Source organism: uncultured Aliivibrio sp., from assembly GCF_946479765.1.
Classification (GTDB): Bacteria; Pseudomonadota; Gammaproteobacteria; order Enterobacterales; family Vibrionaceae; genus Aliivibrio.
Window position 1 is genome coordinate 1 of record NZ_CAMLHO010000033.1, and the last position, 43,335, is coordinate 43,335.

Below are 43,335 nucleotides of genomic sequence, written 5' to 3' on the forward strand. Positions count from 1 at the left end.
CCCTCGGCGTTCGCGCTGTGCCGGTTCAAGTCCGGCCCGGGGCACCATCTATTAAGAAGGCTCATCATTTTGTGATGGGCCTTTTTTCTTTGTCTAAAAAACATTTAGACGTCTAGATGTAAATATTTCCAAACCGCTCAAGTTACTGTATAATACGCGCCTTTCTTCCTGTTAATTTCAATTTTGCTTCAAGGCTAACATTATGAACCTTTCTGCTAAAACTGTTGTTGTTATTGCTATCGGTGCTGCTTTATACGGTATCGGTGGTTTGCCAATGTTTGGTATTCCTGTATTTGCGAATACTACTCTAAAACCTGCTATGGCTGTCTTGGCTTTATTTTCTGTGCTTTATGGACCAATTGTAGGCTTCTTAGTTGGTTTTATTGGACATTGGGTGACTGATTTATTTGCAGGTTGGGGTGTTTGGCTTACATGGGTTTTAGGCTCTGGAATTGTAGGTATGGTTATTGGCCTATTCCCTATTATTACTAAAAATCGTATTGAATCAGGGCTTTTTGATAAGAAAGATTTCCTTATATTTGTCGTATTAGCGTTTGCTGGTAATGTTATTGGTTATGGTACTTCCGCTTTTTTAGATACCATCTTATACGCAGAACCTTTTAGTAAAGTATTCATGCAACTTTGTATTATTGCTGCTGGTAACACAGTTTTAATTGCTATTGTGGGCTACTTAATTCTGACCAATTTAGCAAAGCGTAAGAAACAAAGTACAAACTTAACAGAGGCGCTATAATTAATGAGCGTAACCTTTTCAAACTTCTCTTTTCGATATGCGTCACAGGACAAGCCGACGCTTAAAAATATCAATCTAAGGATAGAGCAAGGAGAAAAGATCTTAATCGTTGGCCCTAGTGGTAGTGGTAAGTCGACATTAGGCCAGTGTTTAAATGGCCTTATTCCCCACACAGTAAAAGGTGAAATAGAAGGTCAACTTTGCATTAATGGCAAAGAGATTTCAGACTGGAAAATTGAACAATACACCGAAAATGTAGGAACTGTTTTACAAGACACAGACAGCCAGTTTGTGGGATTAACTGTGGGTGAAGATATTGCTTTTGCACTTGAAAACCAAATGGTATCAAAAGCAAAAATGTATCCTATTGTTCGTGATACTGCAAAATTAGTCGACTTAGAAAACTTATTAAATAAATCACCTTATGATCTTAGTGGCGGTCAAAAACAGCGAGTTTCGTTAGGTGGTATTTTAGTTGATGATGTTGATTTACTTCTTTTTGATGAACCCTTAGCAAGTTTAGATCCAAAAACAGGTAAAGCAACGATCGATATCATTGATGATCTGCATAAAAGCAGAGGCAAAACTATAGTGATCATTGAGCATCGACTAGAAGATGTTCTTTATCGCTCTGTTGACCGTATTATTTTAATGGATAATGGCGAAATCATTGCAGACATGACTCCTGATGAGTTAATTCAATCCTCACTGCTTACAAAGCATGGGATCCGCGAGCCTTTATACGTCTCTTTATTAAAAAAATGTCAATTAGACCTCGCTTTGATCCCTAACATTAGTCATCTAGCATCGATCCCTGTTGAGTCACTAAAACAAGCAGTATGTACTTGGTTTCGTGATATGAAAGAGATCTCTTCCCTTACTGAGAATAATGATGTTCTGCTAAGTGTTGATAAACTTACTTACTCTTATGATGGTGAAGTTAATGCATTAGACGATATTTCGTTTAATGTGAAGAAAGGTGAATTTGTTTCTATTCTTGGTAAGAATGGCTCTGGTAAATCGACGATTACCAAATTGGTTATGGGCGTATTACAACCAGACCAAGGGTCACTCTTCTTAAATGGTCAAGATTTAACGGAACTTTCTATTTACGAGCGTTCACAGAAAGTCGGAGTGGTTCTACAAAACCCAAACCATATGATTTCGCATCACATGATTTATGATGAAGTTGCATTTGGTTTAGTTAATAGTGGATTGTCTGATAGTGACATCGAGAAGAGAGTACTTAATGCTCTCGAATTATGTGGCTTAAGCCGTTTTCGCCATTGGCCAATTGATGCATTAAGTTACGGGCAGAAAAAACGAGTAACTATCGCTTCTATTCTTGTTCTTGAGCCTGAGTTATTAATTCTTGATGAACCAACGGCAGGGCAAGATTATAAAAACTACACTTCAATGCTTGGGTTTATTAATCAATTAAATAAGAAGCTTGGGTTGACAGTAATTATTATTTCTCATGATATGCATTTGGTTCTAGAGCATACCAGTCGCGCCATTGTTATTGCCGACAGTAAGTGCATTGCAGATCAAAAAGTCACGCAAGTTTTTAGCCAGCCAGAACTATTAAATAAAGCGAATTTAACAGTGACTAGTTTATATGAGTTAGCTGAAAAGCTAGAGATCACAAATATCACAGGGTTTATGCAGCAATTCATTACCGAAGAACATGAGAGTAAGAAAAATGTCCACTGATAAACAAAGTTTCGGTATTAACTATGTGGATTTGGATACTTGGCTTCATCGTTTAAATGGTGTGACTAAGTTTCTATTGTTTATTACATGGATAACGGTTGTTCTAACAACCTTTGATTTACGTATTATTATTCCATTAATAGTGATTGGTTTGTATTTGTTGAAAGCAACAAAAGTGCCTTTTTCAGCGTATAAACCGTTATTGATAGGGACGGCTACGGTATTGAGTATGAATGCCGTATTCATGTTCTTACTTGCTCCTGAGCAGGGAAATGAATTACTTGGCTCGACCACCGTATTAATGCCAATTTTTGGTAGTTATGCAATTACACAAGAAACCTTATTTTACTTGATTACGGTAACACTTAAGTATTTTAGTATGTTTCCCATAGCTCTGGTATTTGTATTTACGACACATCCAGCTGAATTTGCGGCGAGTTTAAATCGACTTGGTTTGCCTTATAAAATCGCTTATGCAGTCAGTTTAACGTTAAGATATTTACCTGAAGTGAAAAGTGATTTTATTAATATTATGCATGCGCAACAGGCTCGTGGTGTTGATTTGTCAAAGAATGTACCTGTATTTACTCGTATAAGTAATATAGCTAAAATATTAGGACCGTTGATTTTTTCAAGCTTAGACCGGGCTGATGAAATTTCTAATGCGATGGTATTGCGAGGTTTTGGCCGAGCAAAAAGCAGAACTTGGTTTAGCGATAAAGCGATTACTAAAACAGATAAATTGGTAATGGTAGGCTTATTGGTCATTGCCGTATTAGCCATTAGCAAACGAGTAATGGAAACGTCTCTTTTTTGGTATCCTTTTCATTAATGCCCGTTATTAAATACAAATAGGAAATGAGCTATCCACTTACTTCCTATTTGTTAGTTTGATTGAAGTGTTCAATAACATCTGAACTGATGTTTTCATGACTAAATACCAGCATAGATGTGATTTTGTCAACCATTGCTTCTGGCTCTAATTCACTAAAAATAACGTTAGTAATGAGGGTTTTTATTAACAGTTCTTCATGCTCAAGAAAGCCACGAGCATCGATTTCAGCTGGAATATCACTTGGCATACGGTCAAATTGTAAAAACGCCATATTATGATTAACGTGAGAGCTTAATAGCTGTTCAGGAAACCATTCCTCACCAGTAACCACTTCTAAGTCATCATTGTGGGCTGCTTGAATATCTTGCAAATTTTTAATCAGTTCTGAAATGTTCACACTTTTTTCTCAAGAGATAAATTATTATTTATTGGTATCAACACTATACTTAAATTCTAAAGTTGATTGAAATTATATTTACTTCAATTGCTTAATTCGTTTATCTTTTAATCAATTATTCTCTTTAACTTAACTCTGGGTAGTTTCTTTTGTATAAATACGTATTTAATTTAAAACCTCTATTTTTTCTAGTCGTTCAACTATTGTTTATACATACCGTTTATGCAGGTGAAATAGATAAAGAAGAAGATATATCGCTTAAAGCCTCTATTGAAAAAGAGAAAGAGTGGGGGATTGCCGCTGTGATAAGAACGGCGAGCATACCTTATGTCACTGATACTGAAACCGTATCCACCTTTATACCTATGATGTTTTTTGAGAATGAATACGTATTTATTGATGGTATGGAAGGTGGGTTGTATCTGTATCAGGAGAGTGATTGGCAACTAAGTGCTCTGATGCGCCTACGCTATTTTGACTTACCAAAAGAAGATCAGAATAAAGCGGGCGGTGATGTTGTCGATACGGGTTTCCGAGCTCGATATAATTTTGATAGAGAATGGTTTATTGATTCAGAGTTAATGGTTGATCCTGACTTCCGTGCCTACATGAACGTCAAGCTTGGCGCTGAGATTGAATCAGGTGATTGGTGGTTTAATCCAAGTATAGAAAGTCGTTGGAAAGGATCTGAATTTAATAGCTACTACTATAGCCGTAATCTAGACAGTGGTGAGGAGCTAGGTGCTGGTGTTGATGTTAAAGCTGGTATCATGTCGCGTTACCATGTTACTTCAAACTTGTATTTATTAGGCGGTAGTTATTTATCTCGTTTAGATGATAATGCTTATAGTAGCCAATATATAGACAGTCGTTGGCAATTTGAGTACTTTTTAGGCGTCGGATTCTTTACTGACAGTAGTACTTCTACTCGAAAAGACATTAGTAATAAGCCATATTTACGTATTGCTCATGGTTGGGCGACGCCTTCAAATATTGGAGATATTATTAATTTAGATTCTGAAAAAGATCCTTATAATAACCAAATGACCTCGGTATTTTATGGCTTACCGCTTACTAATGAATTGTTTTCTTTACCTGTTGATCTTTATTTAACGCCAGGTTATGTCCAACATTGGAAATCGGATGTACAAAATCTAAGTTCAGAGTTTGTAGTAGCGATAAAAGCCTATGTAACCATCCCATGGCCAACAAAGTGGCGATTTGGTGTTGCTGAAGGTTTATCGTATATTAATAATGTAGCATACATTGAACAAAGTGAAATGGATAGAAAAGGGTACAGAGAAAGTAAGTTATTAAATTATTTAGATTTTTCATTTGATGTGAATTTGGGTGACTTATTTAATCATCGAGAATTAGATGGTGTTTGGCTTGGTTACAGTATTCATCACCGTTCGGCTATTTTTGAAAATTCATCTCAATATGGAAGAATTAAGGGTGGAAGTAATTACAATAGTATCTATGTTCAGTTTGATATTTAAGTTGTCCTACTGAATAAAAGAGGTGTTGTGTTTTCTAATGCAGTGCCTTTTTTGTATCTATAAATAATTATTGTCAATAATATGACAGCTGTCATTTTTTTGTAAATAAAATCAATGAGTTAAAATTCATTCGACATATTACTACATTATGTAATATAGGATCTTATTTTCTTGAAGTTCGTCATAAAACAGATTTAAAATTCATAATTTTGATTTTACATTCACGATATTACTTTGTAATGAAAATTAAGTGCGTTATTATTTTTTTGGAATGAAGATCAATAAATTTAACACTTGTGCAAAGGACTGCTATGCGAGTTTTTCAAAAAATAACGATAATCATGCTAATACTTTCTATTGGTACGCTTACTTGGTATTACTTTTGTGGAGATACTAAAACCATCACGATTAATCCAGCTATGTATCAATACAAAGCAACGGATGATAAAAAAGTCGGCGGGATAAGTGAAGCCATTTTAGTTGAAAAAAACGGTAAACCCTTGATGCAGTGCTCGATGAAAAAGGGAGATTATGCTTGGCCATATTGTGAAGTAGCTATTCATTTTTCTGACAGTATTTTTGAAGGGATTGATCTTTCCTCTTACTCTAAACTCATCTTAGATATTGATTATAAAAGTGCCGATCCTAATGGTCGATTACGAGTTTATTTGCGCAATAGTAATCCAATTTATACGAAACGGAACGATGCTGCCTCTTTAAAATTTAATGGTGTTGAATATGAGCCAGGTTACAATGCGGGTCCAAAAACACTTCAATTAAGTGACTTTCAAGTGCTTACTTGGTGGATCGCTGATTATAAAGTCGCTGTTGAGCATGCCGCTCCAGAGTTTTCTAATATATCTATTATTGAAATTGCGACGCCATCAAGTGTAAGTAGTGGTGAGTTTGAAATGACAATTAATAGCATTGAATTACGTGGTGTTTGGATTAAAGAAGCGACCTTGCTGAAGATTATTTTGTATGCTTGGTTAATTATGGTTATCGGTTATGTCTTGTATGAACAAAAAAGACTTAATAAAAAACTTAAGGTCATTAGCTATCGTGAAGAACGATTACGAAAACTGAATGATGATTTGAAAGAGAAAAATGTAGAGTTTGCAGAGCTTGCACATCGTGATTCATTAACGGGAGCAAGAAACCGAAATGCAGTGAGAGATTGGCTCGATAGAATGTCGCAACAAGTACGTTGGGGTAAGCAAACTTTTTCTGTTATCTATATTGATATTGACTACTTCAAAAAGGTTAACGATGAATTAGGCCATCAAACCGGCGATGATATCTTAAGAGAGTTTGTATTGGTCATTACGGGAGCGATCAAAAGTACAGACTTTTTAGTCCGCTGGGGAGGGGAGGAGTTTATTGTTTTCAGCCAAAACTGTAATTTAGAGCAAGCCGCAAAAAAAGCAGAGCATATTCGTCATGCAATTGAACATCATTTATGGTGTCATAATGAACCCTTAACCAGTAGTTTTGGGGTGGCTGAAATGAAAAACGAACGAATTACAGAAGTCATTGCACGAGCGGATGATGCTCTATATAAAGCAAAAAATACTGGTCGTAATAGAGTTGTGATAAGTCAGAATGTCGTAGTAGCAGACTCTAGCGTTCATTATATAAACTAACAATTGTCAAAGAAGCCTTATTGTTTGACGCAGTAAGGCTTTTTTGGCGATTATTCAACAGGAGGAGAGCTATGTTTAATCGGTTCTTTAGGGCCTAGAAACTTTGGTTGAACATGAAAGACATATAAATCAAGCATCGCTTTCGTCCTCGCAAGTACTTCTCTAATTCTAATTTTTGTATTCGCCCATCCACTTGGTGAAGGGACAACCAAACATACAGTATCCATGTCGAAATTATTAGCAATAAATACTGCTCGCTGACAATGAAATTGTTGCGTTACAATCGTCAGGCTATTTGCATCAAAAATTTCTTTGGCTCGTTGCACCGAATCTAAAGTACGAAATCCCGCGTAATCTAGCGTAATGATTTTTTCTGGTATTCCTGCTTTTAGTAAGTCTCTTTTCATTGTCCAAGGTTCATTATAAGAACGGTGGGCGTTATCTCCGCTTAATAAAAAATGAGAAACTTTGTTTTGTTTATATAGCTCGATGGCAGCATCAATACGATACTGGTAATAAGGGTTTAACGTGCGGCGAATATACTTACTGGTTCCTAGAACCAATGCAGTTTCTTGTGCAGGAAGTACTTCAATGTCTTGATACAATTGTGCCCGTGTTGAAAAAGACATATAAAAATCGGCAGCTAAAACAGAAGCGATAAGAGTAACACTTACGATCACCGCAATTTTTAACCACTTTTTAATTATGTCAAACATTGAGATTGTCATTATGCCTTAACCTAAATTAGCCGTACTTACACTTGTCGGTTTTTCTGTGCCCATGCACCAATTATAATAAAGGTCGAAAATACAATAGCAAGCATAAAAGCGGGTTGAATGGATCGCAAAGCAGAACTGAGAATGGGTGAAGCCTTTACAATTAGCAGACCATAGCCAAAGGCATTAATACCAATAAACGCACCAGTACGAATTAAAAAATGCTTGCCAGATAAAAAGGCTCTAACCGCACGATTAATATCTCCCCCTAGCATAACAAGTGCACAAGCAATCATCGCAATTGAGATATCAGATAAATAAGGAGTTAAGTAGCTCCCCATAGAATTAAAAAAATAAACAATGTGATTCATGTAAAAAGTATTCTATAAAATAATTATTGCTGACTATTCTATCTCTTATAGAACAGATAGTTAAAAAAAAACCAGAGAAAATTTCTCTGGTTTTGATTTTGGTGGAAATTTTTAATTAAAAAGCAGTACGTTTGTAGCGACGGTACACTGGTTTCCAGAAATATTGTTCAATTTTTTGTTGTAATGCTTCATCGGTGATCTCTAATGCATAGCCTTGTTCAATGGCTTTTTTAGCAACCGCGAAAGCGATTTTTTTAGATACCGTATGAATTTCTTCTAATGGTGGAAGTAAAGCACCAGAGCCGTTAATCGCCAGTGGGGAACACTCAGATAATGCACGGCTTGATTCTTGTAGCATTTCATCAGAAACACGTGTTGCTTTAATTGCCAATACACCTAAGCCAATACCAGGGAAGATAAAGCTGTTATTACATTGCGCAATTGGGTAAGTTTGACCGTTGTGTGTTACTGGATCAAATGGGCTACCTGTTGCAACTAGTGCTTGACCATCAGTCCAACGGATAATGTCGTTTGGTGTTGCTTCTACACGACTTGTTGGATTTGATAACGGGAATATAATTGGACGTTCACAATGTTTGTGCATCTCTTGGATTACTTCTTTACTAAATAAGCCCGGAGCACCAGAAACACCAATCAATACGGTTGGTTTTGCATTACGCATTACATCGACAAGAGAATAATCTGACTCTTCTGAAACCCAATCTTTAGTATTTTCAGTTTTTTGAACTAAACGCTGTTGGAAATCAAGTAGATTCGGCATGCCTTCTTGCAGTAAGCCCCAACGGTCAACCATGTATATTTGAGAGCGAGCTTGAGCATCTGAGATACCTTCCGATACCATTTGAGCAATGATTGCTTCTGCAATACCACAACCCGCAGAGCCTGCACCAAGGAAAGTAACGCGTTGTTGAGCTAATGAACTTCCTGCTGCTTTACATGCCGCAAGTAGAGAGCCCACAGTAACGGCAGCGGTACCTTGAATATCATCGTTAAAACAACAGATACGGTTTTTATAACGCTCAAGTAAAGGCATCGCATTTTTTTGTGCAAAATCTTCAAATTGAACTAAGGCTTGAGGCCAACGACGTTGAACTGCTTGAATGAACTCTTCAACGAAATCTTTATATTCGTCCCCAGTAACACGAGGGTGACGCCAGCCCATGTACATTGGATCGGCAAGACGTTGAGGGTTATTTGTACCAACATCAAGAACAATTGGCAAAGTATGAGCAGGACTAATACCACCACACGCTGTATAAAGTGCTAATTTACCAATTGGGATACCCATACCACCGATGCCCTGATCGCCCAGACCAAGAATACGTTCGCCATCGGTAACTACGATTACTTTAACGTTTTGGTTTGCTGCGTTATTTAACAGGTCATCAATACGGTTTTTATTTTCATATGAGATGAATAAACCACGGCCGCGACGGTAAATGTTTGAGAAGTTTTCACACGCTGCGCCAACGGTTGGTGTGTAAATAATAGGCATCATTTCGCTGATGTGATTTTGGACTAAGCGATAAAATAAGGTCTCATTCGTGTCTTGAATATTGCGAAGGTAGATATGCTTATCCATATCATTTTCAAAACTTTGATATTGCTTATAAGCACGACCAGTTTGTTCTTCAATACTTTCGATTGCTTCAGGAAGTAAGCCTTCTAAGTTAAAATATTTACGCTCAGTCGTGCTGAATGCGCTGCCTTTATTTAGCAGAGGAGTACTTAGAAGTGCTGGGCCAGCATAAGGGATATATAGGGGACGTTTGTTGTTATTCATTGTTATGCTTCTTCAAATCAAGAATGAACCACAGATCCTATGCCTACTTAACGTAAATATCAAAGCGTGAATGAAAATAAAATGCGAATGCAGTCATGTTTTTATCAATCAAATCCGTTAGAGTAGTGAAATATTCTATTATTTTTCGGTTTATATGTCTTTGTTACCTATTAATGCCATTCGTTCTGCGTTTTCTACTTCTATTTCACAAAAGAATTTAGTTATTCAATCTGAAACTGGATCTGGAAAATCAACACATTTACCATTATGGGCCGCAGAGAAAGGGCGAGTATTGGTGATTGAGCCAAGACGAATAGCCTGTACTGCTCTAGCTGAGTATCTTGCGCAGCAAAGTGGAACTGATTTAGGCACTGAAATTGGCTACGCAATCAAGTTAGATAGCCAATATACAGAAGACTGCAAAATAGTATTTGTCACTCCCGGCATTGCGTTAAAGTGGTTTATGGAAGATAAGCTAGCTACGTTTGAATTTGTGATGATTGATGAGTTTCATGAGCGTCGTTGGGATACTGATATCTTATTAGCGTTATTGAATACACATCAATCACATCGTTTGATTTTGACTTCTGCCACAATGGAGAGCGGGCCGTTGGCTAAATACGCTAATGCCGATGTGTTAGTTGCAGAAGGTCGTCAATTTAATGTAACAGTGTCGAATATGGCGGCTCATTCGCAGCAGATGCCATCTGATAAAGATCTTGAACAACGAATTATAGAAACGCTACAACAAGCGATTCAACAAGGTGAAGTTGGTGATATTTTAGTTTTTTTGCCAGGTAAAAAAGAAATTACCCAATGCGTTCAAGTTGCTGAGGCTAAGCTGTCTAATGTTAACGTTATTCCTCTCTTTGCTGGTGTTTCTGATATTTACCGTAATCAAGCATTGACTGCGTCTACTCAACAGCGCGTTATTTTTGCTACTAATGTGGCAGAAACGTCATTGACAATTCCTAATGTTACCTTAGTGATTGATTCAGGCTTAGAGCGAAGAACGCATCAAAGAAATGGTCGAACGACTCTTTTACTGCAAGCCATTTCAAAAGCAAGTAGAGATCAGCGTTCAGGAAGAGCTGGTCGAACTCAAGCGGGGCGAGTAATTCGATTGTTTGGTGAACATGCCCCATTAGAATCAATGACACCACCAGAATTACAAAGAGAAGAATTAGTCGAGGTAGTACTTTCCGCCGCAAGCTGTGATGCTAAATTACGTGACATGCCGCTTCTTGAACCGTTGCCGGAAAAATCGCTCTATTTAGCTGAAGATAAGTTAAAGCAGATGGGAGCGATTGATTCTGAGTTAGTGATTACTGATTATGGCTTACGTTTATGCCCATTACCTATTGATACTCTCTTCTCACATATGATTTCAGTGGTAGAAGGGAGGGCTGAAAAAGAAACGGTGGTCGATTTAGTCGCGGGATTATCGGTATCAAACAAGCTGTGTTCATTGTCTAATTCAGATATAGCGTTAGATGACTTTTTACGTTGGAACCCAAAGTCGTGTGATTTAGTGACATTAGTTTCCATCATTCGTGGCCATGAATGTCATGGATTAACGATAGATAATGAACTACGTAAAGAAGCTCGAGCATTAGCAAAACAAATTAGAACAGAATTATCACTGCCTGATTTAGAGGTCAGTAGTCGATTAAAAAGAGAGGAAGTGTTACTTCAATTGGTAAACAAATTACCTGAATTAGTCTTTGTTCGTAGAGAGAAGCGCAGAGAGGCTTTTGGTAATGGTTATCTGGAAGTGGTTCTTGGGCGAAATAATCATTTTTTACCTGCTTATGAAGCCGCCATCGTGTTCGATCAATTCTCTCTTCCTGGAAGAGGAAATAAGCGGATTCTCACAATAGGGACAGCGTTAGCACCTATAGAATTATCTTGGATTATTGATGCTGGATTAGCTGATTGTCGCATTGGTGAATGTGTAAATGACAATCAAGAGATTAAAATTGCCCATGAATATTATTACGCTAATCGACGATTAAAAACGGATTATGTTGAACCGACTGAAGACGATGCGATTCCTGCAATAGTATCTCAAGTTATTGAGGGGCATATGCTTCCGTTACTGAAAGATAAAAGAGTGACAGAAATTGCCGCTTGGCAGCTTTATTGTCAACTTAACGGTAATAAATCAGTACCTGTTGTGACATTTGAAGCTTGGTTTACTGAACAGTTGAATGAGCTAGGGGTCAGTTCTTTAGACGATATGACGTTGTTTGATGAAACCGATTTTATTTTTGAGGGGATCCCTGAGTGGGAGTTAGCTGATTTTCTAATAATGTACCCTCAAACCGTGATCTTGCCCGATATCACCTTATTCGTTGAATATTTACCACAAAGTAAGCGGATTTTATTGAACTATGTAAAAGGGCAGCGAAAAGGGGATGTTAAACGATGGGAGCTTCCAACGTGGTCAGGTTGGCGAATTCAATATAAAAAGGCCAGCCGTAAAATTGATGTTAAATAATTCAATAAGATAAATCGTAATATCGGTATGTATCTTGCTTGTTAATGAGAAAGGTAAGTTACTGACAAAAGGTCAATTATGAAAAAATGGATGCTATTGATTGCATTGGTTGTACCCTTCATGACATCAGCAAAAGAAGTGAATAGAATAAGTGGCTATGAAGACAGTTATTTTATTGGTTCTTATACTAATAATTTAAATAAACAAACTTACGTTGATGGTGGTTTTGAAGACGCTAATGGTTTGCAGGCCATGGAGATGAAATTTCAGTTTTCTCTTTCAGTGCCAATTATTCCAATTAGCCAAAGTAGCGCCGTAATGTTTGCTTATACTCAAAAATCGTTATGGCAGTTGGGTAATAACGATATTTCGTCACCATTTAGAGAAACTAATTATCAACCTCAGTTTTTTTTAATGCATCAATCAAATATGCTGCTTTTTAATAGTGCTGAAGCGGGTTATATGCATGAATCGAATGGACAAACGTCTAGCTTATCTCGTAGCTGGGATCGTATGTATGTCGCTTTAGAGCGTTTAGATGGCCCTGTCGAATACGGAATTAAAGGTTGGTATGTTATTAAAGATGAAGATAATAATGAAGACATTACCGACTATCTTGGCAATTATGATGCGTGGTTTAAGGTTGGTAATAAAATAGGTACATTTGACACCCGTTTTACTTACAATTTCGAGACAAACAAAGGTGGAGTTGAAGCTGGTTATACGTTAAATGTAAATAAATTTATTGGTATCTATGCTCAAGTGTGGACTGGGTATGGGGAAACGTTGGTTGATTATAATCATGATCAAACCCGAGTTGGTATTGGTATGAAGCTGTTACCACTACAATAAAAAATTAATCAGTGTTTTTAGAGGCCTCAGTTATCTGGGGCTTTTTTGATCTTATAAATCAATGAGTCTGGTCATTGCGAATTAACTTCATTTCCATTAGGATCCCTTTGGATTTCATAGGAGACATATAATGACAATAATGATGCTGGCAAGCTTTGCTCTGATTGGTTTGGTGTTGTGGTGGTTTTACAGTCGTAAAAATGCGACGTCTTTAAATCCGGCATGGATGATATTTGTGGTGGTTGTGTGCATGATAGTTGTTTTCTCATCAGGCTTAAAACCAGAAAAGTACGCGGTTGATAATAAGTTGGTCACTGAACCATTAGGCCTTCTTTCTTATGAAGATAAAATGCGTTATTTAGAAGACCAATTAAAAGTGTCTCCAAACGATGCGGATCTTTGGTTTGAAATTGGTCAAGGTTACCTACTTAACGGTGAGTTAAAGCCTGCTAATATTTGCTTTGGTTATGCAATACGATTGACTGAAGAGCCAACGGCAAATCAGTACGCTGCAAAAGCAACGGCTCAATACTATTTACACTCTCAGTTGTTTGATGAAGAAATAGAAAGGTTACTGGATAAAGCATTAGAGCTAGATGAGTATAACCAAGCCGCATTAACCTTAATTGCTTCTGATCATTTTGTGACGTTTCGTTATCAAAAAGCGATTAATGCTTGGCAGAAAATTTTAGATTCAGAAAGAGTCGATGTAGATAGAGTCACTATTATTAATTCTATTAACCAAGCGAAACAATTAATGCAGACTAGTCGCTAGTCGCTAGTCGCTAGTCGCTAGTTAAAGAGTTAAAGAGTTAAAGAGTTAAAGAGTTAAAGAGTTAAAGAGTTAAATATATGAAAAAGCCGACACTTCATTTATTGAAAGGTCGGCTTTTTTTGTTGGTGGTTATTAATCAGTTAATCACATTAATTATTTTATTGGCGCGTAGTCTGTTGATTCACGTTCTTTTGCTTGGTTTTCCCATTGAGGAACCACGGTTTCTAAGAAGTGTTTCTTCTCAGCTTCCATGCCTTCCATATCCATACCCAATGCTTTTTGTGCCGCCGCTTTGGTTGAAATATCAGGTATAGCGATAGGGTCCGTAATCCCTTTTTTCGCTAATAGACGGATCAGTTTAGTACGAGCATCTGCCGCTTTATCAACAGCAGTGCCTAATACTTCTAGAGCGACTTCAGGTGCATGCATATGAACGCCGTGTGAAGCAATCGCATAATCCCAGCGCCATTGTGCATGACGAATGTCTTGTAGGATTGGTTTCATCTCTTTTTGAGTTGCGCCTGCATCCCATGCAGCACCCGCTTCAAAATGAGCGGCTACAATTTGACGTTCAGCGGTTAGCTTCATTTTTATTACTTGTGCTTTACGGCTAGCAACAACCCCCTGTAGCATCTCTTTTGATTGTGTATGACAATTAGCACACGTATCTTCAAAGCGATCAAATGGGTTACCAACTTTATGGTCTGTATAAACGGTGCCATCTTCATTCGTTACTTTTGGCATGTGGCAATCAACACACGTTACTTTGTTTTTACCGTGAATACCTTCGCGCCATGTTTCGTAGCCTGGGTGTTGTGCTTTTAACATCGGTGCTTTAGATACTTTATGAGTCCAATCGCTAAAGCCAATTTCGTCGTAGTATTCTTCCATTTGATCAACCGTTGTGCCTTTATCCCAAGGGAATTTGACGGCTTTGGTTTTTCCTGTGAAGTAGTATTCGACGTGACATTGGCCACAAACAGACGCTTGTTGATCTAGACGAGATTGATCATCAAATGGCTTACCAATCGCATCCATTGCACGCTCTACGTGTGGCTTGGTGATTGCTAAAGCTGGTTCACCGTTTTTAAAGCCTTCACTACGTGTATCATGACAATCGGCACAGCCAATTGGGTTTTGGATTTCACTACCAAGACGAGCCCACTTGCCAGAGAAGTAACCATCTTCGCCTTGCTCTTCAATTACACGACCAACATCAGGGCTTTTACAGCTCCAACATGCCATAGGCATAGGACCTGAGTTCGCGTCAGTAGGGCCTGCGGTACGGAGGGTTTGTCTTACATCATCAATCGCATAAAAGTGGCCACGTGCTTTGTTATAGTCTTTAGCAAAACCATAACCTGCCCACATGATCACCATATTTGGGTCTTCGGCTAACGCATCTTCAATTTGTACGCTGTCAGAGGTAGAGCGCCATGATTCATATTGATCAGCATGCTCTTTTGCATAAGCTTCATTACGAGGGTCAACTCGCTCAGTTTTTTCAGATGCAGCAAAGCTGTGGCTACTTAATAATAACGTAGTCACCATGGCAATTGCAGCGGCTGAACGACGGGTCCATTGCTTTTTCACAGTAGGTATCTCCAATATTCTTGTTATGAATTAGCCAAGCGTTGTGAAAGCGACTATCAATCAGAATTGGAAACATAATGAGTATATCGTAGATAAGGGACGGTCATTTTTTCATCGGGGTTTGTATTGATTTACATCAAGTTACATAAGTGATCTATATCACTAATAAATACTTATACCTCTAAAGTGTTAATTTAAATACACCTTATTAATAATGGTTCTTATTTGCTTTAAATAACAGTGAGATAAGGCTATCTGCGCCATGTCACAAAAGTGGTAGATAGATATAATCAACAAGACATATTTTGTATTATTTCGATACATTTATATATAAACTGTCTCTGTTAAGCGTTGTGGCTAACTATCCAATGAGAATTGATTTCAATGAAGAGCTTATTTCTTCATCAATACAATAACTCATCCATTTTATTTTATGCGTCCGATCTTTAATTGATTTGACTGACATAAAGTAGGAAAGGGAAGGATATAACATGGGCAAAGTTAATTTAGCCATAGCCACAATGTTGAAGCTACTCTTCGCATTTTGTCTCTATGGTTTGTCTCTCAATGTTGCTGCAGATGAATCGCCCCAAATAGAGGCTGACTCATCAACTCGACATGAAGTGACGTTAATTCGTGACCGAGACTACGCATGTACTCAATGTCATAAAGATGAAAAAGAAACACTCAAAGGTTCACACGGTGAAGATGCATTTGCCATTCTTAAACGTGATGTGAATTGTGTAGAGTGTCATAAATCAATTGGACCTGAACACCGAGATGGTGCACCTCAAGTTACCAAATATTCTGCGGCACAATCAAAAGTCGGCACGGAAAAAGTGACCCTCTCGTTTGATGAAATTTTACAAGCTAATAGCCAATGTACTGATTGTCATACCTCAGAAAGATTACGTGATGATAGCTGGACGCATGACGTTCACGCCAAAAACTTAACCTGCTCATCTTGTCATATTGTGCATGGAGAAAAAGAAGCGGTACTTTCTTTTGACCATTCATCAAAGATAAAGATGTGTGTTGATTGCCACGCTGATTTTAATCAGAAAGAAAATAAGCTAGGAGAATAGTATGAGTTGTTCTAGACGAAATTTTTTAGCGGGTTCAGGTGCGGTTATCTTTACTACTGGAGTGGCGACTACCTCATTAATGAGCAGTAAAAAAACGCTGGCTTATTCGATGGAAGACGGCGCAAAACGCTATGGTATGGTGCATGATGAGACGGCCTGTATTGGTTGTACTGCCTGTACTGAAGCATGTCGAGAAGTGAACAGCGTGCCAGAAGGTGTTTCTCGATTAGAGATTATCCGTAGCGAACCGCGCGGAGAGTTCCCTGATGTCGATTACCGCTTTACTCGTAAATCATGCCAACATTGTGAAAATGCTCCGTGTGTAATGGTGTGTCCGACAGGCGCTGCTTATAAAGATGAAACAACAGGTATTGTTGATGTTCATAATGAGAAATGCGTAGGCTGTGGCTATTGTTTAGCGGCGTGTCCTTATCAAGTACGTTTCTTTAATCCTGTTACCAAATCAGCAGATAAATGTGATTTTTGTCGTGAGACGAATTTAGCTCAAGGCAAACAACCTGCGTGTGTTGAATCTTGCCCCACAAAAGCACTGATCTTTGGTGACTTGAACGATAAAAATAGTGAGATTAATGCGGTATTAAGCAATAGCGTATTTTATCGAGACAAAGTGGATCTAGGCACTAAGCCTAAGTTATTTAAGATCCCAAACCAAAAAGGGGAGATTTAAGATGAGTGCATGGGAAGCTGCGTTTAATTTTGACTCCTTAGTTTGGGATTGGATCATCGCGATCTATCTTTTCTTAGCCGGCATGTCTGCTGGTGCCGTTATGATTTCAATTTATTTGAAGCGTAAAGTCATCGAAGGAGATCCTGCGCATAATAGCATCATTAAAGCGACCGCAATTTTAGCGCCATTTGGTATTATTGTCGGTCTGCTTATTTTGGTATTTCATCTAACAAAGCCGTTAGTGTTTTGGAAAATCATGATTTACTTTAACCCTACATCGGTAATGTCGATGGGGGTTATCTTATTCCAAGTGTATATGGTTGTTTTATTTGCTTGGATAGGGATCATTTTTAGAAAAGAAATCATGGGGCTCTTAAAGGGGAAATTTGGTTTTATTGATGCTATTTTGCTTAAGATAGAACAGTTTGAGAATGCATTAGAAATCGTCTTAGCGGTGCTCGCTATTATGCTTGCTGCCTATACTGGTTTCTTGTTATCTGCATTACAAACTTACCCAATGTTAAATAACCCGGTACTGCCGATTTTATTCTTGTTCTCAAGTTTGTCTTCAGGTGCTGCGGCGTGTTTATTGTTTGGTATTCTAGGTTTTGGGGAATCGAGCACAAGCACTTCAGTAAAGTGGGTCCATAATTTCGAACGTCCAGTCGTGCTATTTGAGTTGTTTGTTATTATCACTTTCTTTACAGGGTTAATTTTTAGTGGCGGCCAAGGTGAAGTTGCCGCTTGGGCTGCGATTGGTGGTGGTTTTTGGGGCACGTGGTTCTGGGTCGGGGTTATTGGCCTAGGAATGGTTACGCCATTAGCGCTAAATGCATTCGCACCTAAAGAAGTTACGCATGGCAAAGGGTTTATCTTTGTCGTAACATCACTAAGTTTAATTGGTGTATTAATGCTTCGTACCTTTGTTTTATACGCAGGACAAATGACCGTCGTATAATGCAGTATCGTCATGCTTATTTTAAGTAACTTGTTTAAGTCACTGTAGGATAAGCATGGCGTTTTTATTTTTTGAGAGATCAGTGGAGTCGTATGATTGCTGAAATAGGTCAATTTTGGTTAATAGCAACGATGGTGTTATCTTTTGTGGCTTTCATGTCTGCTATATATGGAATATCACGTTCTCAGAATGATTGGGCTACGTTGATTTTCCCTCTCTCGATTCTTAGTACTTTATTTTGTTTTCTTTCCGTTTCTGCATTGGGGTATGGCTTTTATATTGATGATTTTTCTATTCGATATATTGCTGAGCATTCTAATTCTGCATTACCTGTATTTTTTAAAATTGCCGCTATTTGGGGTGGGCATGAAGGATCATTATTGTTTTGGGTATTAACCTTAACGTTATGGGCAGGTTTAATTACGCTAAAGAGAAAAACAATACAAACAGAGTACGTTATTCGAGTTTTATTGGTGCTTAATGCGTTAATTACTATTTTTGCAGCCTTTACTTTATTTGCTTCAAATCCTTTCATTATTTACGTTAACACACCATTAGAAGGGCGAGATCTGAATCCAATGTTGCAAGATATTGGATTGATATTTCACCCACCATTATTGTATTTAGGCTACGTCGGATTTGCCGCGACATTTTCATTTGCACTTGCTGCGTTGATGATGAAAGACGTACCGCAATATTGGGTTAAACACGCAAGACATTGGACACTATTAGCGTGGTCATTGTTGACCGCAGGGATCAGTTTAGGATCGTGGTGGGCATATTATGAGCTCGGTTGGGGCGGTTGGTGGTTTTGGGATCCGGTTGAAAACGCCTCTTTGTTGCCTTGGTTAACCGCAACGGGTTTACTGCATACCCTAATCGCGAGTGATAAGAAAAACCAACTTTTAAAAACGTCGATGATTCTGTCGTTAGTGACATTTTGTTTGAGTATTTTAGGGACGTTTGTTGTTCGCTCTGGGGTATTAACTTCGGTTCATGCCTTTGCGGTGGACCCAACTCGTGGGATCATTCTTCTTCTGATCTTGTTTGTCGTTATGTTGGTTTCTTTGTCTCTGTATGCATTCAAAAGTAGACAGTTAAATAGCCAGCCTATTCGTCATTTTATCAGTCGTGATTTTCTATTTTTATTGCTTGCGGGTTTATTTTCAATCGCGACCATTACCGTGTTACTTGGTACTTTTTATCCAATGATTTTTCAGATCTTTGGACTTGGCAATATTTCTGTAGGCGCACCTTATTTTAATTTGTTGTTTGTGCCAATGGCGATAATGGCATTGTTGCTGATGGCCGTGTCGGTGTTTGTTCGTTGGGGAGGAAAGACGACAAATGCAAATACCAAGACGATGGTCATTTCAAGCTTAGTTTCGATTGTGCTAGGACTTGGAATATATCGTGTTCAATATGAAAATATGGCACTCATTCCTAGCTTGGTTTGGGTGCTGGCTTTGGCGGTAATAATAGGCTCTGTCTGGTCGCTGCAACAGTCTAAAGGCAAAGCGATAGGAATGGTTATCGCGCACATTGGTATTGCAATTGTGATGATAGGTGCTGCGATGAACAGTGAACACTCTTTTGAAAGCAGTGCAAAAATGGAACCAGGTATTATAGCTAAACTCGCCAATTATGAGATCACTTATAAAGAAACCGAACTACTGGTAGGTTCAAATTACACCGCAGAACAAGCGAATTTATTGATCAGTGAAAATGGTAAAGAAATAGCCATGGTTCAGCCGCAGCGTCGTCATTATCAAGTTCGAGTAATGAATATGAGTGAACCTGCAATGCATTGGTTTTGGCATGGTGATATATACGTGACGTTAGGTGAAAAATTAAAAGACGGCAGTTTCGCATTACGTTTACAATATAAGGCATACGTTCGATGGATTTGGTTTGGTTCTATTTTGATGGCGCTAGGCGGGGTATTGGCAATGATAAAGCGAAAGAGTAGTAAGAAATGAAGCCAGCAATAAAAGTAGGATTAGTCATTGGAATATGCGCGATAATCTTTAGTGTGTTATTTACAGGATTAGAAACCAAAGAATCGAGCACATCGACGGCAATGGTGGGAGAGAGCGTGCCTACGTTTGAATTACCAGAAGTCATGGATACGTCTGTATTATTAAATGAGTCTTTATTTCAGCAACAGCCATTAACTTTGCTAAATGTTTGGGCTGCGTGGTGTGGGATTTGCAAAACAGAACATCAGTTTTTACATCAGTTAAAAGAGCAGGGCATAACCATTATTGGTTTAGATTATCGAGATGATCGCATTGCGGCTAAACAAGTGTTAGAGCAGACAGGTTCGCCATATCAAGCGGTGATTTTTGATCCAAGAGGATCGCTAGCGATGGATTTAGGTGTTTTTGGTACGCCGACCACTTTCTTAATTGATCAGAAAGGAGTGATATTGCATCGCTTTACTGGCGCTTTAGATGAGAAAAAATGGCAACGTGAATTTGCTGACTTTTTTGAGGAATAATAATGAAGCGTTTTTTTAATCTATTGGTGCCATTATTCTGTTTATGCTCCGTATTTTCCGTTAATGCATCATTGGATAGCAGTAATAGTTTATTTGTTGCCGCTGACAAAGCGACGATAGAAAGCGTAGAACTGTTTAAGTTTGATTCTTCAGAGCAACAGCAGCAAGCGATCGCCTTGGCAAAAAGCTTACGTTGTCCACAATGTCAAAATCAAAACTTAATTGAGTCAAATTCACCGATAGCGAAAGATCTCCGCTTAGAAGTGTATCAGCAAATCAAAGTGGGAAAGACAGATGAAGAGGTCGTGAGTTTCATGACGCATCGTTTTGGCGATTTTGTTTTATATGAACCGCCATTAAATGCGAAAACCTATGTGCTCTGGCTATTGCCTTTATTACTACTTATTGGTTTTGGCATTATGGCGGTCAAATCGGTGAAGAAAAACGTTAATTCACTTTAGGAGATGTTGTCTCTAAATTAATCGTTGGTACACAAAGAATCAAAATCGATGCACTGATCAGTGACGCAATAAGATCTGTTGGCCAGTGCATTCCAAGCCAAACACGACTAAAGCCAACGCCTACACCCCAAGTAATCACAACTGCGGTTAGTGCATAGTGCTTATGTCGTAGCAAAAAACCTCCCCAAAATAAAACACAGATAGCGGCGAAAATAGTATGGCCTGATGGGAATGAATAATTCATGCCTTGACGCCATTGGTCTATACGTGCGGGGCTTACTTGCTGTTTAACTTGAGTAATAAGAGTTTCTTTGTTTTCTTCACTGAGCGTATAAAAATCAGCGGTATTATCGATTAAATCAACCTGAACTAAAGCTTGAGTGTAAGGGCGGGGGATCTCAGTCACTGCTTTAACACCAATTTTTAGCATTAAACTTAATAGTAAAAGAATTGCAAATTGTAGGTAGAGAGAAAGTATCTTCTTTATTGGTAAACGTTTGATAATAGGAATACAACAGAGTATCGCTGAAGTAAGCAAAAACATGGGAGAGCCGGCTGAGCGGCTGAGCAAGGTTAGAATGAGGCTTTCTGTATTTGATAACAGATCGAATAAATTAGGAGTAGATGTAAGCAAAAGCACCATTAGCATACTTAAGATAAAGAATACAAAGGTGATTAATTCGTAGATTCTATTTTTTGGTGAAAAAGTAAACTGCATAATGATTCGGTTAAATAAGTTTCAATATGGTTAGTGTACCTTTTCTAAGGCGATTAACGTCAAAATAAAGTAAGGAAAGGTATTATGAATGTAAGAAGTGATGATACAGAACTTTTTTTTGTTTATAAATCATGGTCTAATTGCATGTCACTTCTTATTTGGTATCTACATGACTTCAGTTATTCGTCGAGCAAAAGAAACGGATCTTTTTCGCTTAAATTCAATGATGTATCAATTACATGATGAGCATCATCAGCAATGCCCTGAACTATTCAAAACGGCTTCAGAGATAGAAGAAGAGAAAAGTATTGCCCGCTATTTAGATGACCCTGAATGCATGGTGTATGTGGCAGAATTAGAAGGTAGCGTTATTGGTTTTGTGACAGGACATTTTTGTGAATTAATTTCAACCGTAAGTAAACCAGTAATGATGGCAACGATTGATGAGCTGTATGTTGAAGAAACAAGTCGAAGAGAAGGTGTTGCTGAAAAACTAATAACGAGAATGGAACAAGAATTAAAAGATTATGGCGTTAAAGAGGTTTTTGTTGAAGTGTGGGGTTTTAATCAGGCCGCATTAGATTTTTATCATCAGCAAGGCATGAAAGAACACATCCATTATTTACGTAAAGCCCTAAAAGAGAATGGAATATGAATAAGGTGTTTACTCTCTGTTTATTGTTGTCGTCGTTTTTTACCTCATTTTTATCAATGCCAGCACTAGCGGATCAAGAGGTTACTTCAAAAGGAGCCGTCTGTGTTGTGGATGATGGTTTTCGTGTCGTTTTGATTGAAGAATTAATTACGGGAAAACTATCATTGCCCGGAGGGTTGATTGACGAGGGAGAAACGCCTCAACAAGCCGCTGAAAGAGAAACATGGGAAGAAGCAGGGCTTGTTGTTGTAGCAAAAGATCAATTGTATAAAGACGATAAAGCAACGGTTTTTCGCTGTGTAAGTGACTCTGATATTGTTGTTTTTGATCTACAAACAAATGATGGTTTATTTCGGATTCCATCTTGGTTTGCTCCTCATTACGGCACCGAAACTGAAGCTGTCTATCTAAGTGAACCATATAAAATAAGTCCAGAACAATACCGCTATCCACAACAATTAGAATTACTGCAACAATGGTTTGCTAAGCCGCTGGACAGTCATAACCAAATCACGTGGGTAACGGATCTTATTGGTCAAGCGAGCAATATTCATCAAGCTGAATTGGGGCTATTGATGTCGTTACGCGAAAGTATCAATAGCTTGCCAGCTGTTATTAACATTAGTATTAAAATGTTTTTTACGATAATCAATGAAACAGGCACAGAAGCTTTTGTCTACTTTTTATTTATTGTAGCCCTTGTTTATTTTGGTCGAGGAACCGCGTTAACCTTATTGTTTGGTATTGTATTAACCATTATTTTTACAGAATTAGCAAAGTTAGGTCTGGCTTTACCTCGTCCGTTTGTTTATGTCCCTCAATTGCAATTAACGCAAGCGAGTGGGTTTGGAATGCCAAGTATGAACGCCATGCTTGCTACCGTTATTTACGGAATATTTTATCTCGCTTTAAAGAGAAGGAAAATAGCACCAGCAGTACTCAACCGTTTCGCGTTATTTTTTGTTGGCTTAATAATTACCCAATCCATCGCTCAGGTATGGCTAGGTATTCATTTTCTGACGGATGCCATCGTGGGGATTGCACTGGGTGCAATGGTGACTGTTCATTTTTCAAATCTGCAAAAAAAACATGGGGATTTACTGTATCGCGTGATTGAGAGTATACAGTTTTGGTTAATTATTGCGATTGTCTCAAGCGGTATTGCGCTTACCATGCAATATATGAATTATTTATATATGGCTGCGATATGTTGGGGAGTGGTACTTGCTATTTTTGTCTCAAAAGGCGAAGTCATAAAGAGAGTAAGAACTCGCGTGATTACCTTACTTACTTTGTTTTTAGCAATACTAGTTAGTCGTTATGGGGTAAGTGTATTATTAGACTCACTAGAAAGTAGTTCTCTTATTGTCTTAATGGTAAAAGCGATAGCAAATTTCTCTTTGATATTTGTGATTATCGTACTGGCAACTTGGTTACCGTGTCGCTTAGAGAGTAAAAAGGCGTAATAAAGAAAAAGAGGTAAGAAGAGTAGCTTGGTTGTCTTAATTGGATTTTTAAGGCAACCAATGGGAGAAAATAACGTATTATTCTGAATGTGCTTCTAGCCATTTTAAGGCTTCATTCTGAATTGATATTTTTGTTGTTTTGTATAGTTTCTCACCTGTAAAGTCACGGTAGGTTTCTGCTTCTGGGTAGGCTTTTGCAGCGGCTAAATTAAACCAAAAATACGATTTTTCCATATCTTGCTTAACGTTGCTCCCTTTAAAATAGAGAAAGCCAAGATTTCGCATTGCCGTAGCATTACCTAATTCTGCCGCTCGGATATAAAGCAGCTCTGCTTGATGAATGTTTTGAACTAACCCATTACCTTGTAAGTATAAATCAGCAAGGTTGTTCATTGCATTGCTGTTATCCATATCGATGGCTTTATTGTACCAGTCGATAGCGATAGGGAATTTATCTTGTGATTCATACACCTTACCGAGATTGTAATAAGCCATTGAGCTTTCATTTTCCGCGGCTTTGGTAAAGTATTGGATTGCTAAACTAGAGTTAGCCTCAGTACCTATTCCTTTAGTATAAATGACGCCAATCTTATTTTGAGCCTCGATAGATCCATTATTGGCAGCACTTGTTAGCCAGGTAATCGCTTCTTTATAATTATCTTGGTTTAGATAAGCTGTACCTTTTAGATAATCATTATGTGCTTCTGTATTAGCAAAAGCTAAGGAGCTGCATAATGATGCTGATAGCAGGAGAGTTTTTAATATTAATTTCATTACAGAACCAAGGGTTTAGCTAATATAGAATGATATGTTATCAATAAAGTAAGAGGACAGCGAGAGATAAATTTATAGGTTAATGGTGCTCTATCCAATAGAGAGCATCACGATATGTCTATTTATTTTGAATAGCAATGGAAGGAGGGAGAATATTTGATTTTCTAAACTCTTGCATTACACGAAGAGTAATATCGGTTTCAAATAATTTCTCAACTTTAATATCAACAACATAAGCTTTACAGGTTAGCTGGATTGCTAAATAGTTGTCTGTGATGGTTTGTTTTACGAGCACCACAACCGGTTTTGGTAGATGGATATAACGGCTTGACGAAGCGGCTTCTTGAATAATATCACGAGCAATATTAATATCTTGATCCATCCCAATATAGAAAGGGATAACCACTTGCATATCCAATGCACCGTAGTTACCACTCATTGCCACTTCATTTAAAAATTTATTGTTTGGGATCGTAATAATATCGTCATTGAGTGTTTGCATACGAACAGAACGTAAACCAATGGCAATGATGTCACCATAATGCCCTTCAAAAGTGACTCGGTCGCCGACTTGAAATGGTCGGTCTATCATTATTGTTAGGCCTGCAATAAACGAGGCGGTAAGATCTTTTAATGCAAAACCAACCGAAACTGCCAGAGTCCCCCCAATTAATGCGAGAACCCTTTCATCAACGCGGAAACTGAGCATAAATACAGTCATACCCGTAGACATATAGATAAAGAATTGGAAAAAAGACTGCAGTTTTTGCATTAGCATTCGGCGTTGTGCAAATTGGCTACTAATGCCATCAACAATCGATTGAGTAAAGCGAAGTAATAACCAAGCAATAAAAACAATGATGAATGAGAATGCAACACCGCTCCATCGGATCAAACTTGCGAATTGGTGCAGATTATCAAGCGATTGAGGCTCTTCAGCAAAGACGGTGTTGCCAAAGCTGAACATAATAAAAAAGACAAATAATCGAAGCATATTATTTCACCAATAAGTGTTGACGATGGAGAACATTCGTAATGTGACGGAACCAATGATCAGAGATTCGAGCTTTATTATCATTCCATTCAATATAACCACGGCTTTGAAAATAACGAAGCGTACTAATTACTTCAGCCATACTTAAACGGCTGCATTCACTCACATCAGCAGGTGAAGCGATTTCTAGCTGAACAATCGAGCGAAGTACTGCAAGCATCGGTTTTGGCATCGTTTCAAGATCATCAGAATGTGGAGCCTTAAATAAACGCACAAGAACAGCGTCCGTATCTTTATCACGATGCAAAGATAATCTAAAGAAGCGTAGGGCGACCGTTGGGTTGCCATCTGAATAGTCCCATAAAATGCGATAGAATCCATTTTTAGCTCGCTCTTCTTCCGTTAAGTTCTCTTCATCCCATTGTCTTGGTAAAACTAAGCCATCAAATGAAATAGAAGGACATTCGTCTTCGGTTTCCGTTTTAGGTGTAGTGGTAATACGAGATTCAAGTAAATTACCAATTTGTTTTTCATTCCACTTCGGCATGAAAGTAACTAAATCGAATAATAAACGTTCCCCACGAGCACGATCAATAAAGCGCCAACTTGATTTTTCAATAGCCAGTACGACGCGATGACTTTTACGAGCACGACGGAGTAAATTAGTCAGTTTCATGAGATCGACCAATCCATTGACTTTGGGTTTCACTAAACGTTGTGCATTATCAAAAGCCAGTAAGTAACAGATATCACTATTTCGTAAATGTTGAAGAATATCTTTTTCACTTGATTCTTCATCTATACCTAGCTGTTTTGCTAATTCTGGTAATAAAGCAGAGTAGCCATCGTATGGACAGTTTAAGTAGAGTGGTTGTGCATTTTTTACTTTATTAAGCAGCCGATTAAGTAGTGTTGTTGTTCCTACACCACGTTCTCCTGATAAGACACAAACGGCAGGACTGTCTGTTAAAAGATAACGAGATAGGGCTGACATTTCGTCTTTTGCGTACTCTTCAAGTAAGGTTGAATCTTCAGAACCAGGAGAAATATAGTCAAAAGCTGCTGATCCTTTAATGCGAACTAAGTTTGAGTGTTCGCGAGAAACTTCGGTTTGTTTTGCTACTTCTATTCTAAATAAATAGGCTAAGGCATGACTAAATGCAGCGTATTGAGACAAAGCACTAATTGCACTGTGCTGAATTGAACGCCAAGATAACCAAGCTGCCCCGCAAGCCGTTGCTGCAATGGATATTAACAATGTATTTTGATTACGAACTGCCCATTGTATAGAAACAGGAAGCGGGTCAAGATGATGAATTCGCTCAAAAACAGTAGATCTCCATTGTCTTAATGTATAAACAGTAAGAAGAATAAAGAAAAGGTATACCAATGAATTTATCCAAGCATAAATAGTCCCTTGTCCAAGTGTTCTTGATGATATCTGTAAAATAACGCCAGAAACAATTGCTCCCCAAACATAATGTCGAATGGTTGCTAGACGCAGTGCAATAATTTCTTTTTTATTGTGTTTACTGTTGCGATAAATGAATTCAAGAATAAAACTTACCGCAATTGAACCTCCTAAGAGCCACCATGTGAATATTTCAAGAAATATTAAATGTTGTAAGCTTGGAAGCGTCGAAATAATACGTAGCGTTACTGTGATTAAAAATAGCCATGCAATCGCTTTGTGTGCTCTAGTGAGATACCAGATTCCGCGGGTCAGAATGTTAGGTTTCGTTGTGCCTTCAAATTTTGATGTTTTGAAATCATTAATCAAGCGTTCGCTGTTTCTGACCCACCAACTAAATATGAAAAAGACCCCAAGTACTTTAAAAATGACACTGATAACTGGAACGGGTGAAATTTGTAGATCACGAACTAAGTTCTTGAAACTACGTATCTGATAATGCAGATAATATTCAATGTTTAATTGGGTGATAGCGAGTTCTGAATAAAATTGTGTTACACCATAGGGACCAAAACCCGTCAGTTGCTCTCTAGTGGTTTGATCGGTTAATTTAAGCAGTTGTTGCTTACTTAGGTTTAATGAATTAAGTGATTGATGACTATTTTCTACGGCTAGCCAATGTGGCTGATCGCTGTTTTTTCGATAATCAATGAGTGCTTTTTTTACAGCCTCAGCCTGCTTTTGTTGTTGAGTGATTGCGGTCGATAGTAAACGTTTTACTTGAGCGTAATTGTTATTTGAAAAAAAATGCTGTTCGGGAAGAGTTTGTATGTCATTTTCAATTTTTTGTGCCTGAGGTGTGATCTCTGTTGGTTGCTCATCAGAAAGCCCCCAGCTTGCATAACTAAGTTGAGAAAAAATAAAAAGTGATACAAATAAAAAATAATGAGAAATTTTTTTCATATAGACCAATGAATGAATAATTTACCTATTACTTTAGTTAATTTTTTTTAAAAGACCAGTCACAAAGGTAGGAATTTAAAATAAAACCCACTTACCAATCACCGTGCTGTTTAGTTGCTTGTTTTTTCATACAAAATAGGAAGATAAAGTAACTTTAGTAAAAGGTATTCATTCTAATTGGACGTAAAAATCATTAGAATAGAGTAATAAATACCGACTCCCTTTTTCGATAAGATAGATATGTATTGGTTCCTATTTTTTAGTAGTGTGATTTGCCTAGTTGTAATGATTGGGTATTTTCAATCGGTCGAAAAGAAAAGAATTGTAGCAGCCGAACGAAGAAAGCGTACTTTGCCTACTTCATCAGTAACAATTTTCGATGATGCAACAGATAGAAAAGATAAAATAGAGCGCGCAAGTAGTGGCAATATAACAGCACAACTTGCATTAGGGGCAGATCTAGAGCTTATTGATCAAAATAGTGCGATTAAATGGTACCTGAAAGCAGCTGAACAGAATAGCCAACAAGCATTTTATGCCTTAGTGCGATTGTATGATAATAATTATGATGATTCTGACGCCCATGAAAAATCTAAATACTGGGCAGCACGTTTAGGGGATTCAAAAGGAAAGCAAAGTTCAACATTAAAACTAGGTAAATTATACCTTGAAGGTATTGGTTGTGAGAAAAATGTAGAATTGGGTAAAGAAACCATTACGACTTTGGCATTAAAGGATTACCTTAAAGCTCAATGGTTTCTCGCTCAATGGTACCAAAAATTACAAGATGGACATCCTGAAGGCTTCTATTGGATGCTAAGAGCGGCATATCAAGGTGATCCAAAAGCAATGGTCACCGTTAGTTCTTGTTATTATCATGGTATTGGAACGCAGAAAAACATTTATAAAGCGATTTATTGGTCAGAACGTGGAGGTGAGCTTAAAAGCCCTGAGTATCAGTTACGTTCGGCACAATATAATCAAAAAATATCATCATCCCATAATGCAGTCGCTTATATTTGGGCTTACCTTGCCGTCGCTAATGATTATGAAGAAGCGCACAGTTTAAAGAATGATTTAGAAAGTATTTTGCCGCTAGAAAACCTATTAACAATTCAAAATGTAGCTCGTAAACTTCATGTGTTAATGGATGAAAAACCAGTTAAAAAACATTCGGTTATCCGTTTACTTAATAAATTTTATGTAAGGGAGAACTATCTTCCGCCAGAAGATATTAATGATGAATGTGCAATGTATACAAATTAGATTGCAGTGTGAAAATCAATAGATACAAAAATGCCAGTCTGTGAGGACTGGCATTTTTTTATAACATCGAATCAAGTTATCGATTAATCATCACGCATGATACCAAGAATACTTAGTAGGCTGATGAAGATGTTGTAGATAGAAACATACAGCGTAATCGTTGCTGAAATATAGCTTGTTTCACCACCACGAATAATTGATTGTGTAGTTAATAGAATCGCACCTGTTGAGAACAGGATAAACATACCGCTCATAGCAAGGTGCAATAAAGGCATTTGTAGGAAAATGTTCGCTACCATACCGATCAATAGAACAACAAAACCAGCCATTAACACGCCATTAAGGAATGATAAATCACGCTTAGTTGTTAATGCATAAGCAGATGCTGCCATGAAAGAAAGTGCAGTACCACCAAGAGCGGTTAAGATCACATCCCCCATACCTGCACCAATGTACATGTTTAGGATTGGACCAATGGTGTAACCTAAGAAGCCTGTAAATAAGAAAGTAAATAGCAGACCCATGCTGTTGTTACGGTTTTTTTCTGTTAGATACAGTAGGCCGTAGAAACCAACAAGCATAATGATAATACCCGGACGAGGTAAGTTCAGTGCCATTGATACGCCAGCAACTAGTGCTGACCATAGTAGTGTCATAGACAGTAAAAAATAAGTATTACGTAATACTTTATTTGTTTGTAGAGCCGACTCTTGCGTATGAGTTTGGCCGAACATTTGATTATTCATCGTATTCCCCTTGGAATGGACAGACATAAATATATAGACAGTTATGGTACCTATAGTTCAAAAAATCAAGTAAGTTCTATTTTTTGAACTGAATAAATTGAGCTGGAAACCATTTTACATCAGTATATTAACTTAGCTGATGAAGTTTGTAAGGATCTGTAACAATAAACAGCGACCCTAAGATCGCTGTTTGTGTGATTTATTATAATGGTAATGGCCGTTGACTCATATTGTTTCGATTAATGATGCAGGATCTGGCTTAAAAACAATTGAGTACGATCAGATTGTGGATTTTCAAAGAAGTCTACAGGGTTATTTTCTTCTATGATTTCACCGGCATCCATAAAGATAACTCGGTCAGCTACCTCTTTGGCAAATCCCATTTCATGAGTTACACAAAGCATGGTCATGCCTTCATCGGCCAGTTCAACCATCACATCGAGCACTTCTCGCACCATTTCAGGGTCAAGTGCAGAGGTCGGTTCATCAAACAGCATTACTTGTGGGTTCATACAAAGAGAACGAGCAATCGCTACACGTTGTTGTTGTCCACCTGAAAGTTGTCCTGGGTATTTATCGGCTTGATCTGGGATTTTTACACGCTCAAGGAACTTCATCGCTAATGCATCAGCTTCTGATTTTGGCATTTTCTTTACCCAAATAGGCGCAAGCGTACAATTTTCTAAAACAGTTAGGTGAGGGAATAGGTTAAAGTGTTGGAAACACATACCGACTTCTCTACGTACCGCTTCTATGTTTTTTAAATCTTCAGTCAATTCTGTACCAGAGACAAAGATGTGGCCTTTTTGGTGTTCTTCTAAGCGGTTAATACAGCGGATCATGGTGGATTTACCTGAACCGGATGGCCCACAGATAACGATTTTTTCGCCTTTTTTAACTTGTAAGTTAATATTTTTAAGCACATGAAATTGACCATACCATTTGTTCATGTCTTCTAATTGGATCATATAATCTTGTTGAGTCGTCATAACTACATCCTTGAATTCTGTTAATTATCGCTTGTGGCCTGTATGAAGTTTGTTTTCTAAATAGATGGAGTATCTCGACATCGAGAAACAGAACACCCAGAAAACCAAAGCGACAAAGACATAACTTTCCGTTGAGAACCCTAACCATTCAGGGTCAGTATTAGCCGCTTGACCAACACCTAATACATCAAACATACCGATAATAAGGACAAGACTGGTGTCTTTAAATAAACCAATAAAGGTATTAACGATTGATGGAATGGTAATTTTTAATGCTTGAGGAAGAATGATTAAACGCATTTTCTTCCAATAACCTAATCCTAGAGCATCAGCAGCTTCGTATTGGCCTTTTGGTATCGCTTGTAAGCCACCTCGAACGACTTCTGCCATATATGCCGCACTAAATAACACCACACCGATCAATGCCCTAAAGAGTTTATCCAGCTCCATTCCTTCAGATAAAAACAGTGGCAGCATGACCGAAGCCATGAAAAGAACCGTGATAAGAGGAACACCACGCCAAATTTCAATGTAGATGGTACACATGCTACGAATGATTGGCATTTCAGAGCGACGGCCTAGTGCAAGCGCGACACCAATCGGTAATGAGACAACAATACCTACAATGGCAATAACCAATGTAATTAATAACCCGCCCCAAAGGTGAGTATCAACAACAGGTAGCCCGAATACGCCGCCATACAATAAAAAGGCAACAAAAAATGGGAATATGTTTACAAATACTAACCAAATAGCCACTTTTTTAGGGGTATTCTCATAAGCGAGTAAAGCAACAAAGATTGCTAATAGTCCATAAAATAGCTGAGGACGCCACAGTTCTTCGGTTGGGTAGAATCCATACATGAATTGATCCCAACGTACATTAATCATGACCCAACAAGCTCGCTCACTTGTGCAGGCATCTCGTGTTGTTCCTATCCAATCGGCATTGATTAGCGCCCAGTTAATGGCATTCCACAATCCACTAAAAGCTAAATAAGCAATGATCAGCGTAAGAATCGAATTAGTTACGCCATTAAATAAATGTTTTTTAAGCCAAGTCACCGCACCTACTGTGTTTGCTGGAGGCGGAAGATCGGGCTGAAATTGATGTATGCTCATAGTTACCTCTCAACCAATGCGACTTTGTTGTTATAGATATTCATTAAGAATGACGTTAATAAACTCAACGTTAAGTAAACCGCCATTGTCATGGTAATGATTTCGATGGCTTGTCCTGTTTGGTTAAGGGTTGTTCCTGCAAATACAGAGACAAGATCAGGATAACCAATGGCCATCGCTAGTGACGAGTTTTTAGTTAAGTTTAAATATTGGCTTGTTAGAGGTGGAATGATGATACGCATTGCTTGTGGAATAACGACAAGCTTCAAGGTTTTATTTCTTGGTAAACCTAATGCCATTGCAGCTTCAGTTTGACCGTGGCTAACCGCATTAATACCGGAACGAACAATTTCAGCAATGAATGACGCGGTGTAAACACTTAATGCCACAACTAATGCAGCTAGTTCAGGGATAATGCTTATCCCACCTCGAAAGTTAAATCCTTTTAGTTCAGGATATTCAATCGATACCGGCATGCCGGAAATGAAATACGCTAAGGCTGGCAAACCAACGAGTAGCAAGGCTGAATAACGTAATACGGGTGTTTGTTGACCTGTTAATGCTTGTTTATTATGTGCCCAACGCGATAGAAAAATAATGAAGACGATAGCAAGAACAACGGCCATACCAATAAGATTGGAGCCTTGTTCAAAAATAGGACCAGGGAAGAACAAACCTCGTACATTTAAGAAAATACTGTCTCCTAAACTAAGGCTCTGACGAGGAGAGGGAAGGGCTTGTAAAACCGCGAAATACCAAAAGAAAATTTGCAATAAAAGGGGGATATTTCGGAAGGTTTCAATGTATACCGTCGCACATCGACTAACTAACCAGTTACTGGATAAGCGAGCAATGCCGACAGTAAACCCAAGTAGAGTAGCAAATAAAATCCCTAGGACAGAGACTAATGCGGTGTTTAAAAGACCAACAACGAACGTGCGTCCATAAGTATGTGTTTCATCATATTCCACTAAAGACAAACCGATACCAAAGCCAGCTTCTTGATCTAAAAAAGCAAGACCTGTCGCGATACCGCGAGATTCTAAATTGGATAATGCATTGTTAACTATGGAATAAAAGAAAAAGACAAGTGCAGCAACAGCAATCACTTGAAATAAAATTGCACGAAATGTTGGATTATAAAAGAGGTTTTTATTTTTAGATGACATACAACTACAACCTTAAATCCATTTATAAAAAGGGGTGAAAACTCACCCCATAAAATTGTATTAGTTTCTATTTATTATTGGGTTCTATTGACCATTAGAATTAACGAATAGGGGCTGCGTACATAAAGCCGCCAGCGTTCCAAAGTGCATTCACACCACGAGAAATCTGAAGTGGTGACCCTTTACCTACGGTACGTTCAAAACTTTCACCGTAGTTACCGACTTGTTTCACTACTTGGTAACCCCAATCGTCACGAATACCTAAGCCCTTTCCTTTTGGTCCATCAACACCAAGAATACGTTTGATATTTGGATCTTTAGATTTCAACATTTGATCTGCATTTTGTGAGTTAATACCGTATTCTTCAGCATTAATCATGGCATTTAATACCCATTTGTTGATGTTAAACCACTGGTCATCACCTTGACGTACAACAGGGCCTAGTGGTTCTTTTGAAATAATTTCAGGAAGAACTTGTGCTGTTTTAGGATCTTTAAGATTTAAACGAAGGGCATAAAGACCTGATTGGTCAGTAGTAAGAACGTCACATCGACCCGCATCGAATCCTTTTGAAGTTTGTGCGGCTGTATCAAATACGACGGGCTTATATTCCATGCCGTTGTTACGGAAGTAATCGGCAAGGTTAAGTTCGGTTGTTGTTCCTGATTGAACACACACAGAGGCACCATCAAGCTCTTTAGCACTGGTTAGGCCAAGTTCTTTTTTTACCATGAAACCTTGACCATCGTAGTAGTTAACACCAACAAAGTTTAGGCCAAGAGAGGTATCACGGTGCAGTGTCCACGTTGTATTACGTGATAGCACATCAATTTCACCAGACTGAAGCGCGGTAAAACGTTCTTTAGCTGTAAGTGGAACATATTTAACTTTAGATTTGTCACCTAACACAGCAGCAGCAACGGCTTGACAGTATTCAACATCAATCCCTTCCCATTCTCCTTTTGAGTTAGGATTTGAAAATCCAGGAAGGCCAGTACTCACCCCACATTGAACATATCCATTCTTCATTACCTTATCTAGTGTACCTCCCGCAGCGGTAGCTTGTGTCGACATAAGCAATGCTGAGGCGGTAAGAGCAGCGTAAAGAGTGTTTGTTTTAAATTTCATCTGTGTTCTTCCTTATAATCCATTATTGAACTGACGTATCACAATCTAGCGTGTTGCGTTAGCCATCAGGTGGCACTTAATTGCTACTTTTGTAAGCAGCTGTATTTAAACGATATACAATAGTTAATGATTTGTGAAATTGAACAACAAGTTAAATATAGGTAAATAGATCTGCCTTATCCCATATTTTTAGTGATAAAAACTGCTTTGTTTTTTAAAACCAGTCCTAATGATCTGGTCTGACGTTTCTTTTTGTTAATTAATTGTTAATTCATGTATTTTCTGAATATGTTAAGTCGCATTTTATCTTTGGGCTCTACAAGCTCTACCTTAATGAAGCGAAGCAAGGTATATTGTTGATATTAAATGAAAGGCTCAGTGAGGATGTAATGAGATATTTTCCCATTTTTATGGATATACAAAAACGCCCAGTGTTAGTGGTTGGTGGTGGGGAAGTAGCCTGTCGTAAAATAGACATGCTATTGCAAGCGGATGCAGATATCACTGTTATAGCACCTTCAATAAAATCGTATTTAGCGAAGTATGCAGAGCAAGGTAAAATCACTTACCATAAAGGATTTTATCATCGTAAGTTGTTAGACAGTAAGTACGTGCAAGTGTGGGCTACAACTGATAATTCAGAGTTAAATCATCAAGTATATAAAGATGCTCATGATGCCGGGATATTGGTAAATGTGGTTGATGATACCGCTCATTGTGATTTCATCACGCCATCAATGGTTAACCGTGGACGTGTTCAAGTCGCGATTTCAAGCGGTGGTTCTTCACCTGTGCTTATTCGTATTATTCGTGAGCAATTAGAAACACAATTATCGACAAAAATAGCAATGTTGGCTGATTTTGGTGCAGATAAGAGAAACGTAGTAAAACAACACTTTGCGACGGTAGATGAGCGTAGAAAATTTTGGGAATTGTTTTTACGTTCACCAGAAATAGAAGCCTTAACGACACGGAATGAACTAGAGCACGTATTCACACGTTATCTATCAAATGATATTGCGGTGAGATCTGAGCGTAACTGGATCGAATATCATCAAGAAACAGAGATGCTTACATTAAAATCATTACGCCTGATGCAGCAAGCTGAATGGGTGATTTATTTTGATGCTTGTCCTCCAGAGTTTGTAGAGTTATGCCGTCGTGATGCTGAACGCATTTCAGTTAAATCAGAGCAAGAAATTGCTGATTATTTACAGCAAGCTGATAAAGAGCAGGTAAGGGTGACAATCTTAATTAGAAAAGGCCATCTAATATCGAATGCTCAATTACAAGCTTATCTTTCTAATGATATATATGTACAAACATTGTAAGGAAGCTTGATGCAATACTTGACCATAAAAGATGCGATTGCAGAGCAGATTGAAAGTGGCATGTTAGAGCCAGGGCAAAAGTTACCTTCAGAGCGGGTACTAGCAGGTGCTTTTTCAACAACACGTATTACCTTACAAGAGGCGTTAAATTACTTAGCACTGTCAGGAAAAGTTTATAAGGAAGAGAGGCGTGGGTGGTTTGTATCAAGAGAAGCTCTGATATTTAATCCAGCTAAGGAACTTGATATTTCGCATGCATGTAAACTAAATCAGTGTAGTTATACTACGAAACATCTTGATTCTAAACGTATACTCGCACCAAAAATGGTCGCAGAGGCTTTACGCTTACCTCCTTTTTCATATGTGTTGATGTTTAGTCGTTTACTTATGATGGAAGGAAGAAAAGTCGCTGTTCAATATCAATATCTACCTGACACTTTATTTCCATCGTTGGTGAAAATGGATGGAGACATTGATATTGTTTCTATTTTAAAAGAGCAGTATTTTTCAGATTTTCAGAGTTTAGATGTGAAAATAGGAGTGATACCAGCTACAGAGTATGAATCGGGGATATTGAATCTTAGTTCAGGAAGTATGCTATTGGACATTACTCAATCTGCAATAAATAATAGTAAGGAAGGTTATTTATTGCAGGTGATCCGCTGTTGCCACGATGCGATCGAAATTGAAATTAAATAAAGGATTTCGAAAGCATTGAGTTGTTAGCTTAAGCGCTTCGGTGCTTGAGCACCAGCTACTGGTCGGTTTACAGAAAGAGTACGGCCTTTCTTCAATCCCTTTTCATAATCAGTAGTTATATTAGCCATTGCTTCTCTTAATTGTTGCTTAAAAGTTTCTCGGTCAATATTTTTAAATTCTTTATCAATATAATCATTAATCTTATTCGCAGATTCATCGTCAGGGGCAATCACCGGAAGCTTTTCAAGGGCACCTTCGATCCAACCCGCTAAGAAAGAGTTAACCCGTTTAGTTACTTCAAGCTGTCCAGTCCCAGATCCCGCAAAACTGTTTTTAAATTGTCCCGTTTGCTCGTTCATCTCACGATAAACGATATCAAAAGCAAAGGCGGCAAAAATAGCGCGATCTGCAGAGCCGATAAACTCAACTTTTTTTAATCCTTTGTGATTTAATAATACAGCTTCAACGCCAAAGCGCGTATTAATACCACGAATTATCTTTAGAATATTACTACCCACGTTTGCAGGAAGGAGATGGGAGCTTTGTGTTTTGCCCATCTTGATAAACTCAATATCATCTTTTTCAAGACCATACTTAAGCATAAGGCGATGCGCCATTCTAATGGCTTGAGCGGCTTCATTCACATTCGCGGAATTACCAAGTTCAAGACATTTAGCGATCTTTTTTAGAGCCTTTTGCTTTCCAGATGACATAGCTTTACCTTACTTTTTACGGGGCAACTATTTTACCTGTCTATGTCTTGATTTGAAAGGAAATTAAAGCGAGTGCATGGATTGGATCGTTGAGGAGGATTAGGTTAATAAGCCTAAAATAGCGAGGAATAAAAGAGAGGTGCTGCTCTGGATATTAAATATTACAGAGCAGCACTATTATATTAATGGCAGTGATTAGTGGTATTAAATACCTAATTCATCGAATAACGAGTCATCAAAATCTTGATATGATGATTCTTTTGATGCTGATTGTTGAGAATTTCCTGATTTATGTTGCTCGAATAGGTCATCAGCATCGAACTCTTCTTCTTGTTCAAATTCTTCAAGTTGAATAAATTCTGTTTTATCCATTGCAAGTTCAAGATAGAAAATATTATTTTTTTCTGTTGTAAAAGTAACGCGACGAGCTTGTGGGCGATCTAGATTCGTATCAACAGAAAGTATGACTTGCTTGTTTAAAGCGAGCATTTTTGGTTGATTCTGGGAAATCGTAGTTTGTAATGTTTTACGGATTTGCCCGGTGAAATCACCAACTATTTGATTCATTAATTCACCTAATACATCACCCACTTCATCAGAAGTATGCAAGATGGCTAACTCTTCTTCCGGCATGCCCATATTGTTCATGTATTTAGTGTAGAGCTCTAAGGCGGCATCTTTAGTAAAATTAGTAACAACTAAACCAGAAAAACCACCATCAAACAGAACAAAGCAACCAAAATCAGGTTTTAGGCTCGTTTTCGATATTTTTTGCACCATAGCAGAATAGTTAACTGAACTTTGTGTTGCTTTAGTTAATACACCAGACATTGAACGGCATAGTATTAATAGAATATCGTCAGTGGTAATGATTTTTGTCTTGTTCTTTCTAATTGCTGGTTTCATAACTTTCTCTAAGATAAGGTGTCGCGGTTGTATAAATAAGTCTTAGCAAAATATATGCCATAAAACTTAAGGCGAAATATTATCTTACTATCTGTTTTATATTGTACTCAGTAAAGTTCTTTAACGCTTTAAAAGTACGTAAGTAAGTCATTGGGCAGTAACATTGCGATTATTTATCGGATGTAGCATAGGTAAGATGTTTTATCCACGCGAGATGTTGTAAAGTGTGTATAGAAAGACACATTAATGACGCTGAGGATCAGCGATTGAAGGAGCAGGGAGCAATGTTACCAGTATTACCATACCAATCTACTATTGATCCAATGGTAGTAGATTATCTAGATAAATTAAAAGAAAGCAATTTTAGTGGTGATATCGAAACGACCTATTCAAGTCGTTTAGCAGTAGCTACAGATAATAGTGTTTATCAGCAATTACCCCAAGCGGTACTCTTACCAAAAAATACGAACGATGTTGAGTGTTTAGCTCGACTTGCGAGTGAGGATAAGTTTAAAGCGGTCACTTTTTCTCCTCGTGGTGGTGGTACAGGAACTAATGGACAATCTTTAACTAAAGGTATCGTGGTTGATTTATCTCGTTACATGAACCAAGTGTTAGAGATCAATATTGAACAAGGATGGGCAAGGGTTCAAACTGGATTGATTAAAGATCAATTGAACGATGCGTTACGACCACATGGTTTTTTCTTTTCTCCTGATTTATCCACCAGTAATCGCGCGACCATTGGTGGTATGATTAATACGGATGCATCTGGTCAAGGTTCGCTAAAGTATGGCAAAACCTCTGATCATGTCTTAGCGGTGACTGCTGTACTTGCCAATGGTTCACGTTTAGATACCGGCCTTTCTTATAATGACCAACAAGAATCGGTACGTGCCGTATTAGATATCATCGCTTCGGTATGCCGTGATAATCGTCAGAAAATTGAAGATAAATTTCCTCCATTAAACCGCTTTTTAACGGGTTATGATTTAAAAAATGCATTAAATACAGAAACCGATCAGTTTGATATCACGCGAGTTTTATGTGGATCTGAAGGGTCACTGGCCTTTCTGACCGAAGCAAAAGTTAATATTACACGGATCCCAAAAGCCAGAACTCTGATTAACGTAAAATACGATACGTTTGATGCTGCATTAAGAAACGCCCCATTTATGGTTGAAGCGAGTGCGCTCTCTGTAGAAACGATTGATTCAAGAGTATTAAACTTTGCAAAGCAAGACATTGTTTGGCATAGCGTGAGTGATTTAATTACTGATGTGCCAGATAAAGAGATGCTTGGATTGAATATGGTGGAGTTTTCCGGAACCGATCTTGATCTAGTTGAGCAACAAGTTTCAGGTTTAATTACCAAACTAGATTCTTTAATGCAGGCAAAACAAGCGGGTATTATTGGGTACCAAATTATCCAAGATGTGGCAAGTATTGGTCGAATTTATACCATGCGTAAAAAAGCAGTGGGATTATTAGGCGCGACCAAAGGAGCGGCAAAGCCTGTCGCTTTTGCTGAAGATACGTGTGTTCCTCCTGAGAATTTAGCCGATTTCATTCAAGAGTTTAGACAGCTGTTGGATTCTCACCAACTTAATTATGGCATGTTTGGTCATGTTGATGCCGGTGTTTTACACGTGCGTCCTGCGTTAGATATGTGTGACCCACAACAAGAAGCCTTAATGCATACTATTTCTGATCAAGTGGTGGCTTTAGTCTCAAAATATGGCGGCTTGATGTGGGGAGAACATGGTAAGGGGTTTAGATCTGAATATGGTCCTGAATTCTTTGGTGAAGATTTATTTGTCGAGTTACGACGTGTGAAAGGGGCATTTGATCCACACAATAAAATGAACCCAGGAAAGATCTGTACGCCATTAGAAAGTAGTGATGAGCTAGTAAAAGTCAGTGATACAAAGCGTGGCTATTATGATCGCCAAATTCCAGTGGAAGTGAGAGATAGCTTTAATCAAGCGATGGAATGTAATGGTAATGGGCTTTGTTTTAATTATGAAACGAGCTCTCCAATGTGTCCATCAATGAAGGTTACCGCAGATCGCCGTCATTCACCAAAAGGACGAGCAGGTCTTGTTCGAGAATGGTTACGTCAATTATCAGAACAAGGCATTGATCCTATTGCTCTAGAGCAAGAGCTATTGACTAAACGGCCAACGATTAAACAAATCATTGATCGTATTCGTAATCGTATTAATAAAGAAAAAGAATACGATTATTCCCATGAAGTACATGAAGCGATGATGGGATGCTTGGCATGTAAAGCGTGTGCTAGCCAGTGCCCAATAAAAGTGGATGTACCAAGCTTTCGTTCGCGTTTCTTGAATATTTATCACAGTCGCTATCAGCGTCCGGTGAAAGATTACTTGGTTGCAAACATTGAAAGTATGCTTCCTGTAATGGCGATTATGCCTAAATTGGTCAATGGAGTGTTAAAACAGTCACTCACTCAAACGTTAACAGAAAAAGCGTTGGGCTATGTAGACATGCCATTATTGTCTGTTCCAACCTTAAAAGAACGATGTAAAGAGAAAGATATTTCCACGTTTAATCTAGAGCGGCTGAAATGTTTTTCTGAAAGTGAACGAAATAAGGTAGTGTTGATTGTTCAAGACCCTTTCACCAGTTATTATGACGCGAGTGTAGTTAGTGATTTTGCAGAGTTAATTAAGCGTTTGGGTCTAAAGCCAATGTTATTGCCATTTAAACCAAATGGTAAAGCGCAGCACGTTAAAGGTTTTTTAAAACAATTTACCTCAACAGCAAAAAGTAGTAGTGAATTTTTGAACCAAATTTCGGATCTGAATATTCCTATGGTGGGGGTGGATCCTGCTTTGGTACTGTGTTATCGAGATGAATATAATGAAATACTTGCAGACAAACGCGGTGATTTTACTGTCTTGACGGTGCACGAATGGCTATACCCTAAACTTTCGTCTTTTACGAAAGCAACGGTATTTGATACTAGACCTTGGCACCTCTTTGCTCATTGCACAGAAAAAACTAAGATGCCGAATGCAGAAAAAGAATGGGGTGAAATCTTTCAGTATTTTGGATTGGCACTTAATACGGTACCTGTTGGATGCTGCGGGATGGCGGGTACGTATGGTCATGAAGCCGATAAATTAGAAACCTCAAAAGCGATCTACGATTTAAGCTGGAAAGGTAATTTAAAGCAATTAGATAAAGAACGATGCTTAATAACTGGTTATTCATGTCGAAGTCAGGTTAAACGATTTGAAGGTGAGCATTTAAAGCATCCATTGCAAGCAATACTGACGAATATTTAAATAGCTTAATTCTGCGTTACTTTATGATAGAGTAACGCGGTTTTTTTTGGGACGCAACGCGTATATTCTTTGCATTGGTGTTGACATTGTGTGAGAATTGCGGTCACGTCGAGATTTGCGGGTTGGTATATTATCCTTGCCGTTTTTAATAGAGTTATAATATAGATGAGTAGTTCTGAATTAATTAGACGCATTCCACAAATGAATGTGTTGGTTTTTACTGAAAAAAGAGAGCGTAGTACTCAGATCCGCCAGTTTTTTCAAAAAGCAGGCTTTAAAAGTGCTGATTCTTTTAATGTCAGCATGAAAGCGTCAGATCTACCTGTTTATGACTACTACTTTATTGAATATCACTATGCAGATCATGAAGTGATTAGTGAGATGGTCAATCATGCTCGCGCAAAAGCAAAGTTTGGTAAGCGTCCAATCTTTATTGTTGATATTGATAATGATGACTCTCAAGTGGATGACATCAATGCAAGAGAGCTATTTCCTGATTTCATTGTGAATAGTCCAATCAACTTTGGTTACATTGATGAACTCATTAAGAAGTCTTTTAGCCTAACGTTATTAATTGAAAAATTGGTTGGTGAAGTAAAAAACTCTCAATCAGCTTTCATTAAACGTGCTCAAACATACCCAGGTACTTATAAAAACCGTATGTTGCTTAATATGACATTAGAAGAGTTATATAAGGCAAAAGACTTTGTAACATTTAAGAAAGTATATCAACGACACGATAAAAGTGAAATTATGCCTCAAAATTTAATGGCATATTGTCAGATTATTGAGAAGCCGAAAGCTATACCCGTTTTGGATCTATTGTTACGCTCTAAAAAGTACTTATTTCAAGCAAATTTAATGCTAGCTGATATTTACGCAGAAGCAAAACAGATAAGTAAAGTGCATACTTTTTTAGCAAAGGCGTTCGATAATAATCCTAAAAATGATAAAGCGTTTCATTCTTATCTGACGTTTATCATTGAGAATAATGAATCAACGTTATTACATAACATGGTAATGAAACGTTTCTATCATATTGGTATTAATCCTTCGACATTAAATAAAATGATCATGGATATTGCAGAGATTGTTTATAATTCAAACATGACGTTTAATAAAGACAAGTATAGACGATACTTTGGCCAGTTAATTATGACGCTAAAGAAACGTATATCAATGGATAAGCGTGATGAGCTGCAAGGTTATATTAATATTTTTATCGCTCGTCAATTATTTAAGCAAGGCAAACGTTATAAATCGAAAGCAATAGCATCAACTTGTTATTATCGATTTCTGTCTGAAAGAAAAGTAGCGTCGGATGAATTTCGTGCTGCTGCTTTTGGCGTTTTGGCAATGGCAGGTGAAGTGAAGTTGTGCGTTACTCTGTATAAAGCATTTGATCAAGCGGGTTTGAAAAAAAGCGCACCACTATTATTACAACAATCAATGGCTCATTTTCAAAAATTAAATAAAGTGTACCAGTGGTTGAGAGCGCAAAATTCGTCGGATAGTAATAGCTCACAGTTGATCAAAATTGGTCAAACTTATCCTTATTCATCAGATTTAAATTATATGCTTCTTACATTAACGTTGAAGGGTAAAAATTTGATGAAAAATCCAGACAATATTAAGCAATGTTTAGCTGTCATCCATAGAATGGAGAGAACCAACAACACGGCTGGTTATGAAAATGTGATGTCATCTGTTGAGCAGAATAAGAAAATATTAATTGATGTTTTGTTAGGTAGTTCATAAATTTATCTTATTTTTATAGCATGTTAGGCGAGAAAACCCAGTGATCAGCTTGCTGTCGCTGGGAT

General features: G+C 37.9%; 37 protein-coding genes. 21 read left to right on the forward strand and 16 right to left on the reverse strand.

The annotated features are described in order from the left end of the window. Positions 1–202: 202 nt before the first annotated feature. Genes Q1K78_RS12530 through Q1K78_RS12540 form a run of 3 tightly spaced genes read left to right on the forward strand, consistent with a single transcriptional unit; the run spans position 203 to position 3,299 of the window. Positions 203–754: an ECF-type riboflavin transporter substrate-binding protein gene (locus Q1K78_RS12530; RefSeq protein ID WP_300179187.1), complete on the forward strand. Its 552-nt coding sequence runs from the start codon at positions 203–205 to the stop codon at positions 752–754. A gap of 3 nt (positions 755–757) precedes the next feature. Next, positions 758–2,467 (forward strand): ABC transporter ATP-binding protein, encoded by a 1,710-nt coding sequence (locus Q1K78_RS12535; protein ID WP_300179190.1) that lies wholly within the window; start codon positions 758–760, stop codon positions 2,465–2,467. Further along, complete coding sequence (locus tag Q1K78_RS12540) at positions 2,457–3,299, forward strand: energy-coupling factor transporter transmembrane protein EcfT (protein ID WP_300179193.1); 843 nt, start codon at positions 2,457–2,459, stop codon at positions 3,297–3,299. Before Q1K78_RS12535 ends, Q1K78_RS12540 begins: the two co-directional genes overlap by 11 nt. 46 nt (positions 3,300–3,345) lie before the next feature. Here Q1K78_RS12540 and Q1K78_RS12545 read toward each other — a convergent pair whose 3' ends face one another. Continuing rightward, a complete protein-coding gene (locus tag Q1K78_RS12545) occupies positions 3,346–3,699 on the reverse strand; it encodes a hypothetical protein (protein ID WP_300179196.1) in 354 nt (117 codons plus the stop codon). A gap of 233 nt (positions 3,700–3,932) precedes the next feature. Here Q1K78_RS12545 and Q1K78_RS12550 point away from each other — a divergent pair, with 233 nt between their 5' ends. Both Q1K78_RS12550 and Q1K78_RS12555 read left to right on the forward strand, forming a co-directional pair. After that, the gene (locus Q1K78_RS12550; protein WP_300179298.1) at positions 3,933–5,198 is read left to right on the forward strand and encodes a MipA/OmpV family protein; all 1,266 of its coding nucleotides are present in this window, start codon (positions 3,933–3,935) and stop codon (positions 5,196–5,198) included. 311 nt (positions 5,199–5,509) lie between these two features. Continuing rightward, positions 5,510–6,841: a GGDEF domain-containing protein gene (locus Q1K78_RS12555; RefSeq protein ID WP_300179199.1), complete on the forward strand. Its 1,332-nt coding sequence runs from the start codon at positions 5,510–5,512 to the stop codon at positions 6,839–6,841. A 50-nt stretch (positions 6,842–6,891) separates the two neighbouring features. Here the strand turns inward: Q1K78_RS12555 and Q1K78_RS12560 are convergent, their stop codons facing one another. From Q1K78_RS12560 to Q1K78_RS12570, 3 genes are all read right to left on the reverse strand, one after another. Further along, entirely contained in the window at positions 6,892–7,569 is a 678-nt protein-coding gene (locus Q1K78_RS12560; protein ID WP_300179202.1) for an ElyC/SanA/YdcF family protein, read from the reverse strand. A gap of 26 nt (positions 7,570–7,595) precedes the next feature. Then, positions 7,596–7,928, reverse strand: coding sequence for a DUF3392 domain-containing protein (locus tag Q1K78_RS12565; RefSeq protein WP_300179205.1), 333 nt, complete (start codon positions 7,926–7,928; stop codon positions 7,596–7,598). Between the two features lie 115 nt (positions 7,929–8,043). After that, the gene (locus Q1K78_RS12570; RefSeq protein WP_300179208.1) at positions 8,044–9,732 is read right to left on the reverse strand and encodes an NAD-dependent malic enzyme; all 1,689 of its coding nucleotides are present in this window, start codon (positions 9,730–9,732) and stop codon (positions 8,044–8,046) included. A 154-nt stretch (positions 9,733–9,886) separates the two neighbouring features. On the opposite strand from Q1K78_RS12570, the gene Q1K78_RS12575 reads away from it, so the two are divergent. The 3 genes from Q1K78_RS12575 to Q1K78_RS12585 all read left to right on the forward strand — a co-directional run bounded on the left by Q1K78_RS12575 (position 9,887) and on the right by Q1K78_RS12585 (position 13,859). Continuing rightward, a complete protein-coding gene (locus tag Q1K78_RS12575) occupies positions 9,887–12,232 on the forward strand; it encodes a DEAD/DEAH box helicase (protein WP_300179211.1) in 2,346 nt (781 codons plus the stop codon). 78 nt (positions 12,233–12,310) lie between these two features. Then, complete coding sequence (locus tag Q1K78_RS12580; protein ID WP_300179214.1) at positions 12,311–13,084, forward strand: phospholipase A; 774 nt, start codon at positions 12,311–12,313, stop codon at positions 13,082–13,084. A gap of 130 nt (positions 13,085–13,214) precedes the next feature. After that, entirely contained in the window at positions 13,215–13,859 is a 645-nt protein-coding gene (locus Q1K78_RS12585) for a heme lyase (protein ID WP_300179217.1), read from the forward strand. 153 nt (positions 13,860–14,012) lie between these two features. On the opposite strand, the gene nrfA is transcribed toward Q1K78_RS12585, so the two are convergent. Next, positions 14,013–15,452, reverse strand: coding sequence for an ammonia-forming nitrite reductase cytochrome c552 subunit (gene nrfA, locus Q1K78_RS12590; RefSeq protein WP_300179220.1), 1,440 nt, complete (start codon positions 15,450–15,452; stop codon positions 14,013–14,015). A gap of 491 nt (positions 15,453–15,943) precedes the next feature. Here nrfA and nrfB point away from each other — a divergent pair, with 491 nt between their 5' ends. From nrfB to nrfF, 6 genes are all read left to right on the forward strand, one after another. Then, positions 15,944–16,537: a cytochrome c nitrite reductase pentaheme subunit gene (nrfB, locus tag Q1K78_RS12595; protein WP_045102326.1), complete on the forward strand. Its 594-nt coding sequence runs from the start codon at positions 15,944–15,946 to the stop codon at positions 16,535–16,537. Position 16,538: 1 nt separating this feature from the next. Next, on the forward strand, positions 16,539–17,225 hold the full coding sequence (gene nrfC, locus Q1K78_RS12600; RefSeq protein WP_300179228.1) for a cytochrome c nitrite reductase Fe-S protein: 687 nt from the start codon (positions 16,539–16,541) through the stop codon (positions 17,223–17,225). A gap of 1 nt (position 17,226) precedes the next feature. Then, positions 17,227–18,183 (forward strand): cytochrome c nitrite reductase subunit NrfD, encoded by a 957-nt coding sequence (gene nrfD / locus Q1K78_RS12605; protein WP_300179231.1) that lies wholly within the window; start codon positions 17,227–17,229, stop codon positions 18,181–18,183. A gap of 92 nt (positions 18,184–18,275) precedes the next feature. Next, the gene (locus Q1K78_RS12610) at positions 18,276–20,162 is read left to right on the forward strand and encodes a heme lyase CcmF/NrfE family subunit (protein ID WP_300179234.1); all 1,887 of its coding nucleotides are present in this window, start codon (positions 18,276–18,278) and stop codon (positions 20,160–20,162) included. Then, positions 20,159–20,683 (forward strand): DsbE family thiol:disulfide interchange protein, encoded by a 525-nt coding sequence (locus Q1K78_RS12615; RefSeq protein WP_300179237.1) that lies wholly within the window; start codon positions 20,159–20,161, stop codon positions 20,681–20,683. The genes Q1K78_RS12610 and Q1K78_RS12615 overlap by 4 nt, the downstream gene beginning before the upstream one ends. Before the next feature lie 2 nt (positions 20,684–20,685). After that, a complete protein-coding gene (gene nrfF / locus Q1K78_RS12620) occupies positions 20,686–21,144 on the forward strand; it encodes a heme lyase NrfEFG subunit NrfF (protein ID WP_300179240.1) in 459 nt (152 codons plus the stop codon). Here nrfF and Q1K78_RS12625 read toward each other — a convergent pair. Next, positions 21,131–21,688, reverse strand: a complete 558-nt coding sequence (locus Q1K78_RS12625) for a phosphatase PAP2 family protein (RefSeq protein WP_300179243.1) — start codon at positions 21,686–21,688, stop codon at positions 21,131–21,133. The two genes, nrfF and Q1K78_RS12625, sit on opposite strands and share 14 nt — an antisense overlap. 343 nt (positions 21,689–22,031) lie before the next feature. On the opposite strand from Q1K78_RS12625, the gene Q1K78_RS12630 reads away from it, so the two are divergent. Then, positions 22,032–22,517, forward strand: coding sequence for a GNAT family N-acetyltransferase (locus Q1K78_RS12630; RefSeq protein WP_300179247.1), 486 nt, complete (start codon positions 22,032–22,034; stop codon positions 22,515–22,517). Next, positions 22,514–23,983, forward strand: coding sequence for a phosphatase PAP2 family protein (locus tag Q1K78_RS12635; RefSeq protein WP_300179251.1), 1,470 nt, complete (start codon positions 22,514–22,516; stop codon positions 23,981–23,983). The genes Q1K78_RS12630 and Q1K78_RS12635 overlap by 4 nt, the downstream gene beginning before the upstream one ends. A gap of 78 nt (positions 23,984–24,061) precedes the next feature. Here Q1K78_RS12635 and Q1K78_RS12640 read toward each other — a convergent pair whose 3' ends face one another. From Q1K78_RS12640 to Q1K78_RS12650, 3 genes are all read right to left on the reverse strand, one after another. Continuing rightward, the gene (locus Q1K78_RS12640) at positions 24,062–24,757 is read right to left on the reverse strand and encodes a tetratricopeptide repeat protein (protein ID WP_300179254.1); all 696 of its coding nucleotides are present in this window, start codon (positions 24,755–24,757) and stop codon (positions 24,062–24,064) included. 118 nt (positions 24,758–24,875) lie between these two features. After that, positions 24,876–25,751 (reverse strand): mechanosensitive ion channel domain-containing protein, encoded by an 876-nt coding sequence (locus tag Q1K78_RS12645; RefSeq protein ID WP_300179257.1) that lies wholly within the window; start codon positions 25,749–25,751, stop codon positions 24,876–24,878. Between the two features lies 1 nt (position 25,752). Continuing rightward, positions 25,753–28,125 (reverse strand): ATP-binding protein, encoded by a 2,373-nt coding sequence (locus tag Q1K78_RS12650; RefSeq protein WP_300179260.1) that lies wholly within the window; start codon positions 28,123–28,125, stop codon positions 25,753–25,755. 240 nt (positions 28,126–28,365) lie between these two features. Here Q1K78_RS12650 and Q1K78_RS12655 point away from each other — a divergent pair, with 240 nt between their 5' ends. Then, on the forward strand, positions 28,366–29,391 hold the full coding sequence (locus Q1K78_RS12655; protein WP_300179263.1) for a tetratricopeptide repeat protein: 1,026 nt from the start codon (positions 28,366–28,368) through the stop codon (positions 29,389–29,391). A gap of 83 nt (positions 29,392–29,474) precedes the next feature. Here the strand turns inward: Q1K78_RS12655 and Q1K78_RS12660 are convergent, their stop codons facing one another. From Q1K78_RS12660 to Q1K78_RS12680, 5 genes are all read right to left on the reverse strand, one after another. Next, a complete protein-coding gene (locus tag Q1K78_RS12660) occupies positions 29,475–30,137 on the reverse strand; it encodes a Bax inhibitor-1 family protein (RefSeq protein WP_300179266.1) in 663 nt (220 codons plus the stop codon). Between the two features lie 239 nt (positions 30,138–30,376). Next, positions 30,377–31,126, reverse strand: a complete 750-nt coding sequence (locus Q1K78_RS12665) for an amino acid ABC transporter ATP-binding protein (protein ID WP_300179269.1) — start codon at positions 31,124–31,126, stop codon at positions 30,377–30,379. A gap of 24 nt (positions 31,127–31,150) precedes the next feature. Next, entirely contained in the window at positions 31,151–32,248 is a 1,098-nt protein-coding gene (locus Q1K78_RS12670) for an amino acid ABC transporter permease (RefSeq protein WP_300179272.1), read from the reverse strand. Positions 32,249–32,250: 2 nt separating this feature from the next. Beyond that, the gene (locus Q1K78_RS12675) at positions 32,251–33,417 is read right to left on the reverse strand and encodes an amino acid ABC transporter permease (RefSeq protein WP_300179275.1); all 1,167 of its coding nucleotides are present in this window, start codon (positions 33,415–33,417) and stop codon (positions 32,251–32,253) included. Positions 33,418–33,517: 100 nt separating this feature from the next. Further along, a complete protein-coding gene (locus Q1K78_RS12680; RefSeq protein WP_300179278.1) occupies positions 33,518–34,546 on the reverse strand; it encodes an amino acid ABC transporter substrate-binding protein in 1,029 nt (342 codons plus the stop codon). 389 nt (positions 34,547–34,935) lie between these two features. On the opposite strand from Q1K78_RS12680, the gene Q1K78_RS12685 reads away from it, so the two are divergent. Continuing rightward, positions 34,936–35,877, forward strand: a complete 942-nt coding sequence (locus tag Q1K78_RS12685; protein WP_366899972.1) for an NAD(P)-dependent oxidoreductase — start codon at positions 34,936–34,938, stop codon at positions 35,875–35,877. A gap of 9 nt (positions 35,878–35,886) precedes the next feature. Further along, the gene (locus Q1K78_RS12690; RefSeq protein ID WP_300179284.1) at positions 35,887–36,576 is read left to right on the forward strand and encodes a UTRA domain-containing protein; all 690 of its coding nucleotides are present in this window, start codon (positions 35,887–35,889) and stop codon (positions 36,574–36,576) included. 23 nt (positions 36,577–36,599) lie between these two features. Here the strand turns inward: Q1K78_RS12690 and Q1K78_RS12695 are convergent, their stop codons facing one another. Together Q1K78_RS12695 and Q1K78_RS12700 are read right to left on the reverse strand one after the other, a co-directional pair. Further along, complete coding sequence (locus tag Q1K78_RS12695) at positions 36,600–37,289, reverse strand: DUF2786 domain-containing protein (RefSeq protein ID WP_300179287.1); 690 nt, start codon at positions 37,287–37,289, stop codon at positions 36,600–36,602. A gap of 204 nt (positions 37,290–37,493) precedes the next feature. After that, positions 37,494–38,195: a DUF3334 family protein gene (locus tag Q1K78_RS12700; protein WP_300179289.1), complete on the reverse strand. Its 702-nt coding sequence runs from the start codon at positions 38,193–38,195 to the stop codon at positions 37,494–37,496. A 284-nt stretch (positions 38,196–38,479) separates the two neighbouring features. On the opposite strand from Q1K78_RS12700, the gene Q1K78_RS12705 reads away from it, so the two are divergent. Then, positions 38,480–41,512 (forward strand): FAD-binding and (Fe-S)-binding domain-containing protein, encoded by a 3,033-nt coding sequence (locus Q1K78_RS12705; protein WP_300179292.1) that lies wholly within the window; start codon positions 38,480–38,482, stop codon positions 41,510–41,512. Between the two features lie 165 nt (positions 41,513–41,677). Then, positions 41,678–43,270: a hypothetical protein gene (locus tag Q1K78_RS12710; protein ID WP_300179295.1), complete on the forward strand. Its 1,593-nt coding sequence runs from the start codon at positions 41,678–41,680 to the stop codon at positions 43,268–43,270. The last annotated feature ends 65 nt before the right edge of the window (positions 43,271–43,335 follow it).

Coding starts and splice junctions, on each gene's coding strand:
- Q1K78_RS12530 (WP_300179187.1), top strand. CDS start 203: ATGAACCTTTCTGCTAAAACTGTTGTTGTTATTGCTATCGGTGCTGCT.
- Q1K78_RS12535 (WP_300179190.1), top strand. CDS start 758: ATGAGCGTAACCTTTTCAAACTTCTCTTTTCGATATGCGTCACAGGAC.
- Q1K78_RS12540 (WP_300179193.1), top strand. CDS start 2,457: ATGTCCACTGATAAACAAAGTTTCGGTATTAACTATGTGGATTTGGAT.
- Q1K78_RS12555 (WP_300179199.1), top strand. CDS start 5,510: ATGCGAGTTTTTCAAAAAATAACGATAATCATGCTAATACTTTCTATT.
- Q1K78_RS12560 (WP_300179202.1), bottom strand. CDS start 7,569: ATGACAATCTCAATGTTTGACATAATTAAAAAGTGGTTAAAAATTGCG.
- Q1K78_RS12565 (WP_300179205.1), bottom strand. CDS start 7,928: ATGAATCACATTGTTTATTTTTTTAATTCTATGGGGAGCTACTTAACT.
- Q1K78_RS12570 (WP_300179208.1), bottom strand. CDS start 9,732: ATGAATAACAACAAACGTCCCCTATATATCCCTTATGCTGGCCCAGCA.
- Q1K78_RS12575 (WP_300179211.1), top strand. CDS start 9,887: ATGTCTTTGTTACCTATTAATGCCATTCGTTCTGCGTTTTCTACTTCT.
- Q1K78_RS12580 (WP_300179214.1), top strand. CDS start 12,311: ATGAAAAAATGGATGCTATTGATTGCATTGGTTGTACCCTTCATGACA.
- Q1K78_RS12585 (WP_300179217.1), top strand. CDS start 13,215: ATGACAATAATGATGCTGGCAAGCTTTGCTCTGATTGGTTTGGTGTTG.
- nrfB (WP_045102326.1), top strand. CDS start 15,944: ATGGGCAAAGTTAATTTAGCCATAGCCACAATGTTGAAGCTACTCTTC.
- nrfC (WP_300179228.1), top strand. CDS start 16,539: ATGAGTTGTTCTAGACGAAATTTTTTAGCGGGTTCAGGTGCGGTTATC.
- nrfD (WP_300179231.1), top strand. CDS start 17,227: ATGAGTGCATGGGAAGCTGCGTTTAATTTTGACTCCTTAGTTTGGGAT.
- Q1K78_RS12610 (WP_300179234.1), top strand. CDS start 18,276: ATGATTGCTGAAATAGGTCAATTTTGGTTAATAGCAACGATGGTGTTA.
- Q1K78_RS12615 (WP_300179237.1), top strand. CDS start 20,159: ATGAAGCCAGCAATAAAAGTAGGATTAGTCATTGGAATATGCGCGATA.
- nrfF (WP_300179240.1), top strand. CDS start 20,686: ATGAAGCGTTTTTTTAATCTATTGGTGCCATTATTCTGTTTATGCTCC.
- Q1K78_RS12625 (WP_300179243.1), bottom strand. CDS start 21,688: ATGTTTTTGCTTACTTCAGCGATACTCTGTTGTATTCCTATTATCAAA.
- Q1K78_RS12630 (WP_300179247.1), top strand. CDS start 22,032: ATGACTTCAGTTATTCGTCGAGCAAAAGAAACGGATCTTTTTCGCTTA.
- Q1K78_RS12635 (WP_300179251.1), top strand. CDS start 22,514: ATGAATAAGGTGTTTACTCTCTGTTTATTGTTGTCGTCGTTTTTTACC.
- Q1K78_RS12640 (WP_300179254.1), bottom strand. CDS start 24,757: ATGAAATTAATATTAAAAACTCTCCTGCTATCAGCATCATTATGCAGC.
- Q1K78_RS12645 (WP_300179257.1), bottom strand. CDS start 25,751: ATGCTTCGATTATTTGTCTTTTTTATTATGTTCAGCTTTGGCAACACC.
- Q1K78_RS12650 (WP_300179260.1), bottom strand. CDS start 28,125: ATGAAAAAAATTTCTCATTATTTTTTATTTGTATCACTTTTTATTTTT.
- Q1K78_RS12655 (WP_300179263.1), top strand. CDS start 28,366: ATGTATTGGTTCCTATTTTTTAGTAGTGTGATTTGCCTAGTTGTAATG.
- Q1K78_RS12660 (WP_300179266.1), bottom strand. CDS start 30,137: ATGAATAATCAAATGTTCGGCCAAACTCATACGCAAGAGTCGGCTCTA.
- Q1K78_RS12665 (WP_300179269.1), bottom strand. CDS start 31,126: ATGACGACTCAACAAGATTATATGATCCAATTAGAAGACATGAACAAA.
- Q1K78_RS12670 (WP_300179272.1), bottom strand. CDS start 32,248: ATGAGCATACATCAATTTCAGCCCGATCTTCCGCCTCCAGCAAACACA.
- Q1K78_RS12675 (WP_300179275.1), bottom strand. CDS start 33,417: ATGTCATCTAAAAATAAAAACCTCTTTTATAATCCAACATTTCGTGCA.
- Q1K78_RS12680 (WP_300179278.1), bottom strand. CDS start 34,546: ATGAAATTTAAAACAAACACTCTTTACGCTGCTCTTACCGCCTCAGCA.
- Q1K78_RS12685 (WP_366899972.1), top strand. CDS start 34,936: ATGAGATATTTTCCCATTTTTATGGATATACAAAAACGCCCAGTGTTA.
- Q1K78_RS12690 (WP_300179284.1), top strand. CDS start 35,887: ATGCAATACTTGACCATAAAAGATGCGATTGCAGAGCAGATTGAAAGT.
- Q1K78_RS12695 (WP_300179287.1), bottom strand. CDS start 37,289: ATGTCATCTGGAAAGCAAAAGGCTCTAAAAAAGATCGCTAAATGTCTT.
- Q1K78_RS12700 (WP_300179289.1), bottom strand. CDS start 38,195: ATGAAACCAGCAATTAGAAAGAACAAGACAAAAATCATTACCACTGAC.
- Q1K78_RS12705 (WP_300179292.1), top strand. CDS start 38,480: ATGTTACCAGTATTACCATACCAATCTACTATTGATCCAATGGTAGTA.
- Q1K78_RS12710 (WP_300179295.1), top strand. CDS start 41,678: ATGAGTAGTTCTGAATTAATTAGACGCATTCCACAAATGAATGTGTTG.